The 55,795-nt window shown below is 63.5% G+C and carries 56 protein-coding genes (2 of these 56 only partly in view); 27 read left to right on the forward strand and 29 right to left on the reverse strand.

From position 1 onward, the window contains the following. A protein-coding gene (locus D0Y60_RS18450; RefSeq protein WP_117371438.1) for an FAD-dependent oxidoreductase crosses the window boundary here: on the forward strand, positions 1-1,567 show its 3' portion. Its footprint begins 995 nt before the window's first position; only the last 1,567 of its 2,562 coding nucleotides appear in the window; its start codon lies beyond the left edge, outside the window; it ends in the stop codon at positions 1,565-1,567. Between the two features lie 57 nt (positions 1,568-1,624). Here the strand turns inward: D0Y60_RS18450 and D0Y60_RS18455 are convergent, their stop codons facing one another. The 3 genes from D0Y60_RS18455 to D0Y60_RS18465 all read right to left on the reverse strand — a co-directional run bounded on the left by D0Y60_RS18455 (position 1,625) and on the right by D0Y60_RS18465 (position 4,572). Continuing rightward, entirely contained in the window at positions 1,625-2,824 is a 1,200-nt protein-coding gene (locus tag D0Y60_RS18455; RefSeq protein WP_117371550.1) for an amidohydrolase family protein, read from the reverse strand. A gap of 88 nt (positions 2,825-2,912) precedes the next feature. Continuing rightward, positions 2,913-3,620 (reverse strand): L,D-transpeptidase, encoded by a 708-nt coding sequence (locus D0Y60_RS18460; RefSeq protein ID WP_117371439.1) that lies wholly within the window; start codon positions 3,618-3,620, stop codon positions 2,913-2,915. Positions 3,621-3,636: 16 nt separating this feature from the next. After that, positions 3,637-4,572, reverse strand: a complete 936-nt coding sequence (locus D0Y60_RS18465; protein ID WP_117371551.1) for a murein L,D-transpeptidase family protein — start codon at positions 4,570-4,572, stop codon at positions 3,637-3,639. A gap of 411 nt (positions 4,573-4,983) precedes the next feature. Here D0Y60_RS18465 and D0Y60_RS18470 point away from each other — a divergent pair, with 411 nt between their 5' ends. Continuing rightward, entirely contained in the window at positions 4,984-5,376 is a 393-nt protein-coding gene (locus D0Y60_RS18470) for a GFA family protein (protein WP_117371440.1), read from the forward strand. Positions 5,377-5,447: 71 nt separating this feature from the next. Beyond that, a complete protein-coding gene (locus D0Y60_RS18475; RefSeq protein WP_117371441.1) occupies positions 5,448-5,864 on the forward strand; it encodes a helix-turn-helix domain-containing protein in 417 nt (138 codons plus the stop codon). Here D0Y60_RS18475 and D0Y60_RS18480 read toward each other — a convergent pair. Both D0Y60_RS18480 and D0Y60_RS18485 read right to left on the reverse strand, forming a co-directional pair. Next, entirely contained in the window at positions 5,861-6,427 is a 567-nt protein-coding gene (locus tag D0Y60_RS18480; RefSeq protein WP_117371442.1) for an SCO family protein, read from the reverse strand. The two genes, D0Y60_RS18475 and D0Y60_RS18480, sit on opposite strands and share 4 nt — an antisense overlap. Then, entirely contained in the window at positions 6,427-8,679 is a 2,253-nt protein-coding gene (locus D0Y60_RS18485; protein WP_117371443.1) for a heavy metal translocating P-type ATPase, read from the reverse strand. The genes D0Y60_RS18480 and D0Y60_RS18485 overlap by 1 nt, the downstream gene beginning before the upstream one ends. 271 nt (positions 8,680-8,950) lie before the next feature. Between D0Y60_RS18485 and D0Y60_RS18490 the strand changes: the two genes are divergently transcribed. From D0Y60_RS18490 to D0Y60_RS18510, 5 genes are all read left to right on the forward strand, one after another. Next, the gene (locus D0Y60_RS18490) at positions 8,951-9,175 is read left to right on the forward strand and encodes a hypothetical protein (protein ID WP_158565507.1); all 225 of its coding nucleotides are present in this window, start codon (positions 8,951-8,953) and stop codon (positions 9,173-9,175) included. A 116-nt stretch (positions 9,176-9,291) separates the two neighbouring features. Beyond that, the gene (locus D0Y60_RS18495; protein ID WP_147324540.1) at positions 9,292-9,531 is read left to right on the forward strand and encodes a hypothetical protein; all 240 of its coding nucleotides are present in this window, start codon (positions 9,292-9,294) and stop codon (positions 9,529-9,531) included. A 123-nt stretch (positions 9,532-9,654) separates the two neighbouring features. Beyond that, positions 9,655-10,755: a carboxynorspermidine decarboxylase gene (locus tag D0Y60_RS18500; RefSeq protein ID WP_117371446.1), complete on the forward strand. Its 1,101-nt coding sequence runs from the start codon at positions 9,655-9,657 to the stop codon at positions 10,753-10,755. A gap of 33 nt (positions 10,756-10,788) precedes the next feature. Then, a complete protein-coding gene (locus D0Y60_RS18505; RefSeq protein ID WP_117371447.1) occupies positions 10,789-12,027 on the forward strand; it encodes a saccharopine dehydrogenase family protein in 1,239 nt (412 codons plus the stop codon). A 131-nt stretch (positions 12,028-12,158) separates the two neighbouring features. Then, positions 12,159-13,415 (forward strand): amidohydrolase family protein, encoded by a 1,257-nt coding sequence (locus D0Y60_RS18510; RefSeq protein WP_245409226.1) that lies wholly within the window; start codon positions 12,159-12,161, stop codon positions 13,413-13,415. Positions 13,416-13,470: 55 nt separating this feature from the next. Here the strand turns inward: D0Y60_RS18510 and D0Y60_RS18515 are convergent, their stop codons facing one another. From D0Y60_RS18515 to D0Y60_RS18545, 7 genes are all read right to left on the reverse strand, one after another. After that, the gene (locus tag D0Y60_RS18515; RefSeq protein WP_117371449.1) at positions 13,471-14,523 is read right to left on the reverse strand and encodes a sulfate/molybdate ABC transporter ATP-binding protein; all 1,053 of its coding nucleotides are present in this window, start codon (positions 14,521-14,523) and stop codon (positions 13,471-13,473) included. A gap of 14 nt (positions 14,524-14,537) precedes the next feature. Continuing rightward, entirely contained in the window at positions 14,538-15,392 is an 855-nt protein-coding gene (gene cysW / locus D0Y60_RS18520; RefSeq protein WP_117371450.1) for a sulfate ABC transporter permease subunit CysW, read from the reverse strand. Next, complete coding sequence (gene cysT / locus D0Y60_RS18525) at positions 15,382-16,245, reverse strand: sulfate ABC transporter permease subunit CysT (protein ID WP_117371451.1); 864 nt, start codon at positions 16,243-16,245, stop codon at positions 15,382-15,384. Before cysT ends, cysW begins: the two co-directional genes overlap by 11 nt. A gap of 5 nt (positions 16,246-16,250) precedes the next feature. Then, entirely contained in the window at positions 16,251-17,276 is a 1,026-nt protein-coding gene (locus tag D0Y60_RS18530; protein ID WP_117371452.1) for a sulfate ABC transporter substrate-binding protein, read from the reverse strand. 225 nt (positions 17,277-17,501) lie between these two features. Next, positions 17,502-18,818 carry an FAD/NAD(P)-binding protein gene (locus D0Y60_RS18535; protein ID WP_117371453.1) on the reverse strand — a complete coding sequence of 439 codons (1,317 nt, stop codon included), beginning with the start codon at positions 18,816-18,818 and terminating at the stop codon, positions 17,502-17,504. Positions 18,819-18,879: 61 nt separating this feature from the next. Further along, entirely contained in the window at positions 18,880-19,365 is a 486-nt protein-coding gene (locus tag D0Y60_RS18540) for an Rrf2 family transcriptional regulator (protein WP_117371454.1), read from the reverse strand. Further along, positions 19,362-20,702 carry an FAD/NAD(P)-binding protein gene (locus D0Y60_RS18545; protein ID WP_158565509.1) on the reverse strand — a complete coding sequence of 447 codons (1,341 nt, stop codon included), beginning with the start codon at positions 20,700-20,702 and terminating at the stop codon, positions 19,362-19,364. The genes D0Y60_RS18540 and D0Y60_RS18545 overlap by 4 nt, the downstream gene beginning before the upstream one ends. Positions 20,703-21,116: 414 nt before the next feature. Here D0Y60_RS18545 and D0Y60_RS18550 point away from each other — a divergent pair, with 414 nt between their 5' ends. Then, complete coding sequence (locus tag D0Y60_RS18550; RefSeq protein WP_117371456.1) at positions 21,117-22,217, forward strand: acyl-CoA dehydrogenase family protein; 1,101 nt, start codon at positions 21,117-21,119, stop codon at positions 22,215-22,217. A 43-nt stretch (positions 22,218-22,260) separates the two neighbouring features. Here D0Y60_RS18550 and D0Y60_RS18555 read toward each other — a convergent pair whose 3' ends face one another. Further along, positions 22,261-22,725, reverse strand: a complete 465-nt coding sequence (locus D0Y60_RS18555; RefSeq protein ID WP_117371457.1) for an Rrf2 family transcriptional regulator — start codon at positions 22,723-22,725, stop codon at positions 22,261-22,263. A gap of 487 nt (positions 22,726-23,212) precedes the next feature. Between D0Y60_RS18555 and tauA the strand changes: the two genes are divergently transcribed. From tauA to D0Y60_RS18570, 3 genes are all read left to right on the forward strand, one after another. Then, positions 23,213-24,217, forward strand: a complete 1,005-nt coding sequence (gene tauA / locus D0Y60_RS18560) for a taurine ABC transporter substrate-binding protein (protein ID WP_117371458.1) — start codon at positions 23,213-23,215, stop codon at positions 24,215-24,217. Positions 24,218-24,306: 89 nt separating this feature from the next. Next, positions 24,307-25,110 carry an ABC transporter ATP-binding protein gene (locus D0Y60_RS18565; RefSeq protein WP_117371459.1) on the forward strand — a complete coding sequence of 268 codons (804 nt, stop codon included), beginning with the start codon at positions 24,307-24,309 and terminating at the stop codon, positions 25,108-25,110. Next, positions 25,107-25,943 (forward strand): ABC transporter permease subunit, encoded by an 837-nt coding sequence (locus D0Y60_RS18570; protein WP_117371460.1) that lies wholly within the window; start codon positions 25,107-25,109, stop codon positions 25,941-25,943. Before D0Y60_RS18565 ends, D0Y60_RS18570 begins: the two co-directional genes overlap by 4 nt. Before the next feature lie 12 nt (positions 25,944-25,955). Here D0Y60_RS18570 and D0Y60_RS18575 read toward each other — a convergent pair whose 3' ends face one another. Then, positions 25,956-26,591, reverse strand: coding sequence for an alpha/beta hydrolase (locus tag D0Y60_RS18575; RefSeq protein WP_117371552.1), 636 nt, complete (start codon positions 26,589-26,591; stop codon positions 25,956-25,958). A 271-nt stretch (positions 26,592-26,862) separates the two neighbouring features. On the opposite strand from D0Y60_RS18575, the gene D0Y60_RS18580 reads away from it, so the two are divergent. Beyond that, positions 26,863-28,107, forward strand: coding sequence for a hypothetical protein (locus tag D0Y60_RS18580; protein WP_117371461.1), 1,245 nt, complete (start codon positions 26,863-26,865; stop codon positions 28,105-28,107). Positions 28,108-28,129: 22 nt separating this feature from the next. Here D0Y60_RS18580 and D0Y60_RS18585 read toward each other — a convergent pair whose 3' ends face one another. From D0Y60_RS18585 to D0Y60_RS18605, 5 genes are all read right to left on the reverse strand, one after another. Continuing rightward, positions 28,130-28,786 (reverse strand): methionine ABC transporter permease, encoded by a 657-nt coding sequence (locus D0Y60_RS18585; protein ID WP_117371462.1) that lies wholly within the window; start codon positions 28,784-28,786, stop codon positions 28,130-28,132. Further along, on the reverse strand, positions 28,767-29,837 hold the full coding sequence (locus D0Y60_RS18590; RefSeq protein ID WP_117371463.1) for a methionine ABC transporter ATP-binding protein: 1,071 nt from the start codon (positions 29,835-29,837) through the stop codon (positions 28,767-28,769). Before D0Y60_RS18590 ends, D0Y60_RS18585 begins: the two co-directional genes overlap by 20 nt. Positions 29,838-29,919: 82 nt before the next feature. Then, positions 29,920-30,753, reverse strand: coding sequence for a MetQ/NlpA family lipoprotein (locus D0Y60_RS18595; protein WP_117371464.1), 834 nt, complete (start codon positions 30,751-30,753; stop codon positions 29,920-29,922). Between the two features lie 228 nt (positions 30,754-30,981). Next, entirely contained in the window at positions 30,982-32,376 is a 1,395-nt protein-coding gene (locus tag D0Y60_RS18600; RefSeq protein WP_158565511.1) for a DUF4360 domain-containing protein, read from the reverse strand. Positions 32,377-32,454: 78 nt separating this feature from the next. Then, entirely contained in the window at positions 32,455-33,045 is a 591-nt protein-coding gene (locus D0Y60_RS18605) for a DUF4360 domain-containing protein (protein ID WP_117371466.1), read from the reverse strand. Positions 33,046-33,477: 432 nt separating this feature from the next. Between D0Y60_RS18605 and D0Y60_RS18610 the strand changes: the two genes are divergently transcribed. From D0Y60_RS18610 to D0Y60_RS18630, 5 genes are all read left to right on the forward strand, one after another. Then, a complete protein-coding gene (locus D0Y60_RS18610) occupies positions 33,478-34,494 on the forward strand; it encodes a substrate-binding domain-containing protein (RefSeq protein ID WP_117371467.1) in 1,017 nt (338 codons plus the stop codon). Between the two features lie 165 nt (positions 34,495-34,659). Beyond that, positions 34,660-35,109, forward strand: coding sequence for an Rrf2 family transcriptional regulator (locus D0Y60_RS18615; RefSeq protein ID WP_117371468.1), 450 nt, complete (start codon positions 34,660-34,662; stop codon positions 35,107-35,109). Between the two features lie 33 nt (positions 35,110-35,142). Beyond that, positions 35,143-35,622 (forward strand): group III truncated hemoglobin, encoded by a 480-nt coding sequence (locus tag D0Y60_RS18620; protein ID WP_117371469.1) that lies wholly within the window; start codon positions 35,143-35,145, stop codon positions 35,620-35,622. Beyond that, entirely contained in the window at positions 35,619-35,906 is a 288-nt protein-coding gene (locus tag D0Y60_RS18625) for a DUF6522 family protein (protein WP_245409227.1), read from the forward strand. The genes D0Y60_RS18620 and D0Y60_RS18625 overlap by 4 nt, the downstream gene beginning before the upstream one ends. 132 nt (positions 35,907-36,038) lie before the next feature. After that, positions 36,039-37,541 carry a chlorohydrolase family protein gene (locus D0Y60_RS18630; RefSeq protein ID WP_117371470.1) on the forward strand — a complete coding sequence of 501 codons (1,503 nt, stop codon included), beginning with the start codon at positions 36,039-36,041 and terminating at the stop codon, positions 37,539-37,541. Between the two features lies 1 nt (position 37,542). On the opposite strand, the gene D0Y60_RS18635 is transcribed toward D0Y60_RS18630, so the two are convergent. Both D0Y60_RS18635 and D0Y60_RS18640 read right to left on the reverse strand, forming a co-directional pair. Next, positions 37,543-38,664 (reverse strand): PLP-dependent cysteine synthase family protein, encoded by a 1,122-nt coding sequence (locus tag D0Y60_RS18635; protein WP_117371471.1) that lies wholly within the window; start codon positions 38,662-38,664, stop codon positions 37,543-37,545. A gap of 130 nt (positions 38,665-38,794) precedes the next feature. Beyond that, entirely contained in the window at positions 38,795-39,658 is an 864-nt protein-coding gene (locus tag D0Y60_RS18640; protein WP_117371472.1) for a MurR/RpiR family transcriptional regulator, read from the reverse strand. Between D0Y60_RS18640 and D0Y60_RS24640 the strand changes: the two genes are divergently transcribed. After that, positions 39,644-40,111, forward strand: coding sequence for a hypothetical protein (locus tag D0Y60_RS24640; protein ID WP_147324541.1), 468 nt, complete (start codon positions 39,644-39,646; stop codon positions 40,109-40,111). The two genes, D0Y60_RS18640 and D0Y60_RS24640, sit on opposite strands and share 15 nt — an antisense overlap. Before the next feature lie 47 nt (positions 40,112-40,158). Beyond that, positions 40,159-41,649, forward strand: coding sequence for a M81 family metallopeptidase (locus D0Y60_RS18645; protein WP_117371473.1), 1,491 nt, complete (start codon positions 40,159-40,161; stop codon positions 41,647-41,649). Between the two features lie 3 nt (positions 41,650-41,652). Here D0Y60_RS18645 and D0Y60_RS18650 read toward each other — a convergent pair whose 3' ends face one another. The 5 genes from D0Y60_RS18650 to D0Y60_RS18670 all read right to left on the reverse strand — a co-directional run bounded on the left by D0Y60_RS18650 (position 41,653) and on the right by D0Y60_RS18670 (position 47,317). Continuing rightward, entirely contained in the window at positions 41,653-42,030 is a 378-nt protein-coding gene (locus D0Y60_RS18650; protein WP_117371474.1) for a response regulator, read from the reverse strand. 14 nt (positions 42,031-42,044) lie between these two features. After that, the gene (locus tag D0Y60_RS18655) at positions 42,045-42,236 is read right to left on the reverse strand and encodes a DUF3008 family protein (RefSeq protein WP_117371475.1); all 192 of its coding nucleotides are present in this window, start codon (positions 42,234-42,236) and stop codon (positions 42,045-42,047) included. A 63-nt stretch (positions 42,237-42,299) separates the two neighbouring features. Then, entirely contained in the window at positions 42,300-46,046 is a 3,747-nt protein-coding gene (locus D0Y60_RS18660; protein WP_117371476.1) for a PAS domain S-box protein, read from the reverse strand. A gap of 172 nt (positions 46,047-46,218) precedes the next feature. Next, positions 46,219-46,428, reverse strand: a complete 210-nt coding sequence (locus tag D0Y60_RS18665) for a hypothetical protein (RefSeq protein ID WP_117371477.1) — start codon at positions 46,426-46,428, stop codon at positions 46,219-46,221. Positions 46,429-46,534: 106 nt separating this feature from the next. Continuing rightward, positions 46,535-47,317, reverse strand: a complete 783-nt coding sequence (locus D0Y60_RS18670) for an SDR family NAD(P)-dependent oxidoreductase (RefSeq protein WP_117371478.1) — start codon at positions 47,315-47,317, stop codon at positions 46,535-46,537. Positions 47,318-47,443: 126 nt separating this feature from the next. Here D0Y60_RS18670 and D0Y60_RS18675 point away from each other — a divergent pair, with 126 nt between their 5' ends. From D0Y60_RS18675 to D0Y60_RS18695, 5 genes are read left to right on the forward strand one after another with little or no spacing between them, the layout of a single operon-like run. Then, the gene (locus D0Y60_RS18675; RefSeq protein ID WP_117371479.1) at positions 47,444-47,647 is read left to right on the forward strand and encodes a hypothetical protein; all 204 of its coding nucleotides are present in this window, start codon (positions 47,444-47,446) and stop codon (positions 47,645-47,647) included. Positions 47,648-47,660: 13 nt separating this feature from the next. Then, the gene (locus D0Y60_RS18680; protein WP_245409228.1) at positions 47,661-48,050 is read left to right on the forward strand and encodes a CBS domain-containing protein; all 390 of its coding nucleotides are present in this window, start codon (positions 47,661-47,663) and stop codon (positions 48,048-48,050) included. Then, complete coding sequence (locus tag D0Y60_RS18685) at positions 48,047-48,313, forward strand: DUF982 domain-containing protein (RefSeq protein WP_245409229.1); 267 nt, start codon at positions 48,047-48,049, stop codon at positions 48,311-48,313. The genes D0Y60_RS18680 and D0Y60_RS18685 overlap by 4 nt, the downstream gene beginning before the upstream one ends. A gap of 30 nt (positions 48,314-48,343) precedes the next feature. Next, positions 48,344-48,616 (forward strand): DUF2934 domain-containing protein, encoded by a 273-nt coding sequence (locus tag D0Y60_RS18690; RefSeq protein WP_117371481.1) that lies wholly within the window; start codon positions 48,344-48,346, stop codon positions 48,614-48,616. 11 nt (positions 48,617-48,627) lie between these two features. Further along, positions 48,628-49,188 (forward strand): type 1 glutamine amidotransferase domain-containing protein, encoded by a 561-nt coding sequence (locus D0Y60_RS18695; RefSeq protein WP_117371482.1) that lies wholly within the window; start codon positions 48,628-48,630, stop codon positions 49,186-49,188. An 18-nt stretch (positions 49,189-49,206) separates the two neighbouring features. On the opposite strand, the gene D0Y60_RS18700 is transcribed toward D0Y60_RS18695, so the two are convergent. Both D0Y60_RS18700 and glgX read right to left on the reverse strand, forming a co-directional pair. Beyond that, on the reverse strand, positions 49,207-50,277 hold the full coding sequence (locus D0Y60_RS18700; protein WP_117371483.1) for a DNA topoisomerase IB: 1,071 nt from the start codon (positions 50,275-50,277) through the stop codon (positions 49,207-49,209). Positions 50,278-50,286: 9 nt separating this feature from the next. Continuing rightward, on the reverse strand, positions 50,287-52,371 hold the full coding sequence (gene glgX / locus D0Y60_RS18705; RefSeq protein ID WP_117371484.1) for a glycogen debranching protein GlgX: 2,085 nt from the start codon (positions 52,369-52,371) through the stop codon (positions 50,287-50,289). A 222-nt stretch (positions 52,372-52,593) separates the two neighbouring features. Here glgX and treZ point away from each other — a divergent pair, with 222 nt between their 5' ends. Both treZ and D0Y60_RS18715 read left to right on the forward strand, forming a co-directional pair. Beyond that, positions 52,594-54,432: a malto-oligosyltrehalose trehalohydrolase gene (treZ, locus tag D0Y60_RS18710; protein WP_158565513.1), complete on the forward strand. Its 1,839-nt coding sequence runs from the start codon at positions 52,594-52,596 to the stop codon at positions 54,430-54,432. Beyond that, entirely contained in the window at positions 54,429-54,782 is a 354-nt protein-coding gene (locus D0Y60_RS18715) for a CBS domain-containing protein (RefSeq protein WP_158565515.1), read from the forward strand. Before treZ ends, D0Y60_RS18715 begins: the two co-directional genes overlap by 4 nt. Here D0Y60_RS18715 and D0Y60_RS18720 read toward each other — a convergent pair. Next, positions 54,779-55,795, reverse strand: partial view of a UdgX family uracil-DNA binding protein gene (locus D0Y60_RS18720; protein ID WP_117371487.1) — the 3' portion only. 456 nt of this gene lie beyond the right edge of the window; the window shows 1,017 of its 1,473 coding nt (coding positions 457-1,473); its start codon lies off the right edge, out of view — the gene reads right to left on this strand; the stop codon is at positions 54,779-54,781. The genes D0Y60_RS18715 and D0Y60_RS18720 overlap by 4 nt on opposite strands.

Below are 55,795 nucleotides of genomic sequence, written 5' to 3' on the forward strand. Positions count from 1 at the left end.
TAACGAAGGCCATTCCTTCAACGGCTTGCTGCAGGTTTCCGCCGCTGGCGGCCCGTCCTGCGGCGAGAGCCAGAAGGTGCGCGGCCTGTGGTATTGCGTCGCCATCTGGGTCAAGGACGGCCCCGGCTACGGCAAGCTCATCGCCGACTGGATGACGGACGGCCGCACCGAGATCGACCACAACTCCATCGACTATGCGCGCTTCTACCCGCACCAGCTGACGGAAGAGTTCATCGAGGGCCGCAGCTACGAGGCCGCCCAGAAGATCTACTTCCCGGCCGTGCACAACCGCGAACCCTATGCCACGGGCCGTGGCGCCAAGCGTTCGCCGTTCTACGAGCGCGAGGTCGAGCTCGGCGGCTACTTCATGGAACTGGGCGGCTGGGAGCGTGCACATGGCTACGCCGCCAACGAGCACCTCCTGGAAAAATACGGCGACCGCGTGCCGGTGCGCGAGAACGAATGGGACAGCCGCCATTTCTGGCGCGTTTCCAATGCCGAGCACCTGGCGCTCAGCGAAGATGTCGGCATCATCAACCTCTCGCACTTCCACATGGTGGATATCGAAGGGCCCGATCATGTCGAGCTCTTGGAATGGCTCTGCGCGGCGAAGATCGGCGGCGACGGCAATATCGGCAAGGGCATCTACACCCACTTCCTCGACGACGAGGGCATGGTGCGTGCCGACTTCACGGTCTTCCGCATGGCCGACCGCTGCCGCCTCGTCAACGGCGCCGATGCCGGCCCGCGCGACTTCCATTACATGAAGCGCGTCGCGCAGGATCGCGGCCTTGATGTCACCATCACCGACACGTCGGAAAAGTACATCACCATCGGCATCTGGGGCCCGAATGCCCGCGAGAACCTGAAGAAGGTGGTCGCCGATCCCGCCGGTCTCGACCCGGAGAACTTCGCCTTCGCCGCGATCAAGCAGATCGAGATCGCCGGCAAAAACGTCACCGCCTTCCGCATCTCCTATGTCGGCGAGCAGGGCTGGGAACTGCACATGAAATACGAGGACGGTCTGGCCGTCTGGGACGCGCTGCGCTCCACGGGCGCGATGGCCGTCGGCGTCGAGACCTATGCCAACTCGCGCCGCATGGAAAAGAGCCTGCGCCTTCAGAACGCGGACCTGCTCACCCAGTACAACCTCATCGAGGCGGACCTTGCCCGTCCCAAGGTCAAGGAAGCGGACTTCCGCGGCAAGGCCAAGCATCTGGAATACAAGGCTCGGCCCCACCAGCCCGCCATGCTCTGCACGCTGGTCATGACGGAGAACACGGACAGGAACGGTGTGAAGCGCTACCCGCTTGGCAATCTGCCGGTCATGGATCCGGCAACCGGCGAAGTCCTCATCGACGAACTCGGCCGCCGCTCCTACACGACCTCCATCGCCTTCGGCCCGACCATCGGCAAGAACATCGCGCTGGCCTACCTGCCGCACGCCTATTGCCAGGAAGGCCGCAAGCTCAACATCTCGTATTTCGACGAGATCTACCCGGTCGAGGTGGTCGGCATCGGCTACAAGCCGCTCTACGACCCCGAAAACCTGAAGCCGCGCACGTAAGCGGTTTCAAGGCGCAAAAAGAAAGGGCGTGCCGATGGCGCGCCCTTTTTGATTGGGTCAGCGGATGACGGCACCGTTCTCGGCGACCAGTCGTCCGCCCTTGAACACCCGGCGGCCTTTCGGCACGGCCACCACCGCCTCGGGCACATGCTCGGCATCGAGCGTCACGAAATCCGCCTTCGCGCCGACAGCAATACCGTAGCCTTCGAGGCTAAGCGCCTTCGCACTCGCTGCCGTCACCACGTCGAAGGCGGCGCTCAGTTCCTCGTCGGTGTAGAAGCCGGAGCGGTAGCCGATCATCATCGCGCGGCCGAGCATGTCGCCGTCGCCATAGGGCCACCAGGAATCGCGGATATTGTCGCTGCCGGCGAAGACGTTGACGCCCTCCGCGCGCAACAGCGCGACCGGCGGGAAGGCGTGGTCGCCGGGGGCGTTGGTCATGATGGAGACGCCCGCGGCGGCGATTTTCGCGCCGATATGGCGGGCGCCATCCGCATCGAGATTGCCGAGACCATAGGCGTGACTGATCGCCACCTTGCCCTGCAGGCCGAGCGCCATCGTGCGGGCGCAGATTTCCTCAACGGTGAAGACGCCGAGCGAACCGAAATCGTGCAGATGGATATCGACGCCGACGCCGCGCTTCTCCGCCACGCCGAAGACGACATCGAGATGGCCTTGCAGGTCGCGATCAAAACTTGCCGGGTCGAGGCCGCCGACGAGATCGGCGCCCATCGCGATCGCCTCGTCCAGCAGTTCGTCCGTGCCGGGGCTCTTGAGGATGCCGCTCTGCGGGAAGGCGACGAGCTGGATATCGATGATATCGCGATATTCTTCGCGGATCGCCAGGATCGTCTCCAGCGATTTCAGGCCGACCGACGCATCGACCATGACGTGGCTGCGCATGGAGAGGGAGCCGTGGCCGACGCAGAGCTCCAGCTGCTTGCGCGCGCGTTCCGCCATCGGCGCTGCCTGCGCCATGTTCTGAGCCTGGAAAGCCACGCGCTCATGCACGTCGAAACCATTGGTGCAGGCTTTGTGAGGTATCCACTTGTCGCCGTAGAAGCTGGTATCGAGATGGATATGCCCCTCGACGAAGGCCGGCACAAGAAGCGCACCGGCAATGTCCACGCTATGCGCCGCATCGGCCGCCGAACCTGCCGGCGCAATGGAGACGATGCGGCCGCCGGCAACGCCGATATCGTTCAGCGTGCCATCCGCCAGCTTCGCATTGGTGAACAGGGTTTCGATGCCGGCCATATTGTCGCGCTCCATTTGCATAGGGATCGGCCCGCCCCTGAAGGGCAGACTGAAATTGTATGCAATAACACGCGAAAATCGTATTCAGTCAATAGGCCGCGGCGACGGCCGCGTTGCCCAGCACGACGATGGGCGTGCCGCTCTGGACTCGGTTGAACAGATCCACCACGTCTTGGTTGATCATGCGCACGCAGCCGGACGAGACGGACTTGCCGATCGTCCACCACTCCGGCGAGCCATGGATGCGGTAGAGCGTGTCTTCCTTGTCCTTGAAGATATACATGGCGCGCGCACCAAGCGGGTTCTTCAGGCCCGGCTCCATGCCGCCGTTGCGGGAGCTATAAGGTTCCAGTTCTGGCTGGCGGGCGATCATCTCGTCCGGCGGCGTCCAGCGCGGCCAAGCGCGCTTGTACTGGATGACGCCGCGGCCGGCCCATTCGAAACCGGCGCGGCCGAGGCCGACGCCGTAGCGCATCGCCTGCCCATCTTCATAGGTCAGGTAGAGGAAATGGCTCGCCGTATCGACGACGATGACGCCGGCGCGTTCACCCGTCGGGTTGGGCACCATTTGGCGATAAAAGCGCGGATCGATCTTCTGGTAGGGAATGGCAGGCAGCGGATAGGGCTCATCGTCCTTCGGGCCATACATGGCAGCGTAGATGCTGTTGTCGACGACCGGTTCGGGCCTTATCGCGACCCGCTCGCGCACTGGCGTCGTGCAGCCGGCCAAAACTGTGGTTGCCAATCCTGCACTACCGAGCAGGAAGGAGCGGCGGGTTACGCTTTCACCAGTCAAGGAATGCCCTCACACCTCAATCGTCATAGGGATCGGCGAGCGCGGCATCGGGCCGGCTGACCGGGTATTTCGTGCGCGAAATGCGGGCGGCCATGCCCTTCGCGCCCTGCTGCTTCAGGAGCGAGCGGAAGCTCGGATGCATACCGCCGTCCACATAGGCGAAGCTCGAAACCGGTGTGGCGCTCGCAAAAGCCGCATCCAGCTTCTTTTGTTCCGCACCGATCTTCGCGATCACATCATTTTGAGCACCGTCAACCGTGGCGGGGCACTGGGCGAGCGGATCGCTCGGCTCGCCGCCCGCGAATTCCCGGTTGAATACATAGCGGCCGCCGCAGACGGAGACCTTCGGCTGCTTGCGCGTGAAGGCGAAGGCATCATAGCCCTCCTTCAGCGTGCGCCAGAACGGCATGTTGGGATCACCCTTATGCTTGGCCATGTTTTCCGTGGTCATGCGGAAGGGATAGGCCTGGACCTGGAAACGCTCCTGACCACCCTCCAGCGCCTTCTGCACGATGGCATAGATCTCGCCCACGCCCTGATCCGTCATGGCATAGCAGCCCGACGACGAGCAGGCGCCATGCACCATCAGCGCCTCGCCGGAATAGCCGAGCGCCGATTCCAGCCGGTTCGGATAACCGAGGTTGAACGAGACGTAGTACTGAGAGTTCGGGTTCAGCATGCCGGCGGAGACATGGTAAAACCCTTCCGGCGCCTGGCGGTCGCCGCTCTTCGTCTTCGGTCCGAGTTTTCCGGACCAGCGGCACATCGGATAGGTCTTGAACAGCGCATATTGGCCGCTCGCATTGACCTTCCAGACCTCGAGCTCGCTCTCCTGCTTGAAGATACGCACCAGCACCGGGCTTTCCGGCCGCATCTTCTTGGCCGCCATCTCCGCCTTCACCTTGCTGGACAGCTGCGGCGCTTCGGCGAGCGAGGCGACATCCATGGCCATGCAGCCGGCCAGCAGGCTGCCGGCGACCGTCGCGGCGGCAAGGCGAGCGACAAGCGAGAGACGCGGGCGGGTGGTTTCACGAGAAAGGAGATGGCGAAGCGCAAACATGGGTCGGTTTCGATTGCTGGGGCCGGTCTTGGAAATCGGGGCGCCGGTATCGGCGGCGCATCTTAGGCCTAGAGTCCAAGCGATTGCTTAGAACTTCGTTAATCTTATGACCCGGAAGGGCCGCTGCCCGGCATCATGCCGTGGGAATGCCGCGAATCCGGCATCGATCTTGCGGGGAGCTTAAACCCTCAAGCTGCTTGAGCTTCAAGACCAGCTTTGCGGCTTTCTTTCGTCGCGGGGTCACGCGACGAACAAAAAATCGTTAGAATAGTTCTCCTCTTCAGGAATCTGGAGGTGAACGACATGGAACGCATGACCGGCGGCTGTCTGTGTGGCAATGTCCGCCTTGAGACGTCGGGATCTCCCTACCGGGTCGGGGTCTGCCATTGCCTCGATTGCCGCAAGCATCACGGTGCGCTGTTTCACGCCTCGGCGATCTTCCCGCGCGAGGCGGTGAGCGTGACGGGGGAGACGCGCGACTATGCCGGGCGCTACTTCTGCCCGCGCTGCGGCTCGCCGGTCTTTGCCTGCACCGGCGATGAAATCGAGGTCAATCTCGGCGTGCTCGATGAGCCCGACCGGTTCACCCCGACCTATGAGCTCTGGACGATCCGCCGCGAAGCCTGGCTGCCACCGTTTCCGCTGGCGCGGCATTATGACCGGGACCGGGAGAACCCCGGTCGCAGCGAGCCTTAGCCGAGCGACGACGCTTGATTTACAAACCGTCCCGGCACATCTGTGGGGAGTGCGTTTCAGGAGGGCAGACCATGCTGACGATCGGCGATCTTTCCAAGGCCACGGGCGTCAAGGTTCCGACCATCCGCTATTACGAGCAGATGGGCCTGCTTTCCCATGCCGAGCGATCGGAGGGCAACCAGCGGCGCTATTCCAGCGGCGAGCGTGACCGGCTCACCTTCATTCGCCACGCCCGCGATCTCGGGCTGACCATCGATGCAATCCGCGAGCTGATCGAGCTCAGCCAGCATCCCGAACGCCCCTGCCACGACGCCGACCGCATCGCCGCCGAGCAGCTGACGACCGTGCGGCGCAAGATCGAGCGCCTGCAGAAGCTGGAGGCAGAGCTGGTGCGCATCACCAGCCATTGCCATTCCGACCAGATCCGCGACTGCTACGTCATCCGCGCGCTGGCGAACCACGATCTCTGCCAGGACGAACACGATTAGGACGCGGCAAGCCGCTTCAATTTCTGAAGCTGCGCCGCGCGGGGCTCATGCATATCCAGCATGCCCTGCAACCGGCCATCCGCGCGGATGAGGAAAAGCCCGGCGGTGTGCTCCATCGTGTAGCTGCCCGATTCCGTTGCAACCTTCCTGTAAAAGGCGGAAAACGCCTCCGCCGCCACCTTGGTCTGGGCGGCATCGCCGCGCAGCGCGATAATGCGCGGATCGAAGGACGTCATGTAAAGCTTCAGAAGCTGCGCCGTGTCGCGCTCGGGATCGATGGAGATGAAGAGCGGCGTGATGCGATCCGCCGCCGGGCCGATATCCTTGAGCAGGCCGCTCAGTTCGAAAAGCGCGGTCGGGCAGACATCCGGACAATGGGTGAAACCGAAAAAGGCGAGGTAGGGTTTTCCCGCGAGATCGGCCGAGCCGAAGGGCTTGCCATCCACCGTCTGCAAGGTGAAGACGCGCTGTTTCGGCCGGTCTGCCGGACGCCGCTTTGCCGCGACCGTCGCTCCGACGATCGCGGCAAGCCCGGCAAGGCCGAGAAGGGTCCTGCGCCGCATTATTTGATCGGCCGCAGCAGGCGCAACGCGTTCAGCGTGACGAGCACCGTGGCGCCGGTATCGGCGAGGATCGCGGGCCACAGGCCGGTGATGCCGATGATCGTCGTCACCAGGAACACGCCCTTGAGGCCGAGCGACAGCGAGATGTTCTGCACGATGTTGCGCATGGTGCGCTTCGACAAATCGGTCATCAGGGCGACATCGCCGACGCGGCCGTGCAGGATCGCGGCATCGGCCGTTTCCAGCGCCACATCCGTACCGCCACCCATGGCGATGCCGACATCGGCGGCAGCGAGCGCCGGCGCGTCGTTGATGCCGTCGCCGATCTTGCCGACAACAAAACCTTCGCGCTGGAATTCGCCGACGATGCGCTGCTTGTCTTCCGGCATCAGCTCCGCGCGCACCTCGATGCCGAGTTCGGCGCCGACGGCCTTTGCGGTGCGGGCATTGTCGCCGGTCAGCATGACGGTCTTGATGCCTAGATCCCGGAGGGCTTTGAGGCCGGCGGCGGCGTCCGCGCGCGGCTCGTCGCGCATGGCTATGGCGCCGGCCAGCACGCCGTCGACGATCAGCATGGAGACGGTCTTGCCGTCATCGTTGAGCGCCGTCGTGGCGGCCTGCACCTCTGCGGAGAGGGCGACGCGCTCGGCGGCGGCCTTCGGCGAGGCGAGGAAGATTTCCTTACCCTCGACGGCGGCCGTGACGCCCTTGCCGCCCAGAGCCCGCGAACCGGTGGCGACCGGCGGCACGATGCCGTCTTCAGCAGCCTTGGCAAGGATGGCGAGCGCCAGCGGATGGCTCGAGCCGGCTTCCAGCGCGGCCGAGAGGCGCAGCACCTCTTCGGCCGAGGCGGAGAAGGCGACGACGTCGGTGACCTTGGGTTTGCCCTCGGTCAGCGTGCCGGTCTTGTCAAAGGCGATGGCCGTCAGCTTGCCGAGGCCTTCCAGCACCGCGCCGCCCTTCATCAGCAGGCCGCGGCGGGCGCCGGCAGAGAGTGAAGCGGCTATTGCCGCGGGCGTCGAGATGACCAGCGCGCAGGGGCAGCCGATCAGCAGCACAGCGAGGCCCTTGTAGACCCACTCGCTCCAGATGCCACCGAAGAACAACGGCGGGAGGATCGCGACGAGGGCCGCGACGACGACCACGCCGGGCGTATAATATTTCGAGAAGCGGTCGATGAAACGCTCGGTCGGCGCCTTGGATTCCTGGGCTTCCTCGACCAGCTTGATGACGCGCGCAATCGTGTTGTCTGCCGCGGCTGCCGTGACCCGCACGCGCAAAGCCGCGTCGCCATTGACCGTGCCGGCAAAGACCGTATCGCCGACATCCTTGCGCACCGGCGTGCTCTCACCCGTCACCGGAGCCTCGTCGATGGCGCTTTCGCCCTCGATGATCGTGCCATCGGCGGAGATACGGTCGCCGGGGCGCACGAGGATGACGGCACCGACCGCAAGCGTCTCGGCCGGTACCTCCTTGGTGCGGCCATCCTCATCGAGCAGCGCCGTCTTCGGCACCAGCGTGGAGAGCGAGCGGATACTGTCGCGCGCCTTGCCGGCCGCGACACCCTCCAGCAGTTCGCCGACGAGGAAGAGGAAGACGACCATCGCCGCCTCCTCCGTCGCATTGATGACGACGGCGCCGACGGCGGCGATGGTCATCAGCATTTCGATGGAGAACGGCGTGCCGGCCAGCGCCGCCATGATGGCGCGGCGCGCGATCGGCAGCAGGCCGACGACCATGGCGATCATGAAGGCATAGGTTTCGATATCAGGAAAAAGGTGACCCACGGCATAGGCGACGACAAGTGCGGCACCGGCGAGAATAGTCAGCCGCCCCTTCTTGCCCTTCCACCACGGCCCCTCGGACGGGCCATGGTCATGGCCATGCAGGCCCTCGATGGCCGCCGTCTTCGGCGCATCGTGGTCATGCCCGGCATGATCATGGTGGTCGTGCCCGTCATCATGGCTATGGCCGTGGTCATGATTGCAGTTCGGACCATGCTCATGCTGGGCCGCCGGCTTTTCGGCCACCGCGCCGGCCGGCGTCACCGCATAGCCTAGGCCGGAGACCCTCCTGCGGATCGCCTCCAGATCGCTTTCCGCATCGTGCTCAACGCGCATCGTGCCCGCCGTCACCGAAACGGAAACGTCCGATACACCGGGCATGCGGCGCACGGCCGTATCGATCTTGCTGGCGCAGGAGGCGCAATCCATGCCCTCCACGCGAAACCGGGTCTCTTTCACATCAGCCATCGCACAATCCTCTTCAGTCTCATGCGATGCTTCTACGACCTCTAGTGACTAGAGGTGCAAGAGCGAAATATGAAATTTCTTGATCCCTTGAAAAAAGAGGCGATGGTCGCGGTTTCCGGCGACCCCGTTTTTCCATAGAATTCCTGCTCAAGACGATCATTCGCGACTAGGGGTAATGGTGAGAAAATTTGAAATCTACGCCGGTGATACTCTTATCGGAACCACGTCGTTTGAACTTGGAGATCCCGCTATGGGTGTCGCATGTGGCGAGATGGCCCCCACACCAGCCTATTCGGTCTATTATCCGAAGGCTCCCGACACCCTGAACGCTCGACTGGCTGGCATTCCCATCCCGGCAGGTGGCGGGATGTACATAGAAGACTATCTGGAAGAACTGGGGGAAATCACAGTCACCATTCTTGGCATCGATCACGTGCTCTATGGAGAACTCTTCCCGGAGCATGTCGCGGCCTATGAAGAACAGTTCAAATCCTAGAAACGGTTTTTTCATTCAAAAAAACCGCACAAGAGATGCATTGAAATCCACGACCGCACCATGCTAGGGAGCGCCCCATTGAATGCAGGTTTCATCTGCTGGTTGGGGAGGACGCCATGTCTTGGCAAACCCTCTTCCAATCGGGGATGGGCTCGGATGCCCCCCGAACGGAAGAACGCTACTCGATGCGCGCCCTCGCGGCCCGCTCTGGCTTTTACGCCGTCAGGCTGGCTGCGCCGTTGCGCCGTCCGGTGAAGACACCGCGCCTGCCCAATCTCTTCCTTGAGCGTTATCGCGACCGGGGTAACAGCGCCAAAGCGCTGTCACATCGCCGTGTCCGCACGACGATACCGTAACAGCGGCTTTTTCCCTTTTTGAGCCACGCGGAGCGGGCGGTTTGCGCCTGCCCTCACCCGCGTTCCTATCGCGTTGCCGGCCTTTTTGCCGGCGGCCGTCCCACCGCAGCAGACAGGTCCCCGATGTCCCTGACCACACCCTATTACCTGATCGACAAGTCGAAGCTCCTCGCCAACATGGAGAAGATCGCGCGTCTTCGCGAACTCTCCCGCGCCAAGGCGCTCCTGGCGCTGAAATGCTTCGCCACCTGGTCGGTCTTCGATTTCATGCGCGACTACATGGATGGCACCACCTCCTCCTCGCTCAACGAAGTGCGCCTCGGTCACGAGCGCTTCGGCAAGGAGACGCATGCCTATTCCGTCGCCTATGCGGATTACGAGATCGACGAGGTCGTAAGCCATGCCGACAAGATCATCTTCAACTCCATCGGCCAGCTCGATCGATTCGCCGACAAGGCCTCCGGCATCGTGCGCGGCCTGCGCCTCAATCCCGGCATTTCCTCCTCGACCTTCGACCTCGCCGATCCCGCCCGCCCCTTCTCGCGGCTCGGCGAATGGGATGTGAAGCTGGTCGAGCCGGTCATGGACCGCATTTCCGGCTTCATGATCCACAACAATTGCGAAAACGGTGATTTCGACCTGTTCGACCGCATGCTCGGCACGATCGAGGAGAAGTTCGCGCCGCTGCTCAAGAAGGCCGAATGGGTGAGCCTTGGCGGCGGCATCCACTTCACCGGCGAAAACTATCCGCTGGAAAAATTCGCCGAGCGGCTGAAACGCTTCTCCGGTGAGTACGGCGTGCAGGTCTATCTGGAGCCGGGCGAGGCCTCGATCACCAAATCCACCTCGCTTGAGGTGACGGTGCTCGACCTGCTGAACAATGGCAAGGACCTCGCCATCGTCGACAGCTCGATCGAGGCCCATATGCTGGACCTCCTGATCTACCGGGAGAACGCCAAGCTTTCCCCCAATACGGGACCGCACCGCTATATGGTCTGCGGCAAGTCCTGCCTCGCCGGCGATATCTTCGGCGAGTTCAATTTCGAAAACCAGCTGAAGGTCGGCGACCGCATCTCCATCCAGGATGCGGCCGGCTACACCATGGTCAAGAAGAACTGGTTCAACGGCGTCAAAATGCCGGCGATCGCCATCCGCGAACTGGACGGCACCATCAGAACGGTCCGCGAATTCACCTACGCGAACTATGAAGAAAGCCTCTCCTGAGGCGTACCGGGTTAGAAGGAGATATCCCCCGACATGAAGAAGAACGTGCTCATCATCGGCGCCGGCGGCGTCGCACAGGTCGTCGCGCACAAATGCGCCCAGAACAACGACGTGCTCGGCGACATCCACATCGCCTCGCGCACCAAGGCGAAGTGCGACAAGATCATCGCGTCGGTCCATGAGAAGAAGGCGCTGAAGCAGCCGGGTGTGCTGGAAGGCCACGCGCTCGACGCGCTCGATATCGAAGCCACCAAGGCGCTGATCACCGCCACCAAGTCCGAAATCGTCATCAATGTCGGCACCGCCTTCCTCAACATGTCGGTGCTGCGCGCCTGCATGGATACGGGCGTCGCCTATATCGACACCGCAATCCACGAAGAGCCGGGCAAGATCTGCGAGACGCCGCCGTGGTACGGAAACTACGAGTGGAAGCGTGCCGCAGAATGCGCGGAGAAGGGCATCACCGCCATTCTCGGCGCCGGCTTCGATCCGGGTGTCGTCAACGCCTATGCCAAGCTCGCCAAGGATGAATATCTTGACAAGGTGACGGACGTCGACATCGTCGACATCAATGCCGGCAGCCATGGCAAGTACTTCGCCACGAACTTCGACCCGGAAATCAATTTCCGTGAGTTCACCGGCGTCGTCTATTCCTGGCAGAACGGCGAATGGCAGACCAACAAGATGTTCGAAATCGGCAAGGATTACGACCTGCCGGTCGTCGGCACGCGCCGCGCCTATCTCTGCGGTCATGACGAAGTGCATTCGCTGGCCAAGAACATGGACGGCGCGAACGTGCGTTTCTGGATGGGTTTTGGCGATCACTACATCAACGTCTTCACTGTCCTGAAGAGCCTCGGCCTGCTCTCCGAGCAGCCGGTCAGGACCGCTGAAGGCCAGGAAGTCGTGCCGCTCAAGGTGGTCAAGGCCGTGCTGCCGGATCCGGCATCGCTCGCGCCGGGTTATGAAGGCAAGACCTGCATCGGCGACTATGTGAAGGGCTTCAAGGACGGGAAGGAAAAGACCGTCTTCATCTACAACGTGGCTGACCACAAGGAAGCCTATGAGGAAGTCGGCTCGCAGGGCATTTCCTACACCGCCGGCGTTCCCCCCGTCGCCGCCGCGATGCTGGTTGCGACCGGCGAGTGGGACGTGAAGAAGATGGCCAACGTGGAGGAACTGCCGCCGAAGCCCTTTATCAACCTGCTCAACGGCATGGGTCTTCCCACCCGCATCCAGGACGAGGACGGCGACCGCGCCGTCAGCTTCTAAGCAAAGGAGCCGGCCGCGTTTTCGACGCGGCCGGTGCCTGTCGGAGCGGGTCCGCATCGACTACAATGGGACTGGCCGGCACGGGCGGCCAGGTCGCGGCGCAGACAAAAGACTGCGCGAAGGAGAAGACCGTGACGGCACTCAAGGACAGTCCCTATCTGCTGGCCGATGTCAGGCTCGAGGAAGGCTTCGAAACGGACGACGACGTCATCGTCGCCACGCGAACGGCGCTCCATACGCTCGAAATCAGGGACGGCCGGATCGCCGCTCTGCATGCCGCCGGCAGCACCCTTCCCGCCGGTCTGCCGATCTACCAGGCGAACGGCCGGCTCGCGCTGCCCACCATGCGCGACATGCATATCCATCTCGACAAGACCTTCTATGGCGGCCCGTGGCGGGCGCCGCGTCCGCGCCAGGGCAAGACGATCATGGACATGATCGCACTGGAGGAAAAACTCCTGCCGCAGTTGCTGCCGACCTCCGTCGAGCGCGCCGAAGGTCTGATCGCACTCCTTCAATCCAAGGGCAGCACGGTTGCCCGCAGCCATTGCAACATCGATCCGGTGAGCGGGCTGAAGAGCCTCGAACACCTGAAGATCGCGCTGGAAAGGCACAGGCAAGATTTCGTCTGCGAGATCGTCGCCTTCCCGCAGCACGGCCTGTTGCATTCCAAGGTCGACGGTCTGATGCGCGAGGCCATGCAGATGGGCGTGGATTATGTCGGCGGGCTCGACCCGACCAATGTCGACGGCGCCATGGAAAAATCGCTCGACGCGATGTTCCAGATCGCGCTCGATACCGGCAAGGGCGTCGATATCCACCTGCACGAGACGAGCCCGGCGGGCGTTGCCGCGTTCGACTACATGATCGATACGGTGGAAAAGACCCCTGCACTGAAGGGCAAGGTGACGATCAGCCATGCCTTCGCGCTGACGAGGCTCTCGCCCGAACAGCTGGAAGAAACCGCCGGCCGGCTCGCGGCAAACGGGATGACCATCGCCTCGACGGTGCCAATCGCCGACCTGATGATGCCGCTGCCGAAGCTCACCGAAAAGGGCGTCTTCGTCATGACCGGCACCGACAGCGTCATCGACCACTGGTCGCCCTTCGGCAGCGGCGACATGCTGGATAAGGCCTGTCTCTACGCGCAGCTCTATCGCGGCTCTGACGAATATCAGCTGTCCCGGTCGCTCGCCATTTCCACCGGCGGCGTGCTGCCGCTCGATAATGACGGCAACCGCGCGTGGCCGAAGGTCGGCGACGAAGCTAGTTTCTCGCTGGCGGAGGCGAGCTGCACGGCCGAAGCGGTCGCTCGCGTTTCGCCACGAACGGCGACCTTCCACAAGGGCCGCCTCGTCTCCGGCGGAGTCGACAAGGCTCCCGGCTGAGGCCTCGCCTCCGCGCGAACAAAAAGGCCGGCGTCACCGCCGGCCTTTTTTCGTTTCATGCCGCGAATGTCTTCCAGCGGGTCGGCCGGAAGCGGAGCATCGTGCCCGTCGAGGCCTGCGCGTCGAGCGGCACCTCGATCTCCACGTGATGCGGATCGCCGGGCGTGCCGATATCGATATCTGCTATGCGGGTGCCGGCCAGACGCCGCGAGGTCGATACGCGCCCTTCCAGCGCCGGCGCCGCCGGATCGGCAACGAGCACGACATCCTGCGGGCGGAAGAACAGCGTGCCGTCGCCGGAGGCGATATCGCCGCCATGCGGGGCGATACCGATCGGCTCGTTCTGGAAGCGCACGGCGCCATCCGAAATGCTGACCGGCAGGCTGGCGCTGTCGCCGATGAATGAGAACACGAAGGGCGAGTTCGGCCGATCATAGACATCGTCGGACGAGCCGACCTGCTCGATCTTGCCCTGGCTCATCACGACCACGCGGTCGGCAAGCTCCAGCGCCTCTTCCTGGTCGTGCGTCACGAAGACCGTGGTATGGCCGGTGCGGTCATGGAATTCGCGCAGCCAGCGGCGCAGTTCCTTGCGAACCTTGGCGTCGAGGGCGCCGAAGGGTTCGTCGAGCAGCAGGACTTTCGGCTCGATGGCCATGGCGCGGGCGAGCGCCACGCGCTGGCGCTGGCCGCCGGAGAGCTGGTTGGGATAGCGCTTTTCAAGGCCGGAGAGCTGCACCATCTCCAGGAGATCGCTGACGCGGCGCTGGATCTCGGCCTTCGGCGGGCGCTCGCCGCGCGGGCGCACCGTCAGGCCGAAGGCGATGTTGTCGGCGACGGTCATGTGGCGGAACAGCGCGTAGTGCTGGAAGACGAAGCCGACGTGACGCTCCTGCACCGTGCGGTGCGAGGCGTCCTCGGCACCGAAATAGATGCTGCCGAGTGTCGGCGTCTCCAAGCCGGCGATAAGGCGCAGCAGCGTTGTCTTGCCGGAGCCCGAGGGGCCGAGAAGCGCGATCAGTTCCCCGGAGCGGATATCGAGCGACACGTCGTTCAAGGCCGGGTATCGATCGAATTCCTTGCGAATGTTTTTTACACTGACGTCCATAGAGGGCGTGCCTTTCAATGCTTGCGGCCGGCCGCGATTTCCGCGCCGTAGTGAAGTTCGAGGGCCGTCTTGACGACGAGCGTGACGAGCGCGAGCGCGGCGAGCAATGAGGCCACCGCGAAGGCGGCGACGAAATTGTACTCGTTGTAGAGGATCTCGACATGCAGCGGCATCGTATTGGTGAGGCCGCGGATATGGCCCGAGACCACCGAGACCGCGCCAAATTCACCCATGGCACGCGCATTGCAGAGCAGCACGCCGTAGAGCAGGCCCCATTTGATATTGGGCAGCGTCACGTACCAGAAGGTCTGCCAGCCGCTTGCGCCGAGCGACAGGGCTGCCTCCTCGTCACCCGTGCCCTGCTCCTGCATCAGCGGGATCAGTTCGCGCGCGACGAAGGGAAAGGTCACGAAGACTGTGGCGAGCACGATGCCCGGAACGGCGAAGAGGATTTCGATGCCGTGGCTCTTCAGCCAGGGACCGAGCACGCTGCCTGCGCCGAACAGCAGCACATAGACCAGGCCGGAAATGACCGGCGAGACCGAGAACGGCAGGTCGATCAGCGTCGTCAGAAACGCCTTGCCCTTGAACTCGAACTTGGCGATGGCCCAGGCCGCCGCCACGCCGAAGACGAGGTTGAGCGGCACGGCGATGCCAGCGACCAGCAGCGTCAGCCGAATGGCGGCCATCGTATCGGGATCGCCGAGCAAGGCGAAGAACTCGCCCGGCCCCTTGCGGAAGGCCTCGATAAAGACGGCGGCGAGCGGCAGGATGAGGAAGAGTGCCAGGAACAGGAGGGCCGTCGCCATCAGCGCGTACCGCGCCAGCGGGGCCTCCGTCGTTGGCGAGCGCAGGGTCTTACGCGCCATGTCCGTACCTCCTGCGATTCCATGCCTGGATCAGGTTGATCACCAGCAGCATGGTGAAAGACAGCGCCAGCATGATCGTGGCGATGGCCGTGGCCGCACCGTAGCTGAATTCCTCCAGCCGGATGACGATGAGGAGCGGCGCGATTTCCGAGACATAGGGAATGTTGCCGGCAATGAAGATGACCGAGCCATATTCGCCCACGCCGCGGGCGAAGGCGAGCGCGAAACCGGTGAGGATGGCGGGGGCGAGACCCGGCAGCAGCACGCGGCGGATGGTCTGGAAGCGGTTGGCGCCCAGCGTCGCGGCCGCCTCCTCCACCTCGCGGTCGATCTCCTCCATGATCGGCTGCACCGTGCGCACCACGAAGGGCAGGCCGATGAAGATCAGCGCGATGACGATGCCGGTCGGGTTGAAGGCGGCCTTGATACCGAAGACGTTCAGGATCGAACCGACCCAGCCGTTCGGCGCATAGAGGGCCGCGAGCGCGATGCCGGCGACGGCGGTCGGGAGTGCGAAGGGCAGATCGACGATCGCATCGACGATGCGGCGGCCGGGGAATTCGTAGCGCACGATGACCCAAGCGACGAGCACACCGAAGACCACGTTGATCAGCGCGGCGACGAAGGCCGTGCCGAAGGACACTTCGAGCGCCTTTATGGTGCGCTCGTCAGAAAGGATGGCCAGAAACTCCGCGCCCGTGAGCGAGGCAGAGCGCCAGACGAGGCCGGCGAGCGGGATCAGGATGATGAGGGTCAGGTAAGCGAGCGAAAAGCCGAGCGTCAGTCCGAAACCCGGAATGACACTCGGCTGTCTCAGTCGCCACCGCCCGGAGGCAGCAGCAGATGTCGTCAAAGGACTTAGTTCCCCGGCTTGTAGATCTGGTCGAAGACGCCGCCGTCGCCGAAGTGCTCGGGCTGTGCCTTGGCCCAGCCGCCGAAGATCGGGTCGTCTATCGTCACCAGCTTAATGTCCGGAAGCTGTTGCAGCAACTCGGGCTTTACCACTTCCCGTTTCGACGGACGGTAGAAGTGTTTTGCCGCGATGTTCTGGCCTTCCTCGGAATAGAGGTAGTTCAGATAGGCTTCCGCCTGCTTGCGGGTGCCCTTGGCATCGACGTTGCCGTCGACGACGGCGACCGGCGGCTCGGCGAGGATCGAGATCGGCGGCGCGACGATATCGAAAGAGTCCGCACCGAATTCGGCACCGGCAAGATAAGCCTCGTTTTCCCAGGCGAGCAGAACGTCGCCGATCTGGCGTTGGGCGAAGGTGGTCAGCGAACCGCGGGCACCCGTGTCGAGAACCGGCGCGCGCTTGTAGAGTTCGGCAATGTAAGCCTTGATCTTATCCTGGTCGCCGCCGAATTCCTGGTTCGCCCAGGCCCACGCCGCGAGATAGTTCCAGCGGGCACCGCCCGACGTTTTCGGGTTCGGGGTAACGATCTGCACGTCGCCCTTTACCAGGTCGCCCCAGTTCTTGATGCCCTTCGGGTTGCCCTTCCGCACCAGGAAGACGATGGTCGAGGTGTAAGGCGCCGAATTGTTCGGAAGGCGCGTGCGCCAGTCCTTGTTGATCTTGCCGGTCTTGTCGACGATGGCGTTGATGTCGCTTTCCAGAGCGAGGGTAACGACGTCGGCTTCGAGCCCGTCGATAACCGCGCGGGCCTGCTTGCCCGAGCCGCCGTGCGACTGCTGGATCGTGACGTCTTCGCCGGTCTCGGCCTTCCAATGCTTGGCGAAGGCCTCGTTGTAGTCCTTGTACAGCTCACGCGTCGGATCATAGGAGACGTTCAGAAGCGTCGTCTCCGCCCGCGTTGCCGTTGCACTGCCGAACGCAAGTCCGACACTCAGGAGCAATGCCCCCACCCGTTTTACCAAAATCGACATCTCAACCTCCTGGATGCTTGTCCCGACCAAAACCCTATTGAATTAGTAGAGTTAGTCAACAATGCCCGGAAAGTTCGCAAAACCGGTTCCAAACCGGCCGAAACCGCGCAATGGAAGACCTGCTTTAACCCACAGGTCGCGCACGGTTCATCTCGCAAACGGGGTCCGAAGCGCAAAATGCATCCGCGGAAAATGCGCGTTTTGGGCCTTCACCTCAAACTTTTTTCAGCGCTCGGAGGTGCGGGCGAGGCCGTGCGGGGTGGCAGCCAGCACCGCGCGATAGGCCTGGCGCACGGTTTCCGCAAAGGTGAAGGGCCCCGGCCGCAGGCTGGAGGCGATCGCACCGACCACGGAAATCGCCGGTATCGGCGTACCGTGATGGGCGAGATAGCCGCCGTCATCGATGCTCAGCGCCGCCGCATCGCGGGACAGGAGGCCGGCGAGCGCGCGGGCGGATGGCACCTCACGGCAGTCGATGACGGTCTCGTCGGCGGATTTCGAGGCGCGCGGGGAGACGAAGCGCGTGCGGCCGGTCTCGATTTCAGCGGCGAGGCGCCGGTGGACGTCGGGCGCGAGGCGAATGGAGAAGTGGCGGTGCAGGCGCAGCAGATGGCGGCGGTAGCGGTTGCGCTCGGCCTGCGGGAGGTTCCGCCAGACCACGGCAAGACGGGCGGAAGCGGCGTCGACAACGGCCTGCCATTGGCCGCCCTCGCGCGCCTCCGCGCGTCTACATTCGCGCCGCACGTAGCGGAACGCTTCCTGCAACGAGCGGCTTGCCGGCGGTTCACCGAAGGCGAGGCCAGATTGCGGGCGGGCATGCGGTTGCGGCAGGCGGCCGCTGGCCGCCGCGATGTGGATTTCCCCCGCGAAGCCGTTTGCCCGAAGGTGCAGCAGGATGGCAGCCAGGCGTGGGCCGTTGCCGACAAGCGTCAGCGGCATCGGGTTTTCGAGGCCGGACAGGCGCTCGGCAACACTGTGCGCTGCCTGCCACGAAGCGGCCTCGCGCTGCGTGATGCCAAAGCCGGTGGCGACGAAGACATGGTCGAAATCGGCGCATTCGCCGTCGCGAAAGATCAGCCGCGGCGTGGCGCCGCCGGCATCGACATGGCGGACATGGCCGCGGAAGGTGCGGATGCGCACATCCTTGCGCAGCGCCATCACCTCGCCGAAGCGCGCCATGACATAGTCGCGGAACAGCGCGCGCGGCGCATGCAGGTCCTGCGGGCGGCAGAGCGTGGTGACGGTGCCCCCGGCCAGCCAATTGATCTTCAGCCAGTCGGCGAAATCGTCGGGGCGCTCGGGCACGACCGAGAGGTCACGCGCCGGCTCGGTGGTCGGCACCAGGCCCGCCGCGCCATTGCCGAAGGCGCCCGGCGCATCCTCGGCATCAACGAGCCAGGCCTCGAAGGGCCGATGCAGGCGCTTCATCAGCGCAATCGCCGTGGCAAGACCGGACGGACCAGCCCCGATGATCGCGATTTTCAATGCCGGCACACCCTCCGGCCATACCGCGTCTTCCCGCATGCCTCTGTCGAAGAACATTGGATGTCCCTTCCTTTCGCCTGGAAGCCGAACGGTATGATAGCGCAGTTTCGGATATTTTCTACATTTTTACTAGACTAATTGAGCGCGCAATTCCCATGCTGGCATCCGACGCTACGGCAGAGCCTCCTTTGGGATCGGCAAGCAGGTCGGACAGCGTCGTCCCGTCAAGAATTTCATCAGAGGCGGCGGCGACTTTCGCAAAGACCCGCCGCACCGCGCAGAGCGCCCGGTCGCGGCAATCGGTGCAGGGGCGATTTCCGCCGCGCGACAGGCAGCCGAGCGGCACAAACGGCCCCTCCATCAGGCGCAGCACATCGCCAAAGACGATTTCCTCCGGGCTGCGCAGCAGGAGATAGCCGCCGTGTTTGCCGCGACGGCTGGCGACGAAGCCCGCCCGCTTCAGGTCCAGCAGGATCTGCTCCAGGAATTTCTTCGGGATCGTCTCCCGCGCAGCAATCGCGGCGATGCGCATCGTCTCACCCGGCGCGATACGCGCCAGCGCAAGAAGCGCCCGCAGGGCATATTTGGATTTCTGCGAGATCATGACTTGGCGATCTCGGTGGCCATGCGTCCGGCGACCGAACGAGCCTGCACACGGATATCGGGCACGGCGGTAATCTCAAAATGGCGCCCGGCGGTGAGCGGGCCCATGGCATAAAGCTTTCCTTCGGACGCGGGCACCGCGGAATGGTCATCGACCGCGATGCCGAGGCCGATTGGGTGGGGCGCGACGATCCCTTCGGCGGCAAGGCTGGACAAAAGCGGCGAGGCCGAGACCGTACATCGCTCGAAACCGGTGCAATTGACCGCCATGGCCACCGACAACGGTCGACCTTGAACGGAGGCGATTACGCCGTCATCCTGCCCATGCAGCGCCTGCAACCGGCCGCGTCGCACGACGAGCCGCCCCGTCTCACGCAACGCCGCGATTTCGGCGGCGACGGCGGGTGCCATGCGGTGGCGGTGGACATTCCAGAACGGTGCGGCGTGGCGCAGGAACCGGCGCTGCTGCTCCGACGTCCAGCCTTTCCAGAGGTCCTGCGTCACGGGGCGAAGGCCATCCATGACGGCGCGCCAGTCCGGCGTGGCGGTCGCAGCCGCACGAAGCTTCGCGAGCATGGCGCTGAGTTCAGCGCTTTCAGGCAGAAGCAACGGCGCGATCGGTTCGGCCCGGTGCGCGAGATGCGCTTGCGGCAGCAGGCCGTGACGGGAGACGGCATGCATCGTGCCACGAAAACCGGTCCGCGCGAGGCGAAGACACTGATCGACCATGGTGAGGCCAGTGCCGACGAAGAGCACATCGCCGTCGTCGGGAAGGCGGCTCCACCACGCATCGTCCCAAGGGTTCTGCACGACGAATGGGCGAACCTCCTCGGATATCGCCTCGTCCGGCAAGGGTAGGCGGCCGGTGCCGGCACCGGTACAGAGCGCGGAAACGCGCGCCGCAAGCATGGAACCACCGGAGAGATGGAAGAGCAGCCCGCCATCGGCCAGTGCCTCGGCGCGCTGGGCTTCGGCATCGACGAGCGTGAGCGCGGCGCGATTGGCGGTGCGCTTCAGCGCGGCATCGAGGCAATCCTCGATGTAGTCGCCATAGAGGCGCCGGGGCGCGAAATCGCCGGCCGTTGCGGCATGGCCATTTTCTGCAAGCCATTGCGTGAAGTGGTCGGGCCGGTCGGCAAACAGGCTCATACGGCCGGCGGGTACGTTGAGGCGGTGGCAATCAACCGTCGTCGCATAGGCGATGCCCCTGCCCTGCTCTTCACGCGCGCCGACGAGGCTGATTCGTGCCGTCGGCGGTGCCAGTTCAACGAGATTGAGCGCCAGCGCCACGGCCGAAAAACCCGAACCGATGACCGCCACATCCGTCTCTTGTCTCATTTTATTTCCTCCCGAAGGATGACGCGAGCAATCTAGCGGCATTTATCTACAAAATCTATAGACTATTAATCGGCATCCCCAGATCGATAAAATGGCCGGCGCGCCGCTTGGTTCCAGTCCCGCCCAACCGGAGTGATCCACCAGCTTGAACGGGACGGAGCCGATGGTATTCTGCGTTTGCACCAACGTCGTGATACGGGATCGAGGAACCAGATGGCGGGTTTTCCATTCTGTCTCTCGCTCTTGAGACCGCCCGGCTTTGTGCGACGGCGATGTAACGCCGTGCAATGGGGTCCCGGTCTGCCCGGCTTTGCCCCGGGCGCCAAAGCGATCTATACAATGTCTATAGAATATGATCTTTTGCCCGACCGAACCAGCGCACCCTGAAACCACCTTCCGCAAGGAGCTGACGCCATGGGTACGATTTCATCCGCGCTTGACCGACCGGTGCGCACCGCCGCCGTGATCGGCACCGAAGACGAAGCGATACATGTGGCCCGCACGGTTGCGGGCCTGTTCGATCTTTCCAGCCCGGCGGCAAGCGGCACGGCGGAAACACGCCTCGATCTGCTCTCCCGCTCCGGCCTGTTCGGCATTTCCGTTCCCACCGAACAGGGCGGCATAGATGTTTCCAATACCGTTCTGGTCGCCGTCTGCGCGGAGGCCGCGTCGCATTCGGCCACCCTCGGCGAGATTCTCGCGGCGCATTTTACCGCGCTCGAACATATCCGCAGCTTCGGCACCGAGGGCCAGCGCAACACGATCTTTGCCGCGGCCCGTTCCGGCGCCCGGCTTGCGCGGGCCGTCGGCCGGCGGGGCGGCGCCGAGCTGGAGGCACTGCCGCTCGCCATTGTCGGCCTTGCGCACCGCCTCAGCGGCGAGGCGCTATCGACGCCCTGCACGCGCCATGCGGACTGGATGCTGATCCCCGTGCTCGGCGATGGCGGCAAGACCGCCGGCCTGCTATTGCCAACCCGCATCGACGGCCTGCGCTACGCGGCCAACAGCTGCGAGCCCGCACCCGGCGGCGTGCAGCCCGCCGAGCCCGTCCTGTTCAAGGACGTGCTCATCGATGGCGACGTGCTGCTGCATGCCGCCGGCGAGGCGCCACAGCCACCCGTGCCGCACGCGCTCGATCTGCTGCTGGAGGCGAGCCGCCATCTGGGTGCCGGCCGCCGCGCGCTGCGGCAGGTTCTGGAGGGAGCAACGGCACCGGCCACCATAGGCCTCCTCTCCGCCCGCCTTGCCGCGGCGGAGGCCATGGCCGAGGAGGCGGGGCGCGCCATCGACGCCGCGCAGATCGGCCTTGCCGGACAGCACCGGACAAACGCCTTCCTCGCCGCAACGGCCGCCCTCACGGTGGCACAGGAAGCGGCGAGCGCAATACGGCAGGCAGATTCGGTGGGGATGGAGAAAGCGGAGCAAACCTTGTCGGCCGCGTCACGGGCCGCGCTGGAACAAAGCGGCCGCCTGCTGATCGAGATGCACCGGCATGCGCCGGAGGCCGAAACCTGAAGCATGCCCGGTTGGCCGCCGTGATGAACGGGCCATAAGCGCCTCAGCCGGCGCGCTTTTCCAGTTCTTCGTCGTCGATGACCGCGGCAGCGCCGGGAACGGCTACGAACTGTTCCAGCGTCATCGTATCGAGAATGGAGGCAATGGCGTCGCGCACGTCGGTCATGGCGCGACGAACCTGACAGGTTTCCGGATCGGCGCAATCCTCGCAGGCCTCGAAAGCCGTGCGGCTGGCGCAGCGGATGGGCGCGAGCGGACCATCAAGCACGCGGATGGCATGGCCAATGCGGATTTCGGAGGCAGCATGCGACAGCGAATAGCCGCCGCCCGGCCCCTTCTTGGAGCGCAGCATGCCGGCGTTGCGCAGTTCCAGAAGGATCGTGTCGAGAAACTTCTTCGGAATGTTGTTGCGCAGCGCGATCTCGCTGACGAAAGCCGTTTCACCGGGCGCAAGCCGCGCCAGATCCACGAGGGCTTTCAGTCCGTACTTTCCCTTTTTCGTCAGCATGTCCGCCTGCTTTCCATCCGCATGTCTTAATCGTCCGGATCACCCGGCGGCGCGAAACCGTTTGTCGCGCTCTCCAGATTGGCCCGTCGTCTTCGGGAAGATCGTTCAGTTCACCCATGAAGGGTGATTCCGGCTCATTCTAGGCACTGAAGTGCGAAAAACATATAAAAACGGTATAATTTATTTGCGCCGACCGTCGCAAGAAGAACAGACTGGATTTTCGCGTTTTCACGCGGTTTTGCTATCAGACGTGCCCTATCCGCATCATTTTTTAACCGTCTTAGGCAACACGTCCTGCATTTTAGGCTTCTGCCACCCTAGTACGGTCGTACAACCCGTTCCACGGCAGCCTGCAATCAACGAAAAACCAATTGCCGCACGGCCTCAAAATTGAGGCGAAAATTTCTCTACTAAATTCATAGATTTTATAATCTCAATTTACCGGCCCGCCCAGAGAGCTCGGGCAACGGCAACTTGAGGAGAGATCATGAGCATTACCCGCAGAACCCTGCTGGCCGCCACCGCCGCGCTGACGCTGGCCGCATCCTTCGGCACCGCCTTTGCCGACGAAGTCACGCTCAACATCGGCTACCAGCCGATCGTCGAGCCCTCGCGCGTTCCCCAGGCTGACGGCACCTATGAGAAGGTGACCGGCGCCAAGATCAACTGGCAGAAATTCGACGGCGGCGCCGACGTAATCGCAGCCATCGCCTCCGGCTCGCTCGATATCGGCTATGTCGGCTCCTCGCCGCTCACTGCCGCTGCCAGCCGCGAATTGCCGATTGAGACGATCTTCGTCGTCGGCCTGATCAGCGAAGCCGAGGCGCTCGCCGTGAAGGGCATCGAAAAGCCCGAGGACCTCGCCGGCAAGAAGATCGCGACACCCTTCGTCTCGACCGCCCATTACAGCCTGCTGACGGCGCTGAAGCACTGGAACGTCGATCCGAAGTCCGTCGAGATCCTCAACCTGCGTCCACCGGAAATCGCGGCTGCCTGGGAACGTGGCGACCTCGACGGCGCCTATGTCTGGGATCCGGTCCTGTCCGAGCTGAAGAAGAGCGGCAAGGTTCTTGCGACGTCCGCCGACGTCGCCGAATGGGGCGGCCCGACCTTCGACGCCTGGATCGTCAGCAAGAAGTTCGCCGAAGAGCATCCCGATGTCGTCACCGCCTTCGTGAAGGTAACGGGCGACGCGACGGCCGCCTATCGCGCCAATCCCGATGCCTGGAACGCGACCTCGCCGGAAGCGGAAAAGATCGCCCGCCTCACCGGCGCCAAGCAGGACGAGGTTCCGGCGCTCCTTAAGGGCTATATCTTCCCGACGCTGGAAGAGCAGGCTGGCGAAGCGCTGCTCGGCGGCGGCACGGTGAAGGCGGTTTCCGATACCGCGGCCTTCCTGCTCGAACAGGGCAAGATCCCCGCCACCCTCTCCGACTACAAGCCCTACGTCTCTACCCGCTGGGTCACGGACGCGACCAAGCTCGCCTACTGACCGGCGAACATCCTGCGGCGGAGGTGGCCCGGTTGCGCGAAAGCGCCGCCGGGCCGTCGCCAATCTCAAGCAAACCTCCCGGAGGCCCCATGAGCATCCTGACCTTCCGCAACGTCTCGCTCACCTATCCGGCGCGCACCGGCAAAGGCGGGGCAGCCGAAAAGCGCGTTCTCGACGGCATCAACCTGCAGGTCGCCTCTGACGAGCTGGTGGCGATCATCGGCCGCTCCGGTTCCGGCAAGACGAGCCTGCTGAACCTGGCCGCCGGTTTCCTGAAGCCCACCGAGGGTGCCATCACCGTCGACGGCACGCCCGTCACCGGACCGGGCGCCGACCGCGCCGTAGTGTTCCAGGACGATGCGCTCTATCCTTGGCTCGATGCCCGCGACAACATCGCCTTTCCCCTGAAACTAAAGGGCGTAGCGCTTGCCGAACGCCGCGCGAAAGCCGAGGTGCTGCTGGCGCGCGTAGGGCTTGCGGATGCCGGCGACCGGCACATCTGGGAACTCTCCGGCGGCATGCGCCAGCGGGTCGGCATCGCCCGGGCGCTCGCCGCCGAGCCGCGCTTCCTCTTGCTCGACGAGCCGCTCGGCGCACTCGACGCGCTGACCCGCACGCGCATGCAGGACTTCCTGCTGCGCATCAAGGCCGAGAGCGGCGCGGGCGCCGTACTCATCACCCACAGCATCGAGGAGGCGCTGCTGCTCGGCACGCGCGTCGTCGTGCTCTCGCCCAATCCGGGCCGCCTGACGGCGGAGGTCGAGGCCGGCTTCAATGCCGAGATCCTGAACGGCGCTTCGGTTGCCGACGTGAAGGCCTCGCCGATCTTCAAACGCATGCATGCCGGACTGACTGGCCTCATCCACGCCGGCGAAGAGGAGCTTGCCGCATGACGCTTCTGAGTGAACTCGACGCCCTCGCGGGCGAAACGACCGATGAGACGCCGGCCCGCGCTGCCCGCCCCCTCCCCATTGCTGTCATCTCCACGCTCACTGTCGGCGTGATCATCGGCCTATGGGCGCTCGCCTCGGCCTATGCGCTGGTCTCGCCGGTCTTCCTGCCCTCGCCGCGACAGGTCGTCATCGCGCTCTACAATCTCGTCGTGACGGGCTTCGTCGATGCGACGCTGGCCGAGCATGTCGGCGCGAGCCTCTATCGCATCTTCGGCGCGCTGATCGCCTCCATCCTCATCGGCATTCCCGCCGGCCTTGCCATCGGTACGAGCCGCGTCGGCCGCGGCATCCTCGATCCCATCGTGGAGTTCCTGCGTCCGCTGCCGCCGCTCGCCTATCTGCCGCTCGTCATCATCTGGGTCGGCATCGGCGAAGCCTCGAAGATCACGGTCATCGCGCTCTCCATGCTACCGTCGATCATCCTGTCGACCTCGGCCGGCGTGCGCGCCGTCTCGAAGGACCACATCAATGCCGCCCGCTCGCTCGGCGCCAGCAAGGCGCAGGTGCTGCGGGAAGTGGTCCTGCCGAGTGCCGTCCCCTCCATTCTGACCGGCATCCGCATCGCTCTCGGCGCGGGCTGGACGACGCTGGTGGCGGCAGAACTCGTGGCGGCGACCAGCGGCATCGGCTTCATGATCCAATCGGCGGCGCAATTCCTCGTCACCGATATCGTCATTGCCGGCATCATCGTCATCGCACTGATCGCCATCGTGCTGGAATATGTCGCGCGCCTCATCGAGCGGCGCCTGGTGCCATGGGCATCGCACCGATAGGAAGACTGGCGCTCAGTGGAGCGCCAGTCCCATGCCCGCGACGGCCACCGTGAACAGGCGGCCGTCTTTGTTTGCGGCAAAGGGATCGCGCTCGCTGCGCAGCTTCAGAAGTTCAAGGAAGTCGTAGCCCGCCGTCCAGCGGCCGAAGCCGCTGGCAATGTTGATATGTCCGGCATTGCCGATATCGACGAGATCGCTGCCCCAGGCGCGCGCCGTGCGGCGCAGCTGATCCGTCGGCATGTAGGGATCATCGAGACTGCCGACGACGAGCGAGGGGAACGGCAGGCGGCGGCGCGGCATGGCGCCGAACCGGATGATACAGGGATGCAGCGTCTCGGTCGTATCGAGATCGCAGGGCGCGACGAGAAGCGCTCCGCGAATGCGCGAGGCCAGCCGGCTTTCGGCGAAATGCGCCGCCAGCACGCAGCCGAGACTATGGCCGACCAGAAAGAGATCGCCCGTCGTCATCGCCACCTGCCGTTCCAGCTCGGAAAGCCAGGCCTCGCGGTCAGGGCAGGCCCAGTCGGACTGCTCGACGACCCGACTGCCCGGATTGTCGCGCGTCCAGTGCCGCTGCCAGTGCCCCTCCGCCGAACCATTGAGGCCGGGCAGGATCAGCGTATCCACGGGAATATCGATCGACGGCATGGCAGCACCTTTCTTCGCAAACAGGATAGAGCAATGATGCGGGCAAACGGCCGGATTGATAAGAAAGCGGCTGCTATAGTCTACAAAAACCATAGAATTTTCTTGCCTATGTTGCGGCCCGCCGGAAAATGCGGGAACCGCCCGCGGGATCGCGCGCAAGCATCTGGAATTATTTTCCTTTTTCCAATTCTTCTTCGCAAAGCGCACGCTTGTTCAACGCCGCCGCCAGCTGCGAGAGTGCTGTTTCATGCCCCTGAAGAGGACGCCCGTAATGAGCCTGCCGACACCCGATTTCGCCCGCAACATGACGCTGATCGGCCATTCCGACATCGGCGGGCGGGGCGATGGCTTGCAGCTGATGGTGCATAGGGGTTTTGCCTATGTCGCCCATCCCTGGTCGCAGGGTTTTTCGATCGTCGACGTGCGCGATCCGAAACGGCCGGGCAATGTCACCTATGTGCCGGCACCGCCGAACACCTGGAACATCCATCTCCAGACCCATGACGACCTGCTGCTCGTCATCAACGCACTTGACCTCTTCGCCGATATCGAGACCTTCACGGACGAGAAGGCCTATTACACAAAATCAGTCGGCGAGACGGTCTTGCGCGCCAAGCGGTCACGCGCCTGGACGGCGGGCATGACGGTCTATGACATTTCGGCACCTGACCGGCCAAGAAAGATCGGCCAGCTCAATGTGGACGGCGTCGGCTTTCACCGGCTCTGGTATGTCGGTGGTCGTTATGCCTATGCCTCGGCGCTGCTCGACGGCTTCACCGACTATATCTTCGTGACGATCGACATGGCCGATCCGACAAAACCGGAGCTGGTCGGCCGCTGGTGGCTGCCCGGCATGAATGCGGCGGCGGGCGAGGTTTCTCTGGCCCCCCAAGGCCGACGCCATGCGCTGCACCACGCGCTGGTGCACGGCGACACCGCCTATGCCTGCTGGCGCGACGGCGGGCTGACGCTGCTCGATATCCGAGATCACGCCGCGCCAAAACTCATCAAGCACCACAACTGGTGCCCGCCCTATGGCGGCGGCACGCATTCGCCGCTGCCGCTGGTGGAGCGCGGTCTGCTGATCGTCGCCGACGAGGCGGTGGCGGACCATGAGGAAGACGGCCGCAAGCACACCTGGGTCTTCGATATCCGCGAACCGTCGAACCCGATCAGCATCGCGACCTTCCCGATCCCCGACGAGATCGACTATGCGAAAAAGGGCGGCCATTTCGGGCCGCATAACCTGCACGAGAACCGGCCGGGATCCTTCGTCTCGGATAGGCTGATCTTCGCCACCTGGCAGAATGCCGGCATTCGCGCCTTCGACATTTCCGATCCTTACAGGCCGGTGGAAACCGGCGCATTGGTGCCAGCCGCACCGAGGACGATGACCGACCGGCGGCCCGGCCGTCCGCAGGTCATCCAGTCGGCCGATGTCTTCGTCGATGCGCGCGGCCTGATCTACGCAACCGACTACAATGCCGGTCTGGAGATCATCGAATACGGGGGCTGATCCCGCCGCCGTATCCTTGCACTCAACCGCGATGATCGAGCTTGGCCACCCAGCGGTCGCCGATCCACTGGATGCCGCAGACCATGACGATCAGCACGGCGACGACGGCCACCATCACGGAGGTCTCGAAACGCTGGTAGCCATAGCGGATGGCGAGGTCGCCGAGACCGCCGGCACCGATGGCGCCGGCCATGGCCGAGGCACCGATCAGCGTGACCAGTGTCACCGTGAAACCCGCGACGATGCCGGGCAGCGCCTCGGGGATCAGCACTTCGCGAACGATCGTCCAGCGATTGCCGCCCATAGCACGCACGGCCTCGATCAGGCCGCGATCGACCTCGCGCAGCGACACTTCGGCGATGCGCGCATAATAGGGTGTGGCGGCAATCGACAGCGGCACGATGGCCGCCCAGGTACCGATCGACGTGCCGACGATGAGGCGCGTGACCGGAATAAGCGCGACGAGCAGGATGATGAAGGGCACGGAGCGGAAACCGTTGATGACGGCGCCGAGCACACGGTTGACCCAGAGGTTTTCCGCAATGCCCCCACGGGCCGTCGCCACCAGCGCGAGGCCGAGCGGCAGCCCGAAGACCAGCGAGATGATGCCCGAGGCGGCCGTCATAACGACGGTTTCCCAGAGCGAGCGGACGAGAAGTTCAAGCATGATCGGCGACATGGCCGAGGACCTCCACCTGGGCGCCGAGGCGCTCTGCATAGGATGCTAGCGACGCGGCCTTTTCGGCCGGCACCGCGAGGAAGAAGCGGCCGACTGCCTGCTCCTGGATATGATCGACGCCGCCATGGATGAGGCGGTAGCCACCGGGGAATTCCTGCGACAGCCCCTCAAACAGCGGGCCGGTGGCGGCCGGGCCGGCAATGTCGATGCCGAGGATCGCCTCGCCGCCGACATCCGTCGTCAACTTGTCGGCGATATGGGCGGGAAGCTGCGGGCGGATGCTGCTGAGCAGGCTGCGCGTCGTCTGCGCCTGCGGGCGGGAAAAGACCTGCCAGACCGGCCCCTCCTCCACGACGCGGCCGGCATCGAGCACGGTCACGCGGTCGGCGATGCCCCTGATCACCTCCATCTCATGGGTGATGAGCAGGATGGTGAGGCCGAGCTTGCGGTTGATGTCCTTCAGAAGCGCCAGGATCGAACGGGTGGTTTCCGGGTCGAGCGCGGAGGTCGCCTCGTCGGAAAGCAGCAACGCAGGCTTGGCGGCGAGCGCGCGCGCAATGCCGACACGCTGCTTCTGGCCGCCGGAAAGTTCGGACGGATAGGCTTTCGCCTTGCCGGAGAGGCCGACGAGCTCAAGCAGCTCGGCGGCGCGCGCCAACCGCTTTGCCTTCGGCCAGCCCTCGATCTTCAGCGGCAGCGCGACATTCTCCTCGACGGTCTTCGCGGAGAGCAGGTTGAAGTGCTGGAAGATCATGCCGATACGGCGGCGCAGCGGCTGGAGATCGGCTTCACCCAACCCCGTGATCTCGCGGCCCTCGATCGCGATCGTACCGCTGTCGGGCCGTTCCAGCCCGTTAAGGCAGCGGATCAACGTCGATTTGCCGGCACCGCTGCGGCCGATGATGCCGAGGATTTCGCCGCGGCGGACGGTAAGCGTTACGCCATCCAGCGCCGCCGTCTCGCCGAAGCGCCGGCGCACGTCCGCAAGGCGGATGACATCCGTCTCTTCGGCCGCGGCGGAGGCCGCTTTCCAGGTCACATGTGAGTTCATTGCGCGTCCTTCCGCAAATGCCAAGACAGCCCGCGACGGCGTTTCAGCGCGTCGCGGGCTGCCGGATTGGCCGTCCTGTGCCTTAGTAGGCGCTAATGCCCGTACCCTTGTAGACACGGTCGAACTCGGCCTTCACGACGTCGTTCTGATAGGCCTCGACCAGCGGCTTGACCCAGGGCTCATCCTTTGATTCCTCGCGCACGGCGATGAAGTTGCGGTAGGGATTGTCGGCGACCGGCTCCTGCGCGATGCGATTTTCCGGGGTGAGACCGCTCTTCAGCGCCCAGTCGGTGTTGACCACGGCGGCGTCAAGATCTTCCACCGAGCGGCCGACGATGCCGGCGTCGAGTTCCTTGATCTCGAGCTTCTTCGGGTTTTCCGAGATATCGGCGATGGTCGCGAGAATACCCGTGCCGTCCTTCAGCTTGATCAGACCCTCGTTCTGCAGCACGCGCAGCGCGCGGCCTTCGTTGGACGGATCGTTCGGCACGCCGACGACGGCGCCTTCCGGCAGGTCGCCAACGCTCTTGTGCTTGTTGGAATAGAGGCCGATCGGCCAGACGCCGGTATAGCCGACGGGCACGATCTTGTAGCCGTTCGTCTTGATCTGGTTTTCCAGATAGGGCAGGTGCTGGAAGGCGTTAGCATCGATTTCGCCGCGCGACAGTGCCTCGTTCGGCTGCGTATAGTCGTTGAAGACGACGGTCTCGATCGTCAGGCCCTTCTTGGCGGCCTCGGCGGTGACGACGCGCCAGACGTCCTCATCCTCACCGGAAATGATGCCGACCTTCAGGTCCTTCTTGTCTTCCGCGACGGAGGGGCTGGAAACGGAGAGGACCGAGACGGACACGGCGGCAACGGCGATCGCTGCGAGCGCCACGCGGCGGGAGAGAAGATTTTTGGTGATATTCAACATGATAGCCTGCTTTCGCGATTGGGAGGATCGACGCTCGAAACCAACCCGGTTTCTGTGAAGCAAAATCGCAAATGCCGCTTTCGTGAACAACGAATGGCGATTTATTGGGCAGCGCGAACGGGAACTTTCGGTCTCCGAAATCGCCGGAGAACGAGAAAATAATTTCTACTGATTTTATAAAGTATTGAAAGGAAAGAGCGGCCCTTCGGCCGCCCCAAGAGTTCAAGATCAGAAGCTCGCCTTCAGTTGCAGGCCGGCATTCCAGCGCGGCTTGCTCTCTTCGGCGACCGTCAGGCTGGCACGCGTATCGACCGCCCAGTTCTCATGGAACTTCCAGCCGACGCGCGCACCGACCGAGCCGAAACGACGTGTTTCCCAACCGCCCGTCGCCTTGCCGACCCAATCGACATCCGCCTTGACCGCATCGCCATTGCCAAAGGTCTGGCCGGCGGTGGCGAAAAGCGAGTAGTCGACCGTCGGATTGAGCGCATGCGTCCACATGACCGTAACGTCTGCGGTGTCGGCCACCGTGCTCTTGCCAGAAAGGGCCGCGGCGAACAGGTTGTCGGCGTCGGGCGTTTCCGCATAGGACGCGACATCAAGTGCCGAGCGGGACAGCCGCAAGGCTGCGGTGAACTCGTTCTGTGTATCTGGCGCATAGGCGACGCCGACGCGGACATGGCCGCCGATCAGCGAGCCCGAGGCATCGTTCGTGCGGGACACGAGTTTTCCGGCATTGATATAGTCGCGCGTGTATTTCGCTTCGACATCCGGCGAGCCCCAGATGCCGACTTCGCCAAAGGCCTTCCAGCCGTCGTCGAGCGGTATGGCATAGCGTGCCGAGGCGGCAGCGATCAGCATATTGTCGGCATCGGTGCCGGTCTGGCGCGCATCGTAGCCGGCCAGACCGCCCATCAGGGTGATCTCTTCTGTCGCGTTCCAGCGCGCATTGAAGCCCACCAAGCCCTCGGTGCCGGCGAAGGCGGAAATGTAGTCGTCGCCCGCGAACGGATCGGTCAGGCCGAGGATGCGGCCAGCCACGGTATCGACACCGGCCAGAAGCGAGCGGCGCTGTTCGGCAAGGCCATCGAGCGAGCCCTTGACGGATTCGCGGGTCGTGAAGCCGATGCGCGAGACATCGAGCGTATCCAGGAATATCTGCGCGGCATCGAGGTCACCGTCCTGTCCTTCAGCCGTCAGGAGGATGGAGAGGTCGAGCGTCTCGGAATCGACCGTACCCATGCGGCGGTTGATTTCGTAATCCTCGGCAACCTCACCGTCGGGATTATAGAGGCGAACGCGATCGCCCTTCTTGCCGCCGTCGAGCGTTACCGTCTGGTCGCCGGTCTTGGTGGTGAAGCCGCGATAATCGACGGAGAACACCGAGTAACCCTTGGCCTGCGTGACCGGCGCGGAAAGCGAACAGGTCGTGCGACCCGGACCTTGCGTACGGTCGCTGATGGCGAAGAGGGAATCGAAGAGGAAGCTGGTGGAATTCCTGTCCGGTGACAGGGTCGTGGAAAAGGTGCCCGGCGCACAGCCGTTGGCAGCCTGGGCGGAACCCGCCGCGAGCACGAGACCCGTCAGGATCAGCGCGCGATTTGCATTCTTGAGAACCGTCAAAACTTCACCCGGTCTTAGTGATTTACAAAGGAGCGGCCCGAAGGCCGCCCCGATTTGCGCATATCCGTGTCTAACGGCTTATTTGCACTTGCGCCACTGCAGCTGGTAGATGATCGCGGCCTTGACGTCCTGCGTATCGACCGTTGCCATGGCTTCCTGGTTGCGCGTCGTCGAGACACGGATCGAGGAATTGGTGCGCAGGTTGACGTCCTGGCCGCAGGGCGACCAGACGAGCGCATCGGCGACCAGCTTGTTGGTGATCAGGTAGTCGGCTTCCTTCGGGCCCGTAAAGGTCTTGGCGAAGGACGGGCCACGCGAGCCGGCGAAGAAATACTCCACGCTGAACTGCGAACGGGCGCCGCGCGGCAGCTGGTTGAAGCCGCGATAGTCGATGGCCAGAACCGAGACGCTGCGGCCCTGCGGCACGTGAACCGGGATCGCGACGTTGCAGGTCTTTCGGTCCAGCGACTTGCCGGTGTCACCGCCGGCCTGGACGATGTATTCGTCGAACAGCAGGCTGAGCGACTTGGAGTCGGGGCTGAGCGTCGCCGAAACGCTGTTGGACGGGCAGCCGCTTCCGCCGTAGCCCGGCACGCCGAGCGAAATGTCATCTGCATGGGCAACGGCCGCAAAGCCGAGAACGCCGATCATAGCACCAATAATCTTCATGATTCTTCCTCTCGCAAGCCACAGCGGCTTCTTGCGTTGCATATTCGGACATGCACCCTGAACCGTGCCTGAGCGGATCATTCAGGGCGAGTTCACTCAAAGGGATATAAACGGATGGTAAAGATTATATTAAGCATTTGAAGGATCGAGTTGTTAGGATCGCTAAGATAACAACCACTGCGTGTTTTTCTGCATTTTTTTTCGGCAGATGCAGGTTTATTCCGCAGGGTAAACGCGATGCGCCACGATATCCGCCATCGTGTCCATAATTACGCACATGCGCGCGCAATCATGAGCAAAATCCATCGTTTAGCCTGCCGCTTTCCCTCCATAAACTCTTGCCGAATCCCTTGTTTTCCGGGAAAAAGCGAGATCGGCTACACCGCTGGACCGCGCCGATTGCCTGCGACGAATTCATGGGAGAAGACCGACATGTCGACGCTGCGGGGTAAACCGAAAAAATCCTCGGTCAGCGCCTTGCGCGTCGCCGAGCTTGCCGGCGTCTCCCGGTCGGCGGTGTCGCGCACCTTCACAGACGGCGCCAGCGTCTCGCCGGCGACACGCGTCAAGGTGCTCGCAGCGGCGGAAAAGCTCGGCTATCACGTCAACCATCTCGCACGTGGGCTCATCCACCATCGTTCGGGCATCGTCTGCCTGGTCGTCGCGGAATTGGAATCGCCCTTTCAGGCGCATGTCGTTGAGACCATCACCCGCAAGCTGCAGGCGATCGGCAAGGTCGTGATGGTGCTGAACACCGCCGGCCAATCCGACACTGTTGCGGCGGCGCTGCGACAGACGCTGAACTACCGCGCCGACGCTACCGTGGTCGTCTCCGGCATGCCGCCGGTATCGCTGATCGAGACCTGCATCGAAAACGGCCAACGCGTCGTCCTCATCAATCGCGACGACCCGGTCGAGGGGCCCGAATGTGTGCTGGTGGAAAACGAGGCGGCGGCACGCGAGGCCTGCCTGATGCTGCATCGCGCGGGCTGCCGGCAGCTTGCCTTGGTCACCTCGACCGCGGCCACCCCGAGCATTCTGGCACGCGAGGCATCCTTCCTGGCGGCGGCGGCAGAACTCGGCGTTGACGTCAGGATCGGCCGCGCAGGTCCGACGAGCTACGCCACGGGTGCGGAGGGCGCGCGGCAATTGCTCGGCGCCTCCAGCCGGCCGGATGGCGTGTTCTGCGCCACGGACCTTCTCGCCCTAGGCTTCATGGATGTTGCGCGCCAGGAGTTCCGCCTGAGCATTCCGGAGAATCTCTGCGTCATCGGCTTCGACGACATTCCGCAAGCCGGCTGGCTCGGGTACAACCTTACCACCTTCCGTCAGCCGGTCGATGAGATCGCCGACCATATCGTCGGCATCATCGAGCGGGACGATCCGGAACCTGCCTCGACCAAGCACCTGCCGGTCCAGGTCGCCTGGCGCAAGACCGTACGCCCGTAGATTTGTCGACCGCGGTGCCGCCCACGGCCCCGCGCTCCCTTCCGAAACGCCTGCGACGCCTTGGCACTTTTCGCGCCGTGCTCCTTGCGATAAAAGTAGTATTTGAAATACTCATTTACAGTATGCGGGCCGAAACCAAACTACCTGCCTCCCGAAAGAATGCCCATGCGCCTGACGCTGCATACCGACTATGCGCTTCGAATGCTGATCTATGTGGCGGCGCGCGCCGATGGACTCTGTACCGTGAGCGACGTAGCGGCGGCCTATGGGCTCTCGCGCAACCATCTCCTCAAGGTGGCGCAGACGTTGCGGGATATCGGCGTCGTCGAGACGACGCGCGGCCGGACCGGCGGCATCAGGCTCGCCAAAGCGCCTGAGGCTATCGGCATCGGGGCGCTGGTGCGGGCGACGGAGGAAGCGTTCTCGCTCGCCGAATGCATGCAGGCCGAAGGCGGCAGCTGTTGCGTCATCTCGCCCGCCTGCCGGCTGAAGGGCATGCTGCACGAAGCGCTCGCCGCCTTCCTCGCGGTGCTTGATCGATACACACTCGCCGATATCGTGCGCAACCGCGCCGAGCTCGGCCCGCTGCTCGGCCTTGGTGCCGTCGCGGCCTGATGAAAAGGACTGGACCATGCCCGAGGTGAGCCCATGAAAGGCCGGCCCGCGCCCAAACGCAGCCCCCAAAGCAGCATCGTCATCGATGGCAAGCTGCTGCCCGATGTGCTCGACGAGGCGATGATCCGCGCCGTCGTGTTCGGGTTCTATGACAAGATCCGCGAGGACGCGCTGCTCGGCCCCGTCTTCAACGGCATCATCGCGGCCAAGGACTGGCCGGTGCATCTGGAAAAGATGTGCGCTTTCTGGTCCGCAACGCTGCTGCGCACCGGCCACTATGAAGGCCGGCCGCTGCCGCCGCACCTTTCCATTCCCGAACTCGGCGAGGCACATTTCCAGCGCTGGCTTTCTCTGTTCCGCGCGACCGTTGAACGGCTCTGCCCGCCCGAGGTCGCCGATCTCTTCCTCGACCGGGCGCTGCGCATCGCCCATTCCTTCCGCCTCGCCATCGCCTTCCATCGCGGCGAGGATTCCATGCAGGTTCTGCCGATCTCGCGGCAGGCGCTGTCGTGACCGCCCCCCTCACCCTCGCACGGGATGAAAACGGTGAGTTCCTGCTGCCGGCCGAAATGCTCGCCGCCCGTTTCGGCTGGCCGATCGAGACGTTCCGCGACATGATGCGCCGCGGCCTCGTCTCCTCCCGCGTCGAGCGCGGCGAGGGCGAGGACGAGGGCCGCTGGCGGCTGTCCGTCCGCTGCGGCAACCGGCGCTGGCAGGCGATCGTCGAGGCCGACGGCAAAGTGGGCGAACAGCGGATTGACATTCTCCCCGCCGCACCGCCGAGGAAAGTCCCTTAGGATGCCACTTGCCAGAAGGAGGTCGGACGTTTCCGACGCGCTGACGAACGTGCTTTCCCGAGGTTCGGCCGATTGACATCGTTTTCTTGTATGCAATAAGAAACACGATCCAATACAATCGGGGGCGAGCCAATGACGACACTTCCGCATTCCGGTCGCCTCGCCGGCCCGGTCCTGATAAGCGCGCGCTGGGTCGTCGGTCATCAGGACGGTCGTCATGTGCTCTATGACGACGGTTGCGTCGTATTCGAAGGCGATACGGTCACCTTTGTCGGCCAAGAATATCCCGGCGAGGTCGCCCACCGCATCGATTGCGGCAATGCCATACTCTCGCCCGGCTTCATCGATCTCGATGCGCTGTCCGACCTCGATACGACGGTACTCGCCTTCGACAACCAGCCCGGATGGCGCACCGGCCGCGTCTGGCCGAAGAGCTATATGGACCGCGGCCCCTACGAGATGTACTTGCCGGAGGAACTGGCCTTCCAGAAGCGCTATGCCTTCGCCCAGCTCATCCGCAACGGCGTGACGACGGCGCTGCCGATCGCCTCGCTGTTCTACCGCGAATGGGCGGAGACCGACGGCGAATTCTCCGCCGCGGCCCACGCCGCACACGATCTCGGCCTGCGCGTCTATCTCGGCCCGGCCTATCGCGCCGGCAATAGCTTCGTCGATAACGACGGCAAGATCGGCTTCTACTTCGACGAGGAGCGCGGGCTTGCCAATCTCGCCGGCGCGGTGACCTTTGCCGAGCGGATCGAGGCGATGGCCTCGCCGCTGGTGCGCGCGATGCTGGCGCCCGACCGTATCGAGACCGGCACTGCCGAATTCCTGCGCCGCACCGCCGCCGCCGGCAACGATCTCGACGTATCGGTGCGCCTGCATTGCTGCCAGTCCGAACTCGAATTCGACCGCATCGTCGCCGTGCATGACGCCACACCGCTCGAATGGCTCGACAGCCTCGGTGTGCTCTCTGAGCGCATGCTGCTGCCGCATGGCGAACTCGTCGCCGGCACGCGCAATGTGGCGCGCGCCGGGCGCGACCTCGATATCCTCGCCAAGGCGGGTGCAACCTTGGTGCATTGCCCCATCGTCTCGGCCCGCCACGGCGGTTTCATGGACAGTTTCAGCAAGTTCCGCGCTCTGGGCGTGCGCATCGGCCTCGGCACCGATACCTGGCCGCCGGATTTCATCCAGAACATGCAGGTCGGCATCATGGTGTCGCGCGTGATGGATGCCTCGATCGAAAGCGTGCGCTCGGAGCATTATTTCGATGCCGCCACGATCGGCGGCGCCGATGCGCTGCGCCGTCCCGATCTCGGCCGTCTCCAGCCGGGCGCCAAAGCCGACATGATCGTCATAGACATGGGCCATGACCGTATCGGCCATGTCATCGATCCGATCCAGACGCTGATGATGAATTCTTCCGGCCGCGATGTGCGCACCGTGGTCATCGACGGCCGCTTCGTCATGGTCGACGGTGTCATTCCCGGCTTTGACGCGGCGGCGGAGCAGGCGCGCGCCCAACGCCAGTTCGATGGCCTGCTCACCCGCTATCCCGACCGCACCTACGGCCACCCGCCGCTCGAACAGATATTCTCGTCGAGCTATCCGCGCATCGGCCGCAAGGGGTGATTTATGGCATCGTGAAGGTGCCCGTATCCAGGAACGTCTCGATGGCGTGACGCCAGGGGTCGATGTCGATCCTGTTCTGGGCAAGCCAGTCGGCGTTGAAATAGGTGCCGGCATAGCGGTCGCCGCTGTCGCAGATCAGCGTGACGAGCGAACCTTCGCGCCCCTCCTTCATCATGCCCTCGGCAATCGAGAGCAGGCCGAAGAAATTCGTGCCCGTCGAAGCGCCCACCCGGCGGAACAGCCGGTCGGACAGGACATGGGCGGCGGCGATCGAGGCGGCGTCCGGCACCTTGATCATGTGGTCGATGACCGTCGGGATGAAGGACGGTTCGACGCGCGGGCGGCCGACGCCTTCGATGCGGGACGGCGTCGGACAGGTGGCTTCGAGGTCGAGATCCTTCCAGGCATCGTAGAACACCGAGTTCTCGACATCCGTCACGCAGAGCCGTGTGGAAAGATTGCGGTAGCGGATATAGCGGCCGATGGTGGCCGAGGTGCCGCCGGTGCCCGCCCCCATGATGACCCAGCTCGGCACCGGATGTGCCTCACGCTCCATCTGGCCGAAAATGCTCTCGGCGATGTTGTTGTTGCCGCGCCAGTCGGTGGCGCGCTCGGCATTGGTGAACTGGTCGAGATAGTGGCCGTTCGTCTCGGCCGCGATGCGCGCGGCGGTGTCGTAGACCTCCGCCGGGCGATCGACGAAGGCGCAGCGGCCGCCGAAGCGCTCGATGACGTCGATCTTCGCCTTGCTGGTGCTGCGCGGCATGACGGCGATGAAGGGCAGCTCCAGCAGATTGGCGAAATAGGCCTCCGACACGGCTGTCGACCCAGAGGACGCCTCGACCAGCGTTGTGCCCTTGCAGATACGGCCGTTGCAGATGCCGTAGAGGAAGAGCGAGCGGGCAAGCCGGTGCTTCAGGCTGCCCGTCGGATGGGTGCTCTCGTCCTTGAGATAAATCGAGATACCCTTGAGGCCCTTGAACACCGGATTGACGAGATGCGTATCAGCCGAACGGCGGGCGTCACCCTCCAGAATACCGATTGCATGGCGCGCCCACGCGCGGTCCGCGCAATCGTGAGAAGGCGCCGGTTCGACGGCGATGGGGGCCGGTGTCGTGTCCATGATAATCTCCTCCCAGAGACCGGGATCGTGCGGTATTTTCCATGAGGGATCAACAGGTTCCTGCGGAAACCCTGATGGCGTTGAGCGCGGGAAACAACAGGGCCATTGCAAGCGGATGGCCCGCGCGTCGTCAATCCCCGAGCAGCTGCCGGTCGTCGCCATCGCGGCGGCTGACCAGCTCCTGCTTGATGCCGCGCAGCGTCCTCAGCGCCGTGCTTCGATCGGCATAGGCGACGAGATTGGCGAGCATGTCGATGACGGCGAGATAGGCGTAGCGCGTCGCGGTGGGGCGAAAGATGTTGCGGCCCTCGGGCAAATCGACGGCCAGCACGACATCGGCTGCCGCCGCCACGGGTGAGCCGCTCTGCGTGATCACAATGCTCGGCACGCCACGCTCGCGCAGAAGCTCCAGGCAATGCACAAGCGCCATATCGCGCCCGGTGAAGGAGGAACCGAACACCACCGTTCCCGGCTGCGCGGCGGCCGACAGCATGGCATTCATATTGTGATCGTTCGAGGCATTGATCCGGCAGCCGAGGCGAAAGAGGCGATTGTGCAGCTCGTTGACGATCATCGCCGAATTGCCGCTGGCGCCGAAGGCCTGGATGAAATCGGCGCCGCGCAGCAGGCGGGCGGCGGTTTCCAGCGCCGAGAGATCCAGCTGGCGCTGCAGCTGGAACAGCGCATTCTGCGCGTTGGCTATGATATCGGCCGCCACCTCGCCGGGTGTTTCGGCCGGCACGTCCGGCTTGACGTAGCGCAGCCCAACATATGCGAGCCGGGCGAGTTGGACCTTGAAATCCGGATAGCCCTTGCAACCGAGTCTTCGGCAGAAGCGGGTGATGGTGGGCGGCGAGACACCGGCCCGCGCAGCCATCTCGCTGATCGAGGCATTGACCACGAAATCCACGTCGTCGAGCGCAAGCTGTGCCAACCGCCTGTCAAGGCGGGAGCGCTTTTCATCCTCGTCCGACAGGACATGAAAAAGGTCCATTGCTTCCCTCTCCCGCGGGCGCATCGTGAAAATCAATTTCTCAATCCGGCGAGAAATATCATGGATGGCCGGCACATCAAGCCCGGTCACGCGCCGCTAAAGTCGCGGAGAGCCGCGTATCGGATGGCAGCGTTTCGTTTCATTTTTCCTGGAATTTTTCAGGGAAACGGTGCGCGCGGCACACACCGCCTCGATCTCGCGCAGAAAATAGCACCTGTTTTTATGCGATTATTTTCACCGCCTCCGACCGAGACGGTTCCCGAAGAGGTCAGTCCTATCAAGCGCAATGCCCTGATAGGACAAACACATTCCGCTCTCGCCTCGATCGCTACGCTCTTCTGGCAGCGTGAAAATCCAGCGTTACCGGAGGGGTCAAAAGAACGCAGAAACTTGCGCCACGGAGACCATACTAACCAATTGACTTTATTGACTTTCCCGACAATAAGAAAATGAATTTCACAAAAATCAAGGCTCTGCATCAAAGTCTTCGGGAGTCACAGATGCGTATTTTCACGGCCTCGCTTGCGACGGAGACCAACACATTCTCGCCTGTGCCGACCGACATGAATTCGTTCAAGGCCGCCTTTTATGCGGGGCCGGGCGAGCATCCGGATACGCCGACGCTCTGCTCCTCCGTCGTGCCGATCCTGCGCCGGCGCGGCCGGGCTGAGGGTTTCACGGTGATCGAGGGAACCGCCTGCTGGGCCGAGCCAGCCGGCCTGATCCAGCGCCGGACCTATGAGACGCTGCGCGATCAGATCCTCGGCGAACTCACCGCCGCGCTGCCGGTCGATGCCGTCGTGCTCGGCCTGCATGGCGCGATGGTCGCGCAGGGCTATGACGATCCCGAGGGCGACTTTCTGGAGCGCATCCGGTCGCTCGTCGGGCCGCAGGTGCTGATCGCAGTCGAGTTCGACCCGCACAGCCACCTCACCGCAAGGCGCGTCGCCAATCTCGACCTGATGGCGGCCTTCCTCGAATTTCCGCATACGGATTTCGAGGAGCGCGGCGAGCATGTGGTGGAACTGGCGCTGCGCACGCTGAAAGGCGAAATCCGTCCCGTCGTCTCCACTTTCGACTGCCGCATGATCACGATCTACCCGACGAGCCGCGAGCCGATGCGCTCCTTCGTCGACCGGCTGAAGGCAATGGAGGGCAAAGATGGCATTCTCTCCATCTCCGTCATCCACGGTTTCATGGCCGGTGACGTGCCGGACATGGGCACACGCATCGTCGTCGTGACCGATAACGACAAGGCGAAGGGCGATGCCCTGGCACAGGTGCTCGGCCGCGAACTTTACCGCCTGCGCAAAATGACGGCGATGCCGATGCTCGGCACCGAAGCCGGCCTCGACAAGGCGCTGGCGATCCAGGTGGCGCATCCGCAACGGCCGGTCGTCATCGCCGATGTCTGGGACAATCCAGGTGGCGGCGTCGCGGGCGATGCAACTTTCATTCTGCGGCGCATGATCGAGCGTGGTTTCGAGCACGTCGCTGTCGCGACGATCTGGGACCCGATTGCCGTCTCCTTCTGCCATGCGGCGGGCAAAGGCGCAGAACTGGCTTTGCGCTTTGGTGGCAAATCCGGTCCGGAGGGTGGGGAGCCGCTGGACCTGCGCGTGACTGTAGAGCATGTCCTCGACGCCGGTTGGCAGAGTTTTCGAAAAAGCCGTGTGACGCTCGGCAGCACGGCCGTGGTGCGCCCGCTCGGCACGACCATCGACATTGTACTTATCACCAGCCGCACCCAGACCTACGAGCCGGATATCTTCTCAAACCAGGGTCTGGATTTCTCGAAAAAGGCTTTCCTTCTGGTGAAATCGACGAACCATTTCCACGCTGGCTTCCAGCCCGTCGCCTCCGAGATCGTCTATATCGCGGCCCCGACCTCCTACCCGACCGACCCGGCAACCACGGCCTATCGCAAGGCGAGCGCCGACCTCTGGCCGCGCGTCGCCGATCCGCTTGGTCTGGACGACCCCACGCGCTGATTGTTACGTCGCGACCCGGCGAGCGACTGATCGGCTACGCTTGTCGATCGCGCGTTGCAGCGCCTCGGTGATCTCCTCGTCGCGGAACGGCTTTGCGATCACCGCGAGCGCGCCGTCGAAACCGTAGGGAAGCGAGCCGGGATCACCGGTGACAAAGATGACGTCGATGCCGAAACGGTCAATGAGACGGCGGGCGAGCAAGTGGCCGCTGTTGCCGTCGGACAGGCCGAGATCGACGAGCGCGATGTCGGCGCGTGGCGCATAGGCAAGCGCTTGCTCGACGGTCGAAACCGGCCCGAGTGTTTCGTGGCCGTTGTCATGCACCACGCTTTCGAGAAGGCTGGCGATGAGGAATTCGTCCTCGACGATCATGACGCGCATGACTTCCTCCCGTTTCACGCCGATTTCGCGTCGTGCTCAGGTTTGCCCTTGCGCTTGGTCGAGGCCATTTCCTTCAGCTCCTTCTCCGACATGGATTTCTCCATGCTCTTGGAAGCGCCTTTCAATTCGCTTTTCTTGGTCTCGCCGCGCTTTGCCGATAGCGCGGCGCCGGCGGCCTTTTGCTGCGCTTTGGATTTTGCAGGCATAGTGCGATCTCCTGTTGGCGATATTCCGTCAAACCATCGAGGCCGTCCAATGTTCCCGCAGCCTCAGGCGCCCGCGGCAGCAAGCGCCACGGCGATCTCCCTGGCATCATAAGGCTTCTGCAGCAGGACGGCGGGCCGGCCGACGGCAAGCACAGGCAGGTCGCTGTGGCCTGTCGCGAAAACGACGCCGATATCAGGCCGTACCTCGCGGGCGCGGATCGCCAGGTCCGTGCCCGACATGCCCGGCAGCCCGACATCTGTCAGGAGCACATCGAAGGCGCGGCTCTCGAGAATCGGCAAAGCCTCCTCCGCCGTCGTCGCCTCGACCACCTCATGGCCCAGTTCCTGCACCAGATCGGCGGCGTTGAGGCGGATCAGGAAATCGTCCTCGACCAGAAGAATGCTGAGCCGCCGCGGCTTTTCAGGCACGGTCTGCGGTTTCGGTACGCTTTCCGGTTCAAGCGCAAGCGGCATTTTCGCCTCCGACGCAACCGGCTTTCGGCCGGCGAGCGTGGCGCGCAGTTTTCGGGCCAGTGCCTCGCGCGTATAGGGCTTCGGCAGAAGCTCGACGCCGGCATCGAGCCGCCCTTCATGCACGATGGAATTTTCCGTGTAGCCCGAGGTAAAGAGCACCGCGAGGCCGGGCAGCCGTTCGCGCGCCTTGCGGGCGAGATCGGGACTGCGCAGCGGCCCAGGCATGACGACGTCGGTGAAGAGGAGATCAATGCTCACACCGCTTTCGATAACCGTCAGGGCGCTGGCGGCATCGCGCGCCTTGAGCACGGAATAGCCGAGATCGCCGAGCATTTCGACGACCGTGGCGCGTACGTCGTCGTCATCTTCCGCGACGAGCACGGTCTCCGTGCCGCCAATGATCGGCCCAAAATCGACCTCGGCGAGACGGTCCTCCTCTTCCAGCGAGCGCGGCAGATAAATCCGCACGGTCGTGCCCTCGCCCGGTTCACTGTACATCTTGATATGACCGCCGGACTGCTTGACGAAGCCGTAGACCATGGAGAGGCCGAGACCACTGCCCTTGCCGGCCGGCTTCGTGGAGAAAAACGGCTCGAAGGCCCGCTCCATAACGTCGGGGGGCATGCCCTCGCCGGTATCCGTTACGGCGACAAGCACATATTGACCCGGCTTGATATCGCCATGCCGCCTTGCATAGGTGTCGTCGATATAGGCATTTCCGACCTCGACGGTCAGCTTGCCGACGCCCTTCATGGCATCGCGGGCGTTGATCGCCAGGTTGAGCACGGCGTTTTCGATCTGCAACGGATCGACAAAGGTGTTCCAGAGGCCGCCGGACCGAATCGTCTCGATTTCGATCGCCTCGCCGATCGTCCGGCGCAGGAGGTCCTCCAGCCCGGCAACAAAGCGGCCGATATTGATGACTTTCGGCTCCAGCGCCTGCCTACGGCCGAAGGCGAGCAACTGGCTGGCGAGCTTGGAACCGCGACTGACGCCGGCAATTGCATTGGCGACACGCTGCTCGGCGCGCGCATTGCCGGCAATGTCCTTGCCGAGCAATTGGAGATTGCCCGAAATGACCTGAAGCAGATTGTTGAAATCGTGCGCGACGCCACCGGTCAGCTGGCCGATCGATTCCATCTTCTGTGCCTGTCGCAGCAATTCCTCGGCTTCCGCCAGCGCGCGCGCCTGCTCGCGCTCGCCGGTCACGTCGCGTCCATAGGCAAAGGTCAGACCCTCCTCGGCGAAGATGCGCCAGGAAATCCATCGCACGGACCCGTCGAAATGCCGGAAGCGCACTTCCCGCTCGGCTGTGCCGAAACGATAGTCGCCGGCCAAAAATTCTGCCGCATCCTCCTGCCGGACGAAAGTCCCCAGACGTCGGCCAACGCTTTCGCGGGCAGGAAAGCCCAGTACTTCGGACCAGGCGGGGTTGACGGAGCGGATCGTGCCATCCTCGCTGGTCACGACAAGCAGGTCGCGCGCATTGCGCCACAGGCGGTTGACCTCCGCGGTGCGTTCACCGACCTGCCGCTCCAGCGAATTGGCGAGCTGTTCGAGCTTCTGCTCCGCCCGCCGCCGCTCTACGGCGCTGCGGGTGCGGGCAGCGACGTCGCGCACGAAATCCAGTTCGCTCGGCGACCATTCGCGCACGTCTTCATGGTTGAGATAGAGCAGCGCGACGAGGCCGGAAGCTTCCGTGACGGGCATGTTTATGAAGGCCCGCGCCTTGATCGCTTTCAGCGCTTCGGCCGTTGCCTTGGTGCGAGGGTCCTGCTCCGCATCTGCCACGACGACAGTCTCGCCGCGCTTGAGGTCATCGATATAGGTCCCGTATTCGCGGAAATTCAGCACGCCGGCAATCGTCTTGACGCCGGGCGCATTCCAATCGCGCTCGATGGTGATCGTCTCGGCGACGAGATCGATCGTGCCATAGCCGGCGCGGCTGACATTGTGCACCTTGGCAAGCATCTCGGCTGCCGCAAAGGCAATGTCGGCCGGGTCGGTGAGCTGGTTGAAACGGTCCGTAAGTTCGATCAGCGCATTGCGCCTGACCTCCTCGGCCCGCACCTCGGTCACATCGACATTGACGCCGATCATGCCGAGAAATTCGCCACCTGCCCCGAAACGCGGCTGCGCATCCGTACGCAGCAGGCGATAGCAGCCGAGCTTGCGGCGATAGCGGGCCTCGACGACGAATGGCACCTGTCGTTGCATCGCATCGCCGAACACCTGCGCCAGCGCCTGCCGGTCATCGGGATGCACGGTGGTGTTCCAGTCGAAGCCCGCGATCTCCTCCGGCTCGACACCCCAGAAGGCGCGCTTGGCCGCATTGAGATAGACGCACTTGCCATGCTCATCACCCATCCAGAGCATGACCGGCGCGCTTTCCGCGGCAAGGCGGAACCGGGCCTCGCTTTCGCGCAGCGCATCCTCAGCCGTCTTCTGCTCGGTCACATCGTGGCCCTGCACGAAGACGCCGGTCGGCCTGCCGTCTTCACCGAAAACCGGCTGGTAGATGAAATCCAGAAAACGCTCGTCCGGCGCCATATCGTGGCGGCGCTTCAGCAGCACGCGCACGCCTTTGCCCACATAGGGGCGGCGCGTGGCGAGCACGCGATCGAGAATCTCGACGAAACCCTGTTCCACCACCTCCGGCAGCGCCTCGCGGAGAGGCTTTCCGAGGATGTCCCTGTTATCGACGAGCTGGCGGTAGGCATTGTTTGCAATGCCGAAAACGTGGTCCGGCCCAACAAGCGTCGACACGAAGCCGGGCGCCTGCTCGAACATGAGGCGCAGCCGCTCGCCTTCCGATTTCAGCCGCTCCTCCGCCTTCACCTTGTCGGTCGTCTCGACCACAATGGCGATGACGCCGGCCGGACGGCCGTCCTCGCCAAGCACGGGGGAATAGTCGAGGTTCATCCAGACCTGCTCAGGCTCACCCCGATGGCGAAACAGCGTCAGCTCCTGATCCTTATAGGCAAGCGTGCCGCCGGCCAGACCGACCTTCATGACATTGTCGTTGAAATCGGCGACCTCGGGCCAGCCTTCGCGCACCTTGCTGCCGAGAAGCTCCGGATGGCGGCCGCCTGCAAAAACGGAGTAACCGTCATTGTAGATCATAATGCCATCCTCGCCCCACAGGAGGACGATCGGCACCGGAGAGCGCAGCATCAGGCTGACCGTGGTCTTGAGGCTTTGCGGCCAGCCGTCGATGGGGCCTATCGGGGTGCGGGTCCAGTCGAAGGCGGAAATCAAGCGGGCAGCATCGCCTCCGCCGCTGAGGAATGGATAACGGCTGTTAACCGCCTCCTCCAGCCCGTCTTCCACCCGCATCCGTACCCCCTTGTTGTATGCCAATCTCACGGGATCACTTCTAGCGTGGCTTCCCGGCGAAAGATTGCAATCGATACTGTCTCAACAAATTTTTCCCGCTACGGCCGAAGCCCCTGACGGCAGCGACGGACATAGGGCGGGAACAGACAACGTCAATTATTTGGCAGGGGCACTACCGTTGAAAAACGGGAAGGTCGGAAGGTTTTGCAGCACGACCGCTTTTAAGGCCCAGCCGCTCCCAGGCGAAGGTTTTCGCCGCCGCAGCGGCCGCTTCCTTGGTAGGGTAGGTATCCGGCAGCACATAATCCCTGCCCTCGCAGGACAGCATCGCACGGCAACTCATCACATCGAAATGCAGCTGGATATTGGACTGTTCGTTCATCGCATCCTCCTTCGACACAACACGATAAAATGAGGCTGATATCGATAAGTTCCCGATCCTCCCCGTCTTCTCCAAATTCCATCGATTTCCGGGTGCTGCCGAGCGCTTAACGCAGCAGCCCCTGTCCGCCGTCTATCCACAATGGCACGCCGGTAATGTGGCGGGCCTTGGAGGAAGCGAGGAAGAGGATTGCGTCGGCGACTTCCGCTGCCGTGCCCGGTTCGCCGGCGGAAATCGGGATTTGCCCCTGCGGCCACACCACGGGAATGCCGGCCTCATCCGTGCCGCGCTGGCGCGTGTTGTCGTCAATCTCAGTCTCGATGGCGCCGGGGCAGATGGCGTTGACGCGGATATGCGACTTGCCGAGTTCGAGGGCGAGTTGCTGCACCATTGCAAGCTGTGCGGCCTTGGTCGCGGAATAGGCGGTCGCGCCCGGCGTGGTGAAGGTGCGCGTCCCATTGATGGAAGAGACCACAACGATGCTTCCCTCTCCGGCAGCCTTTAGATGCGGCACAGTGAGGTGCAGGGTCAGGTAGGTTCCGCGCAAATTGACGGTGATCGTCTCGTCCCATTCAGCGGGCTCCAGATCGTCGATCGGCGCCCAGACGCCATTGATTCCGGCATTGGCGATCACAATGTCGAGAGCGCCGAAGGCCCCGACGAGCCGGTCCACCGCCGCCCGCATCGCGGCCTCGTCCGCAATATCGGCGATCAGCGCGATAGCATCGCCCCCTTGGCCGCGGATGTCGCGCACAACGGCGTCAACCTCCTCTTCCGTTCGGCTCAGCACACCGACGCTCGCGCCAAGACGGGCAAAAGCTTCCGCCGTCGCCTTGCCGATCCCAGACCCGGCCCCCGTCACGAGGGCGACCTTTCCTGCAAAAAGCATGGCTTTTCCTCCGTTGCACAGCCCGAAAAGAATGCTTCGCAAGCGGTCCTGTTCCGAGATTTCTTGGAACCATGACCCAACCCCGGAGTTTGCTTCTGACATCAAACCAGTTCGTAGGAGTTTTACGTGCGTCAGAAGAAAAAGCCGCTCGCCCGCAAACCCGCCCCACAGACGGATACCGAAACCGGCCACAGGGCCAAACGCCGCAATTCCTGGGACCCGCAGGTCATCGTGCCGCATCAGGTGGATCTGCCGCTCGATCAGGGACGTGACGAGATTGCCGTACCCGCAGCGGTCCATGGCCGCAGCCTGTCCAACGGAAGGCTTTGAGGAGGCGATCGGGATGCTTGTGAAGGACGTTATGTCCGCCCAGATCGTTACCGCGTCTCCCAATGACACGGCCCAGTCGGCCGCCCGTCTGATGGCGGAAACGGAAGTCGGCGCGCTCCCCGTGGAGGTTCCGGGCGTCGGCGCCATTGTCGGCATCATCACCGATCGCGACATAGTCGTTTCAGTGCTGGCGAAGGGTCTTTCGACCTCGACGGGACTTGCCGAATTCATGACCGTGTCGCCTGAGGTCTGTAACGAGAATGACGAGACGGACGCCGTTGCGGCCCGCATGCGCGATCTTGCGGTGCGGCGTCTCGTGGTCGTCAACGATGAGCGGCGCGTGGTCGGCATCGTGAGCCTCGTCGATATTCCGGCCGAACCGGCAGTGGAGGGCGTGCAATGACGATCTACGCAACTGACAGGCTGTGGGACGAGGCGGTCATCCTGGAGGGTGAAGGGCGGGTTCTGCGCGTGCACAGCACGCGGGACGCTCTGCTCTGCCTCAAGAACCACTGGCCAATCGATGACGGCCCTGCCCTGCTGACGGCAACGAGTGTTGGCGAGCAGGGGCTGACCAGCGACGACGATCCGGCCTTTGCGCGCCGGGCTTTTATCGAAGCCGCCAAGGAAGCCGGCTTCAGCGTGAATACTTGGACGACGGCATAGACCCGTCGCCGCATTCGAAGGGACATCACCGTGCAAGACGACGAACGCCAGGAATGGATTAACAAACGTGCCTACAGTTTGTGGGAGGCCGATGGCCGCCAACACGGTAAGGACAGGGAGCACTGGGAACAGGCCGTGCGTGAGCGCGAAGAGTTCGAGAAAGTCGTGCTTCCAGAACATCTGCTCAAGAAGCGCAATTCGGTCGAAGCCGACGCCGAAACCCGCAGGGCGGTTGCTTCGACCCGACAGCCCCGGTCGAAACGCGAGGCGAAGGGGCCTTTGTCGCGCCCCACAGCAATCTGAAAGGAAAGAACATGCCCTCCATCAACCAAGCCCGCATCCTCATTCTCGCCACTGACGGTTACGAACGGTCCGAACTGCGTGTGCCTCTCGAGGAGCTGAAAAAACGCGGGGCGGCGGTTACCATCGCTTCGCTTGAAAAGCGCCCCATCACGAGTTGGGACAAGAAGGATTGGGGCGACACAGTCGATGTCGACCTGGCGGTCGCGGATGTTAAGACAACCGACTTCGACGCCCTCGTTCTGCCCGGCGGCCAGATCAACCCGGACCTGCTTCGCAAGGACGAGACGGCGATGCGTGCCGTGCGGGACTTCCTCGCCTCCGGCAAGGTGGTCGCGGCGATCTGCCATGCGCCATGGCTGCTGATCGAGGCCGATGCGTTGCGCGGCCGCAAGGCCACGTCCTATCCGTCGATCAAGACGGATGTCATCAATGCCGGCGCCGATTGGCGTGACGAAAAAGTGGTGACCGATCAGGGGATCATCACTTCGCGCTCCCCAGAGGATCTCGACGCCTTCGTGGCGAAAATCGTGGAAGAGATCGAAGAAGGCCGCCACAATCGCCGCGCGGCCTGATCCCGCAAGTCAACCTGCCTAAGCCGGCGGCTGCGCATCGCAAGCCGCCGGATTTTTTTTGCCCGCACGGCGGCGGGCATTGCGGCGGTTTTCGAGGAAACGCAGAAGGCGCTCCTCCTCCGCGCGCAGGCCCTTGATGGCGAGCGGCGGGCGGCGCATCGCACGCTGCAGCGTTTCCGGCGTCTCAGCGAGCGCGATAACATCGGGATGGATGTAGCTCGACCGGGCGATGGCCGGCGTATTGTGTAGCGCCTCGGAGGCGGCGGTTGCCATGCCCTTGATTGTCGGCCGCCCCCCGTCTTCGATGGCTTGGCGGGCCATCGCGAAGGCCGCGAGACTTCCCGCCCAGGTGCGAAACGTCTTGGCCGAGACCGCGATGCCGGCGATCTGGGCGAGATATCCGTTGAGCCGGCCGGAATCGATCGGGCGCACCAAGTTCGTCTCATCCTTCCAGACGAAGAGCTGCCGGCCCGGCAGATCGGCGCTGTCTTCCAGGATGCGCTGCAGGCGCGGATGTTTCAGCGTGCGCTGCACGCGTTTACCGCCCTTGGCTGTGAAGCGCAATTCGATGCGGCCGTCAGCCAGCCTGACATGGCGCTTCAACAGCGTCGTCGCGCCATAGGTCTTGTTTTCCTCCGCATAAGCGCGGTTGCCGACGCGCAGCTGCGCCTCATCGAGCAGCACGGTGATCGCCGCCAGCATCGTATCGACCCTGCCCGGCGCGCCATCCAGATCACGCCGGACCGCGCGTCGGATTTTCGGCAGCGCCCGGCCGAAGGCGATGAGCTGGCCGAACTTGTCGCCGCTCTTCAACGCCTGCCAGTCGGCATGATAGCGGTACTGCTTTCGCCCGCGCGCATCGTAACCGGTTGCCTGGAGGTGACCATTGTCCTGAATGCAGATCCAGACGTTCTGATAAGCTGGCGGCAGGCCGAGCGCCGAGATGCGCGCCTTCAGCGCCGCATCTCGTACAAGGGCACCATCCGGCAGACGGTAACAAAAGCTGCGGCCTGCACGCTGACGCCGGATTCCGGGCTCGCTGTCAGAGACATAGACGAGACCGGCTTGCGAAAGCGTGTCCGGCACCATGGCACACCGTCAGTTCACAGGTTCGAAGACGGCGATGCTCGCGCCATAGACAGTGGCCGGGCTTTCCGCCGGGTGCTCGGCAAAGGCATCATCCGCCGCCCCGGTATCCAACACGCGCTTCCATACCGTAATGCCGTTCACCGAGGGCAACTGTACGGTGCAGTCGCCGCCGGCATTGCAGACGAGGAAGAGCTGATCCATACCCTCGCCGTTCGCCGGCTTGGAGAGGAAAAGCCCGAGCGCACGCAGATTGCTATCCGTCCAGGCGGCATCGGTCATGAAATTGCCATCCGGCATGTACCAGGCGATCTCGATCGAGCCGTCTTCCGCCGCGTCTCCCGTGAGAAAACGTTCCTGCCGCAGCGCCGGATGCGCCTTGCGGAACGCGATCGCGCCCTTGCAGAAATTCAGGAACGGATCGCCGAGCCCGCTCCAGTCCGTCCAGCCGATCTCGTTGTCCTGGCAATAGGCGTTGTTGTTGCCACCCTGGCTGTTTCCGAGTTCATCGCCGCCGAGCAGCATGGGCACGCCCTGGCTCAGCATCAGCGTCGCGATCATGTTGCGGCGCCGGCGGTCGCGGGCGGCGATGATGTCGGCGTTATCGGTCGCCCCTTCCGCGCCCAGATTGTGCGAATGGTTGTCGGAATGGCCGTCGCGATTGTCCTCGCCATTGGCCTCATTGTGCTTGCCGTCATAGGAGACGGTGTCCATGAGCGTGAAGCCGTCATGGGCGCTGATCAGGTTGACCGAGGAGGTCGCGCCGCGGTCGGAGTGGTTGAACTGCGGCGCCGAGCCGGTGAGGCGCGAGGCAAGGCCGGAAACCAGCCCGCCGTCGCCCTTCCAGAACCGGCGCACGTCGTCGCGGTACTTGTCGTTCCATTCGCGGAACGGATAGGGGAAGCCGCCGACCTGATAGCCGCCGTCGCCGACATCCCAGGGCTCGGCGATGAGCTTGACGCCTGACAGGATCGGGTCCTGCCGGATGGCGTCGAAGAAGGTGCCGTCGCGGTCGAATTCGATATGGCGCGTGCGACCGAGCGTGCTGGCCAGATCGAAACGGAACCCGTCGACATGCATTGCGCTGACCCAGTAGCGCAGACTGTCCAGCACCATGCGCAGGACCATGGGATGGGCGATGTTGACGGTGTTGCCGGTGCCGGTCGTGTCGTAGGAATGGCGTGGATCGTCCGGCGACAGGCGATAGTAGCTGAGATTGTCGAGGCCGCGGAAGCTGAGGGTGGGACCACGCTCGGAGCCTTCGGCCGTGTGGTTGTACACCACATCCATGATGACCTCGATGCCAGCGGCATGGAAGCGCTTCACCATGGTCTTGAATTCGGTGATGGCCTTGCCGGAAAGGAAGCGCGGCTGCGGCGCGAAGAAGCCCAGCGTCTGGTAGCCCCAATAGTTGCGCAGGGCCTTTTCGAGCAGGTAGCGGTCATCCGGGAAATACTGGATCGGCAGAAGTTCGATGGCGGAAATGCCCAGGTCGACGAGATGCTCGATGATCGCGTCGCTCGCCATGCCCATAAAGGTGCCGCGAAGCTCTTCGGGCACACCGGGATGGGTCATCGTCATGCCGCGCACATGGGCTTCATAGATGATCGTATCGGTCCAGGGGCGGCGGATGGCGGCGTCGCCCGCCCAGTCGAAATCCGGATCCTGTACCACGCCCTTTACCATGAAGGGTGCGCTGTCGCGCTCGTCGAAGGAGAGATCTTCCGCCGCATCGCCGATCTTGTAGCCATAAAGCGCATCGTCCCACTGGATTTCGCCGAGAACCTGCTTGGCATAAGGGTCGAGCAGCAGCTTGTTCGGATTGAAGCGATGACCGGCTTTCGGATCATAGGGCCCGTGCGCACGGTATCCATAGACGGTGCCCGGCTTCAGGCCGGCGATATAACCCGACCAGATGTCGCCCTCGCGCTTGGGCAAGGCCAAGCGCGCCGTCTCTTCTTTTCCGTCGGGAGAAAACAGACACAGCTCCACCTGCTCGGCATGAGCGGAAAAGACCGCGAAGTGCGTGCCGTCGCCAGTAAATTCGGCGCCAAGCTCCGGCTTGATGAAGTCGAGTTCGGAAAAAGAATAGCTCATGCAATGCGTCCCCTTCGAGCGAGCAAATGACCTCCCCACATAAGACTGCGACAGGCTGCAGTCTCGGCCTTCTCACGTCCAGCGGTTCTCCACCGGACCGGTTATCAGGGCGCGAAAAGACAATGATGCAACGCGAAAAGATGCTGATTGTTCCGGAACAATTTGCTGCCCGCCCGGTTCGATCCTGTCGAATGAGAGAGGCAACGAATGACGGAGCCATTGATGATGCAGCGCAGTTGGGGACCGGTTTTGGAGAAGGACGGTGGCGTCACGTTTCGCCTCTGGGCACCGGCCGAAGCGGCAGTCACACTTCTGGTCGAAGATCGGGAAATCTCCATGCGGCGAACCGAAGATGGCTGGCACAGCCGCCGGGCCGAGGCAAAGGCCGGCGACCGCTATGCCTTCCGCCTTGACGATGGCACCACGATACCGGACCCGGCCACGCACGCCCAGCTGGACGATGTGGACGGCCTGTCGCTCATCGTCGATCATGGTGCCTTTGTCTGGCAACATCCCCACTGGACGGGGCGTCCCTGGGCGGAGACCGTTCTCTACGAACTGCATATCGGCACCTTCACGCCGGAAGGTACCTTTCGGGCCGCGATCGACCGCCTGCCGCATCTGCGCGCGCTGGGCATCACCGCCGTCGAGCTCATGCCCGTTGCCCATTTCGCCGGCCGGCGCGGTTGGGGTTACGATGGTGTGCTGCTCCATGCCCCGCATCCGGCCTATGGAACGCCCGACGAATTGAAGGCCTTTGTCGACGCGGCCCATGGACAGGGCATGATGGTGCTGCTCGACGTCGTCTACAATCACTTCGGCCCGGTCGGGAACATGCTGCCACGCATCGCGCCTGACTTCTTCCATCCCGAGCGGCACACGCCCTGGGGTGCGGCCATCGCCTTCGACGAACCGGCCGTTCGGCGCTACTTCATCGAGAATGCTCTGCAATGGGTCGTCGACTACCGCTTCGACGGGCTGCGGCTCGATGCGACCGAGCAGATAGAGGACACGAGCGAGACGCATCTTTTGATCGAGCTTGCGGAAACCGTGCGGGCAGCGGTCCCAAACCGGCACATTCACCTTGCCGTGGAAGACCAGCACAGCCGCAAGAGCCTGCTGAACCGCGACGGCGGCATCGTCAGGCACTACACCGCCGGCTGGAATGATGAATTCCACCATGCCCTGCATGTCGTCGCGACCGGTGAGACGGGCGGCTATTACGAAAACTTCCTCGACGATACGATCGGCACGCTTCGCGAGGCCACAGCCAAGGGCTTCGTGCATGCGGACCGCGCCAAGGATCGCGTCGGTCCGGCACCGCAGGATCCGCTTCCGCCCGACGTCAACATCAACTTCCTGCAGAACCACGACCAGATCGGCAACCGTGCTTTCGGCGACCGGTTGGGAAATCAAACCGGTCCCGACCTGCTCAAGGTCTTGACGGCGCTGCTGATGCTGTCCCCGCCAGTGCCGCTCGTGTTCATGGGCGAGGAATATGGCGAGGAGCAGCCCTTCCAGTTCTTTGCGGACTTCGAGGGAGAGCTTGCCCATGCGACAAAAGAAGGTCGCGAGGCGGAAGCCGAAAAATTCGGTGGCATGCCGGACGGCAAGACCATGGCGGATCTGCCCGATCCGCTCTCGGAAGAAACCTTTAAGCGCTCGAAGCTTGACTGGTCGCGCGCCGTAACGCCAGAAGGTCGACAGCGGATGGAGTTTCTCCGCGAGCTGATCGATTTGCGCCAACGGTATATCGCGCCGCTGCTGAAGACAGGGACGGTCGAACCGCGTATCCTGCCTGCAGACGAGGGCATTGTCGCCATCGACTGGCGCTCGCCCTTCGGAACCCTCCTTCTTCGTGCCAATCTGCTGGAAGAGAACGTGACACCCTCCACTTTGCCCGGCGAAACGGTCTACAGCTTTTCGCCGGGCGCCAAGACCGGACCGTGGATATCCGTCGCCTTCGACAGGACACAGCGGATTTCGGAACCAAAACTGCCTTCGGCTGTTCCTACGGAGATGGATTTCGAGAGGTCCGCATGCATATCGGCGACATCATGACCCGCAATGTTCACCTCGTCCGCCCGGAGGAGACGTTGCAATATGCCGCCAGCCTCATGGCGGAGTGGGATATCGCCTTCTTGCCGGTCGCAGATGCCAGCGGTCTCGTCGGCACGCTGACGGACCGCGATATCATCCTGCGCGCCGTTGCTCCCGGTTTCGATGCCGAGACCACCAAGGTCTCCGACATCATGACCACCAACATCACCTATTGTTACGACGACGAGGAGCCAGCCGGCGTGCTCGCCAACATGCAGTCGCTGCACCTGCGCCGCCTCGCCGTGCTGGACCGCCAGAACCGACTTTCCGGCGTCGTGTCTCGCACGGACTTCAAACGCCATCAGATCTAGCCGAGAAAGCCCTTGGCCAGATGGCCGACATCCCTGATGTCCTCGAGAAAGAGAGCCCGCTGGCGTCGGCGTTCGGCCTCGTCGGGTAGGCGCAGCAGGAATGAGGGGTGGATGGTCGGGTACAGCACGACATTGTCCTCCATCACAGCATCCCGCATTGATATCGGCCGACTGCGCACGTGACTGAGCGGCTGCCGGTCGCCCGTCAGCGCGTAAAAAGCCGTTGCGCCGAGAGCGACGATGATCTTGGGTTTGACGAATTCGATCTCCTTCGTCAGCCACCAACGGCAATGATCGATCTCGCCGCGATTCGGCTTTTCGTGGATGCGGCGCTTGCCACGCGGCTGGTATTTGAAATGCTTGACGGCGTTGGTCAGGTAGAGCGTCTCGCGCGCCAGGCCAGCCTCCTTGAGCACGCCGTCCAGCACTTTCCCGGCCGGGCCTACAAAGGGCCGGCCGGCAAGGTCTTCGTGATCGCCCGGCTGCTCGCCGACCATCATCATTGTCGCCGTTTCCCGACCTTCGCCGAAAACGGTCTGCGTCGCCGTGCAGTGCAGCGGGCAGCGCGTACAGCGCCGCGCCTCCTCGCGCAGCCCCTCCAGCGTGCCGGCTTCGGCAAAGTTGGCGGGCGGCATCGCTTGCGCAGCCTCCTGAAGCCGGTAGTGGAATGTCGGCGGATCGCTGGCGGCCCGCTCGGCCATGGCGCGCACATTCGCCTCCGCATTGGCAATCAGCTCGGGAATGAGGGATGCCTCGGGCAGATTGCGCCAGTATTTCTTCGGCATCTCCGCCTGCATGGCCTTCGTCTTCAACCGCGCCGGATTGAAAATGCTGGCATAATAGGTGCGCCAGAGCGCGTCGGTCGGATCACCATGGCCGGGGTTCTCGCCCGGCCGCATATCGGCGATCAGGCTTTCGCCGTCCCAGCTCGCCGTGCCCTTCGGCGTGGCGATAATCCAGTCCATATCTGCAAAGCGTCGACGGAAGAACGGCGCGGTGCGGGCGACGACGAA

The sequence above is a fragment of the Shinella sp. WSJ-2 genome, from assembly GCF_003432075.1.
Classification (GTDB): domain Bacteria; phylum Pseudomonadota; class Alphaproteobacteria; order Rhizobiales; family Rhizobiaceae; genus Shinella.

Bases quoted from the DNA above. Each gene is read 5' to 3' on its own strand.
- D0Y60_RS18455 (WP_117371550.1), bottom strand. From the start codon at position 2,824: ATGGCCGGCATCGAAACCCTGTTCACCAATGCGAAGCTGGCGGATGGC.
- D0Y60_RS18465 (WP_117371551.1), bottom strand. From the start codon at position 4,572: ATGGCCATGGATGTCGCCTCGCTCGCCGAAGCGCCGCAGCTGTCCAGC.
- D0Y60_RS18470 (WP_117371440.1), top strand. From the start codon at position 4,984: ATGGAACGCATGACCGGCGGCTGTCTGTGTGGCAATGTCCGCCTTGAG.
- D0Y60_RS18475 (WP_117371441.1), top strand. From the start codon at position 5,448: ATGCTGACGATCGGCGATCTTTCCAAGGCCACGGGCGTCAAGGTTCCG.
- D0Y60_RS18480 (WP_117371442.1), bottom strand. From the start codon at position 6,427: ATGCGGCGCAGGACCCTTCTCGGCCTTGCCGGGCTTGCCGCGATCGTC.
- D0Y60_RS18485 (WP_117371443.1), bottom strand. From the start codon at position 8,679: ATGGCTGATGTGAAAGAGACCCGGTTTCGCGTGGAGGGCATGGATTGC.
- D0Y60_RS18490 (WP_158565507.1), top strand. From the start codon at position 8,951: ATGGCCCCCACACCAGCCTATTCGGTCTATTATCCGAAGGCTCCCGAC.
- D0Y60_RS18495 (WP_147324540.1), top strand. From the start codon at position 9,292: ATGTCTTGGCAAACCCTCTTCCAATCGGGGATGGGCTCGGATGCCCCC.
- D0Y60_RS18500 (WP_117371446.1), top strand. From the start codon at position 9,655: ATGTCCCTGACCACACCCTATTACCTGATCGACAAGTCGAAGCTCCTC.
- D0Y60_RS18505 (WP_117371447.1), top strand. From the start codon at position 10,789: ATGAAGAAGAACGTGCTCATCATCGGCGCCGGCGGCGTCGCACAGGTC.
- D0Y60_RS18515 (WP_117371449.1), bottom strand. From the start codon at position 14,523: ATGGACGTCAGTGTAAAAAACATTCGCAAGGAATTCGATCGATACCCG.
- cysW (WP_117371450.1), bottom strand. From the start codon at position 15,392: ATGGCGCGTAAGACCCTGCGCTCGCCAACGACGGAGGCCCCGCTGGCG.
- D0Y60_RS18530 (WP_117371452.1), bottom strand. From the start codon at position 17,276: ATGTCGATTTTGGTAAAACGGGTGGGGGCATTGCTCCTGAGTGTCGGA.
- D0Y60_RS18535 (WP_117371453.1), bottom strand. From the start codon at position 18,818: ATGTTCTTCGACAGAGGCATGCGGGAAGACGCGGTATGGCCGGAGGGT.
- D0Y60_RS18540 (WP_117371454.1), bottom strand. From the start codon at position 19,365: ATGATCTCGCAGAAATCCAAATATGCCCTGCGGGCGCTTCTTGCGCTG.
- D0Y60_RS18545 (WP_158565509.1), bottom strand. From the start codon at position 20,702: ATGAGACAAGAGACGGATGTGGCGGTCATCGGTTCGGGTTTTTCGGCC.
- D0Y60_RS18550 (WP_117371456.1), top strand. From the start codon at position 21,117: ATGGGTACGATTTCATCCGCGCTTGACCGACCGGTGCGCACCGCCGCC.
- D0Y60_RS18555 (WP_117371457.1), bottom strand. From the start codon at position 22,725: ATGCTGACGAAAAAGGGAAAGTACGGACTGAAAGCCCTCGTGGATCTG.
- tauA (WP_117371458.1), top strand. From the start codon at position 23,213: ATGAGCATTACCCGCAGAACCCTGCTGGCCGCCACCGCCGCGCTGACG.
- D0Y60_RS18565 (WP_117371459.1), top strand. From the start codon at position 24,307: ATGAGCATCCTGACCTTCCGCAACGTCTCGCTCACCTATCCGGCGCGC.
- D0Y60_RS18570 (WP_117371460.1), top strand. From the start codon at position 25,107: ATGACGCTTCTGAGTGAACTCGACGCCCTCGCGGGCGAAACGACCGAT.
- D0Y60_RS18575 (WP_117371552.1), bottom strand. From the start codon at position 26,591: ATGCCGTCGATCGATATTCCCGTGGATACGCTGATCCTGCCCGGCCTC.
- D0Y60_RS18580 (WP_117371461.1), top strand. From the start codon at position 26,863: ATGAGCCTGCCGACACCCGATTTCGCCCGCAACATGACGCTGATCGGC.
- D0Y60_RS18585 (WP_117371462.1), bottom strand. From the start codon at position 28,786: ATGTCGCCGATCATGCTTGAACTTCTCGTCCGCTCGCTCTGGGAAACC.
- D0Y60_RS18590 (WP_117371463.1), bottom strand. From the start codon at position 29,837: ATGAACTCACATGTGACCTGGAAAGCGGCCTCCGCCGCGGCCGAAGAG.
- D0Y60_RS18595 (WP_117371464.1), bottom strand. From the start codon at position 30,753: ATGTTGAATATCACCAAAAATCTTCTCTCCCGCCGCGTGGCGCTCGCA.
- D0Y60_RS18605 (WP_117371466.1), bottom strand. From the start codon at position 33,045: ATGAAGATTATTGGTGCTATGATCGGCGTTCTCGGCTTTGCGGCCGTT.
- D0Y60_RS18610 (WP_117371467.1), top strand. From the start codon at position 33,478: ATGTCGACGCTGCGGGGTAAACCGAAAAAATCCTCGGTCAGCGCCTTG.
- D0Y60_RS18615 (WP_117371468.1), top strand. From the start codon at position 34,660: ATGCGCCTGACGCTGCATACCGACTATGCGCTTCGAATGCTGATCTAT.
- D0Y60_RS18620 (WP_117371469.1), top strand. From the start codon at position 35,143: ATGAAAGGCCGGCCCGCGCCCAAACGCAGCCCCCAAAGCAGCATCGTC.
- D0Y60_RS18630 (WP_117371470.1), top strand. From the start codon at position 36,039: ATGACGACACTTCCGCATTCCGGTCGCCTCGCCGGCCCGGTCCTGATA.
- D0Y60_RS18635 (WP_117371471.1), bottom strand. From the start codon at position 38,664: ATGGACACGACACCGGCCCCCATCGCCGTCGAACCGGCGCCTTCTCAC.
- D0Y60_RS24640 (WP_147324541.1), top strand. From the start codon at position 39,644: ATGAAAAAGGTCCATTGCTTCCCTCTCCCGCGGGCGCATCGTGAAAAT.
- D0Y60_RS18640 (WP_117371472.1), bottom strand. From the start codon at position 39,658: ATGGACCTTTTTCATGTCCTGTCGGACGAGGATGAAAAGCGCTCCCGC.
- D0Y60_RS18645 (WP_117371473.1), top strand. From the start codon at position 40,159: ATGCGTATTTTCACGGCCTCGCTTGCGACGGAGACCAACACATTCTCG.
- D0Y60_RS18650 (WP_117371474.1), bottom strand. From the start codon at position 42,030: ATGCGCGTCATGATCGTCGAGGACGAATTCCTCATCGCCAGCCTTCTC.
- D0Y60_RS18655 (WP_117371475.1), bottom strand. From the start codon at position 42,236: ATGCCTGCAAAATCCAAAGCGCAGCAAAAGGCCGCCGGCGCCGCGCTA.
- D0Y60_RS18660 (WP_117371476.1), bottom strand. From the start codon at position 46,046: ATGCGGGTGGAAGACGGGCTGGAGGAGGCGGTTAACAGCCGTTATCCA.
- D0Y60_RS18665 (WP_117371477.1), bottom strand. From the start codon at position 46,428: ATGAACGAACAGTCCAATATCCAGCTGCATTTCGATGTGATGAGTTGC.
- D0Y60_RS18670 (WP_117371478.1), bottom strand. From the start codon at position 47,317: ATGCTTTTTGCAGGAAAGGTCGCCCTCGTGACGGGGGCCGGGTCTGGG.
- D0Y60_RS18680 (WP_245409228.1), top strand. From the start codon at position 47,661: ATGCTTGTGAAGGACGTTATGTCCGCCCAGATCGTTACCGCGTCTCCC.
- D0Y60_RS18685 (WP_245409229.1), top strand. From the start codon at position 48,047: ATGACGATCTACGCAACTGACAGGCTGTGGGACGAGGCGGTCATCCTG.
- D0Y60_RS18695 (WP_117371482.1), top strand. From the start codon at position 48,628: ATGCCCTCCATCAACCAAGCCCGCATCCTCATTCTCGCCACTGACGGT.
- D0Y60_RS18700 (WP_117371483.1), bottom strand. From the start codon at position 50,277: ATGGTGCCGGACACGCTTTCGCAAGCCGGTCTCGTCTATGTCTCTGAC.
- glgX (WP_117371484.1), bottom strand. From the start codon at position 52,371: ATGAGCTATTCTTTTTCCGAACTCGACTTCATCAAGCCGGAGCTTGGC.
- treZ (WP_158565513.1), top strand. From the start codon at position 52,594: ATGATGCAGCGCAGTTGGGGACCGGTTTTGGAGAAGGACGGTGGCGTC.
- D0Y60_RS18715 (WP_158565515.1), top strand. From the start codon at position 54,429: ATGACCCGCAATGTTCACCTCGTCCGCCCGGAGGAGACGTTGCAATAT.